At 66.3% G+C, this 56,937-nt stretch carries 52 protein-coding genes (1 of these 52 only partly in view); 28 read left to right on the top strand and 24 right to left on the bottom strand.

Annotated elements, in window-relative coordinates:
- The 6 genes from ACO1BU_RS05845 to ACO1BU_RS05820 form a co-directional block, all read left to right on the top strand.
- Positions 1-323 carry the 3' end of an FAD-binding oxidoreductase gene (locus tag ACO1BU_RS05845; protein ID WP_424135017.1) on the top strand. It extends 1,084 nt beyond the left edge of the window, so 323 of the gene's 1,407 nt are visible here — the last part of the coding sequence; its start codon lies off the left edge, out of view; the stop codon is at positions 321-323.
- 22 nt (positions 324-345) lie between these two features.
- Positions 346-2,040: a dihydroxyacetone kinase family protein gene (locus ACO1BU_RS05840; RefSeq protein WP_424134980.1), complete on the top strand. Its 1,695-nt coding sequence runs from the start codon at positions 346-348 to the stop codon at positions 2,038-2,040.
- Positions 2,041-2,062: 22 nt separating this feature from the next.
- Positions 2,063-3,091 (top strand): Bug family tripartite tricarboxylate transporter substrate binding protein, encoded by a 1,029-nt coding sequence (locus tag ACO1BU_RS05835; protein WP_424134979.1) that lies wholly within the window; start codon positions 2,063-2,065, stop codon positions 3,089-3,091.
- 76 nt (positions 3,092-3,167) lie between these two features.
- Positions 3,168-4,124 carry a tripartite tricarboxylate transporter substrate binding protein gene (locus ACO1BU_RS05830; protein ID WP_424134978.1) on the top strand — a complete coding sequence of 319 codons (957 nt, stop codon included), beginning with the start codon at positions 3,168-3,170 and terminating at the stop codon, positions 4,122-4,124.
- A gap of 137 nt (positions 4,125-4,261) precedes the next feature.
- Entirely contained in the window at positions 4,262-5,239 is a 978-nt protein-coding gene (locus tag ACO1BU_RS05825) for a Bug family tripartite tricarboxylate transporter substrate binding protein (protein ID WP_424134977.1), read from the top strand.
- A gap of 346 nt (positions 5,240-5,585) precedes the next feature.
- On the top strand, positions 5,586-6,167 hold the full coding sequence (locus ACO1BU_RS05820) for a hypothetical protein (RefSeq protein WP_424134976.1): 582 nt from the start codon (positions 5,586-5,588) through the stop codon (positions 6,165-6,167).
- A gap of 551 nt (positions 6,168-6,718) precedes the next feature.
- Here ACO1BU_RS05820 and ACO1BU_RS05815 read toward each other — a convergent pair.
- The 4 genes from ACO1BU_RS05815 to ACO1BU_RS05800 all read right to left on the bottom strand — a co-directional run bounded on the left by ACO1BU_RS05815 (position 6,719) and on the right by ACO1BU_RS05800 (position 11,573).
- Positions 6,719-7,249 carry a gamma carbonic anhydrase family protein gene (locus ACO1BU_RS05815; protein ID WP_424134975.1) on the bottom strand — a complete coding sequence of 177 codons (531 nt, stop codon included), beginning with the start codon at positions 7,247-7,249 and terminating at the stop codon, positions 6,719-6,721.
- A 91-nt stretch (positions 7,250-7,340) separates the two neighbouring features.
- Positions 7,341-8,324, bottom strand: coding sequence for a Bug family tripartite tricarboxylate transporter substrate binding protein (locus tag ACO1BU_RS05810; RefSeq protein WP_424134974.1), 984 nt, complete (start codon positions 8,322-8,324; stop codon positions 7,341-7,343).
- Positions 8,325-8,379: 55 nt separating this feature from the next.
- The gene (locus ACO1BU_RS05805; protein ID WP_424134973.1) at positions 8,380-10,581 is read right to left on the bottom strand and encodes a hydroxymethylglutaryl-CoA lyase; all 2,202 of its coding nucleotides are present in this window, start codon (positions 10,579-10,581) and stop codon (positions 8,380-8,382) included.
- Between the two features lie 62 nt (positions 10,582-10,643).
- Positions 10,644-11,573: a LysR family transcriptional regulator gene (locus ACO1BU_RS05800; protein ID WP_424134972.1), complete on the bottom strand. Its 930-nt coding sequence runs from the start codon at positions 11,571-11,573 to the stop codon at positions 10,644-10,646.
- Positions 11,574-12,555: 982 nt separating this feature from the next.
- On the opposite strand from ACO1BU_RS05800, the gene ACO1BU_RS05795 reads away from it, so the two are divergent.
- Positions 12,556-13,485, top strand: a complete 930-nt coding sequence (locus ACO1BU_RS05795) for a hypothetical protein (protein WP_424134971.1) — start codon at positions 12,556-12,558, stop codon at positions 13,483-13,485.
- A 188-nt stretch (positions 13,486-13,673) separates the two neighbouring features.
- On the opposite strand, the gene ACO1BU_RS05790 is transcribed toward ACO1BU_RS05795, so the two are convergent.
- Positions 13,674-14,423 (bottom strand): NAD(P)H-dependent oxidoreductase, encoded by a 750-nt coding sequence (locus tag ACO1BU_RS05790; RefSeq protein WP_424134970.1) that lies wholly within the window; start codon positions 14,421-14,423, stop codon positions 13,674-13,676.
- On the opposite strand from ACO1BU_RS05790, the gene ACO1BU_RS05785 reads away from it, so the two are divergent.
- The 3 genes from ACO1BU_RS05785 (at position 14,410) to ACO1BU_RS05775 (ending at position 19,228) form a co-directional block, all read left to right on the top strand.
- On the top strand, positions 14,410-15,012 hold the full coding sequence (locus ACO1BU_RS05785; protein ID WP_424134969.1) for a TetR/AcrR family transcriptional regulator: 603 nt from the start codon (positions 14,410-14,412) through the stop codon (positions 15,010-15,012). The genes ACO1BU_RS05790 and ACO1BU_RS05785 overlap by 14 nt on opposite strands.
- A 1,850-nt stretch (positions 15,013-16,862) precedes the next feature.
- The gene (locus tag ACO1BU_RS05780) at positions 16,863-18,293 is read left to right on the top strand and encodes a DUF4403 family protein (RefSeq protein ID WP_424134968.1); all 1,431 of its coding nucleotides are present in this window, start codon (positions 16,863-16,865) and stop codon (positions 18,291-18,293) included.
- A 179-nt stretch (positions 18,294-18,472) separates the two neighbouring features.
- On the top strand, positions 18,473-19,228 hold the full coding sequence (locus ACO1BU_RS05775; RefSeq protein ID WP_424134967.1) for a hypothetical protein: 756 nt from the start codon (positions 18,473-18,475) through the stop codon (positions 19,226-19,228).
- A gap of 225 nt (positions 19,229-19,453) precedes the next feature.
- On the opposite strand, the gene egtD is transcribed toward ACO1BU_RS05775, so the two are convergent.
- The 3 genes from egtD to ACO1BU_RS05760 all read right to left on the bottom strand — a co-directional run bounded on the left by egtD (position 19,454) and on the right by ACO1BU_RS05760 (position 27,836).
- A complete protein-coding gene (egtD, locus tag ACO1BU_RS05770; protein WP_424134966.1) occupies positions 19,454-20,413 on the bottom strand; it encodes an L-histidine N(alpha)-methyltransferase in 960 nt (319 codons plus the stop codon).
- A complete protein-coding gene (gene egtB, locus ACO1BU_RS05765; protein WP_424134965.1) occupies positions 20,410-21,612 on the bottom strand; it encodes an ergothioneine biosynthesis protein EgtB in 1,203 nt (400 codons plus the stop codon). Before egtB ends, egtD begins: the two co-directional genes overlap by 4 nt.
- A gap of 701 nt (positions 21,613-22,313) precedes the next feature.
- The gene (locus ACO1BU_RS05760) at positions 22,314-27,836 is read right to left on the bottom strand and encodes a Calx-beta domain-containing protein (protein ID WP_424134964.1); all 5,523 of its coding nucleotides are present in this window, start codon (positions 27,834-27,836) and stop codon (positions 22,314-22,316) included.
- Between the two features lie 276 nt (positions 27,837-28,112).
- Here ACO1BU_RS05760 and ACO1BU_RS05755 point away from each other — a divergent pair, with 276 nt between their 5' ends.
- From ACO1BU_RS05755 to ACO1BU_RS05740, 4 genes are all read left to right on the top strand, one after another.
- Positions 28,113-28,427 carry a PDDEXK family nuclease gene (locus ACO1BU_RS05755; protein ID WP_424134963.1) on the top strand — a complete coding sequence of 105 codons (315 nt, stop codon included), beginning with the start codon at positions 28,113-28,115 and terminating at the stop codon, positions 28,425-28,427.
- Between the two features lie 370 nt (positions 28,428-28,797).
- Entirely contained in the window at positions 28,798-28,920 is a 123-nt protein-coding gene (locus ACO1BU_RS05750; protein ID WP_424134962.1) for a response regulator, read from the top strand.
- Between the two features lie 17 nt (positions 28,921-28,937).
- Positions 28,938-29,153: a hypothetical protein gene (locus tag ACO1BU_RS05745; protein ID WP_424134961.1), complete on the top strand. Its 216-nt coding sequence runs from the start codon at positions 28,938-28,940 to the stop codon at positions 29,151-29,153.
- Between the two features lie 74 nt (positions 29,154-29,227).
- Positions 29,228-29,587: a TFIIB-type zinc ribbon-containing protein gene (locus ACO1BU_RS05740; protein ID WP_424134960.1), complete on the top strand. Its 360-nt coding sequence runs from the start codon at positions 29,228-29,230 to the stop codon at positions 29,585-29,587.
- A gap of 464 nt (positions 29,588-30,051) precedes the next feature.
- Here the strand turns inward: ACO1BU_RS05740 and ACO1BU_RS05735 are convergent, their stop codons facing one another.
- Positions 30,052-30,258, bottom strand: a complete 207-nt coding sequence (locus ACO1BU_RS05735; protein ID WP_424134959.1) for a cold-shock protein — start codon at positions 30,256-30,258, stop codon at positions 30,052-30,054.
- Between the two features lie 504 nt (positions 30,259-30,762).
- Between ACO1BU_RS05735 and ACO1BU_RS05730 the strand changes: the two genes are divergently transcribed.
- The 6 genes from ACO1BU_RS05730 (at position 30,763) to ACO1BU_RS05705 (ending at position 38,971) form a co-directional block, all read left to right on the top strand.
- Complete coding sequence (locus ACO1BU_RS05730) at positions 30,763-31,944, top strand: sensor histidine kinase (RefSeq protein WP_424134958.1); 1,182 nt, start codon at positions 30,763-30,765, stop codon at positions 31,942-31,944.
- A 1,035-nt stretch (positions 31,945-32,979) separates the two neighbouring features.
- Positions 32,980-33,327 (top strand): hypothetical protein, encoded by a 348-nt coding sequence (locus tag ACO1BU_RS05725; RefSeq protein WP_424134957.1) that lies wholly within the window; start codon positions 32,980-32,982, stop codon positions 33,325-33,327.
- Positions 33,328-33,632: 305 nt separating this feature from the next.
- Entirely contained in the window at positions 33,633-34,088 is a 456-nt protein-coding gene (locus ACO1BU_RS05720; protein ID WP_424134956.1) for a DUF2934 domain-containing protein, read from the top strand.
- Positions 34,089-36,392: 2,304 nt separating this feature from the next.
- Positions 36,393-36,611, top strand: coding sequence for a WGxxGxxG family protein (locus ACO1BU_RS05715; protein WP_424134955.1), 219 nt, complete (start codon positions 36,393-36,395; stop codon positions 36,609-36,611).
- A 181-nt stretch (positions 36,612-36,792) separates the two neighbouring features.
- The gene (locus ACO1BU_RS05710) at positions 36,793-37,707 is read left to right on the top strand and encodes a lipid kinase (protein WP_424134954.1); all 915 of its coding nucleotides are present in this window, start codon (positions 36,793-36,795) and stop codon (positions 37,705-37,707) included.
- 265 nt (positions 37,708-37,972) lie between these two features.
- Positions 37,973-38,971 (top strand): alpha/beta fold hydrolase, encoded by a 999-nt coding sequence (locus ACO1BU_RS05705; RefSeq protein ID WP_424134953.1) that lies wholly within the window; start codon positions 37,973-37,975, stop codon positions 38,969-38,971.
- Positions 38,972-39,608: 637 nt separating this feature from the next.
- On the opposite strand, the gene ACO1BU_RS05700 is transcribed toward ACO1BU_RS05705, so the two are convergent.
- The 3 genes from ACO1BU_RS05700 to arsC all read right to left on the bottom strand — a co-directional run bounded on the left by ACO1BU_RS05700 (position 39,609) and on the right by arsC (position 41,653).
- A complete protein-coding gene (locus ACO1BU_RS05700) occupies positions 39,609-40,421 on the bottom strand; it encodes a hypothetical protein (RefSeq protein ID WP_424134952.1) in 813 nt (270 codons plus the stop codon).
- Positions 40,422-40,736: 315 nt separating this feature from the next.
- A complete protein-coding gene (locus ACO1BU_RS05695) occupies positions 40,737-41,105 on the bottom strand; it encodes a hypothetical protein (protein WP_424134951.1) in 369 nt (122 codons plus the stop codon).
- Between the two features lie 110 nt (positions 41,106-41,215).
- Entirely contained in the window at positions 41,216-41,653 is a 438-nt protein-coding gene (arsC, locus tag ACO1BU_RS05690) for an arsenate reductase (glutaredoxin) (RefSeq protein ID WP_424134950.1), read from the bottom strand.
- Between the two features lie 244 nt (positions 41,654-41,897).
- On the opposite strand from arsC, the gene ACO1BU_RS05685 reads away from it, so the two are divergent.
- Positions 41,898-42,227 carry a transposase gene (locus ACO1BU_RS05685; RefSeq protein ID WP_424134949.1) on the top strand — a complete coding sequence of 110 codons (330 nt, stop codon included), beginning with the start codon at positions 41,898-41,900 and terminating at the stop codon, positions 42,225-42,227.
- A gap of 295 nt (positions 42,228-42,522) precedes the next feature.
- On the opposite strand, the gene ACO1BU_RS05680 is transcribed toward ACO1BU_RS05685, so the two are convergent.
- From ACO1BU_RS05680 to ACO1BU_RS05645, 8 genes are all read right to left on the bottom strand, one after another.
- The gene (locus ACO1BU_RS05680; protein WP_424134948.1) at positions 42,523-42,804 is read right to left on the bottom strand and encodes a hypothetical protein; all 282 of its coding nucleotides are present in this window, start codon (positions 42,802-42,804) and stop codon (positions 42,523-42,525) included.
- Between the two features lie 173 nt (positions 42,805-42,977).
- On the bottom strand, positions 42,978-43,115 hold the full coding sequence (locus ACO1BU_RS05675; protein ID WP_424134947.1) for a hypothetical protein: 138 nt from the start codon (positions 43,113-43,115) through the stop codon (positions 42,978-42,980).
- Positions 43,116-43,956: 841 nt separating this feature from the next.
- Complete coding sequence (locus tag ACO1BU_RS05670) at positions 43,957-44,241, bottom strand: hypothetical protein (protein ID WP_424134946.1); 285 nt, start codon at positions 44,239-44,241, stop codon at positions 43,957-43,959.
- A 74-nt stretch (positions 44,242-44,315) separates the two neighbouring features.
- Entirely contained in the window at positions 44,316-44,501 is a 186-nt protein-coding gene (locus ACO1BU_RS05665; RefSeq protein WP_424134945.1) for a hypothetical protein, read from the bottom strand.
- 9 nt (positions 44,502-44,510) lie between these two features.
- Entirely contained in the window at positions 44,511-44,681 is a 171-nt protein-coding gene (locus ACO1BU_RS05660) for a hypothetical protein (RefSeq protein ID WP_424134944.1), read from the bottom strand.
- Between the two features lie 1,079 nt (positions 44,682-45,760).
- Positions 45,761-46,543, bottom strand: a complete 783-nt coding sequence (gene otnI / locus ACO1BU_RS05655; protein WP_424134943.1) for a 2-oxo-tetronate isomerase — start codon at positions 46,541-46,543, stop codon at positions 45,761-45,763.
- Positions 46,544-46,556: 13 nt separating this feature from the next.
- On the bottom strand, positions 46,557-47,264 hold the full coding sequence (locus tag ACO1BU_RS05650; protein ID WP_424134942.1) for a molybdate ABC transporter substrate-binding protein: 708 nt from the start codon (positions 47,262-47,264) through the stop codon (positions 46,557-46,559).
- A gap of 21 nt (positions 47,265-47,285) precedes the next feature.
- Positions 47,286-48,635: an alpha-hydroxy acid oxidase gene (locus tag ACO1BU_RS05645; RefSeq protein WP_424134941.1), complete on the bottom strand. Its 1,350-nt coding sequence runs from the start codon at positions 48,633-48,635 to the stop codon at positions 47,286-47,288.
- 173 nt (positions 48,636-48,808) lie between these two features.
- Here ACO1BU_RS05645 and ACO1BU_RS05640 point away from each other — a divergent pair, with 173 nt between their 5' ends.
- From ACO1BU_RS05640 to ACO1BU_RS05630, 3 genes are all read left to right on the top strand, one after another.
- On the top strand, positions 48,809-49,852 hold the full coding sequence (locus ACO1BU_RS05640) for a LacI family DNA-binding transcriptional regulator (protein ID WP_424134940.1): 1,044 nt from the start codon (positions 48,809-48,811) through the stop codon (positions 49,850-49,852).
- Between the two features lie 116 nt (positions 49,853-49,968).
- On the top strand, positions 49,969-50,643 hold the full coding sequence (locus ACO1BU_RS05635; protein ID WP_424134939.1) for an aspartate/glutamate racemase family protein: 675 nt from the start codon (positions 49,969-49,971) through the stop codon (positions 50,641-50,643).
- Positions 50,644-50,878: 235 nt separating this feature from the next.
- Positions 50,879-51,868 (top strand): Bug family tripartite tricarboxylate transporter substrate binding protein, encoded by a 990-nt coding sequence (locus ACO1BU_RS05630; RefSeq protein WP_424134938.1) that lies wholly within the window; start codon positions 50,879-50,881, stop codon positions 51,866-51,868.
- Here ACO1BU_RS05630 and ACO1BU_RS37740 read toward each other — a convergent pair.
- A complete protein-coding gene (locus ACO1BU_RS37740) occupies positions 51,782-52,540 on the bottom strand; it encodes a LysR substrate-binding domain-containing protein (RefSeq protein WP_481133212.1) in 759 nt (252 codons plus the stop codon). The two genes, ACO1BU_RS05630 and ACO1BU_RS37740, sit on opposite strands and share 87 nt — an antisense overlap.
- A gap of 246 nt (positions 52,541-52,786) precedes the next feature.
- Complete coding sequence (locus ACO1BU_RS05625) at positions 52,787-53,218, bottom strand: cupin domain-containing protein (protein ID WP_424134937.1); 432 nt, start codon at positions 53,216-53,218, stop codon at positions 52,787-52,789.
- A gap of 57 nt (positions 53,219-53,275) precedes the next feature.
- Here ACO1BU_RS05625 and ACO1BU_RS05620 point away from each other — a divergent pair, with 57 nt between their 5' ends.
- The 3 genes from ACO1BU_RS05620 to ACO1BU_RS05610 all read left to right on the top strand — a co-directional run bounded on the left by ACO1BU_RS05620 (position 53,276) and on the right by ACO1BU_RS05610 (position 55,947).
- Positions 53,276-53,743, top strand: coding sequence for a MarR family winged helix-turn-helix transcriptional regulator (locus ACO1BU_RS05620; protein ID WP_424134936.1), 468 nt, complete (start codon positions 53,276-53,278; stop codon positions 53,741-53,743).
- Positions 53,744-54,201: 458 nt separating this feature from the next.
- The gene (locus ACO1BU_RS05615) at positions 54,202-54,918 is read left to right on the top strand and encodes an SOS response-associated peptidase (RefSeq protein WP_424134935.1); all 717 of its coding nucleotides are present in this window, start codon (positions 54,202-54,204) and stop codon (positions 54,916-54,918) included.
- 633 nt (positions 54,919-55,551) lie between these two features.
- Positions 55,552-55,947 carry a hypothetical protein gene (locus tag ACO1BU_RS05610; RefSeq protein ID WP_424134934.1) on the top strand — a complete coding sequence of 132 codons (396 nt, stop codon included), beginning with the start codon at positions 55,552-55,554 and terminating at the stop codon, positions 55,945-55,947.
- Positions 55,948-56,088: 141 nt separating this feature from the next.
- Here the strand turns inward: ACO1BU_RS05610 and ACO1BU_RS05605 are convergent, their stop codons facing one another.
- Together ACO1BU_RS05605 and ACO1BU_RS05600 are read right to left on the bottom strand one after the other, a co-directional pair.
- Complete coding sequence (locus tag ACO1BU_RS05605) at positions 56,089-56,241, bottom strand: hypothetical protein (protein ID WP_424134933.1); 153 nt, start codon at positions 56,239-56,241, stop codon at positions 56,089-56,091.
- Entirely contained in the window at positions 56,238-56,519 is a 282-nt protein-coding gene (locus ACO1BU_RS05600; RefSeq protein WP_424134932.1) for a site-specific integrase, read from the bottom strand. Before ACO1BU_RS05600 ends, ACO1BU_RS05605 begins: the two co-directional genes overlap by 4 nt.
- A 230-nt stretch (positions 56,520-56,749) precedes the next feature.
- On the opposite strand from ACO1BU_RS05600, the gene ACO1BU_RS05595 reads away from it, so the two are divergent.
- Positions 56,750-56,937, top strand: a 188-nt coding sequence (locus tag ACO1BU_RS05595) for a hypothetical protein (RefSeq protein WP_424134931.1), incomplete at its 3' end; no start/stop codon positions are given.

Here is a 56,937-nt window from a genome sequence, read left to right as displayed (position 1 = left end):
AGACCGAAGCAGACGTGGCCGCGACCGGGCTTCTGGCGCCGCTGGTTGGCCATGTCGGCGATGGCAACTTCCACCTCGGCATCCTCTTCGACCCGACCGACGCGGAAGAGCGTGCCCGTGCCGACGGTCTCGCGCGACGCACGGGCGAGCGTGCCATCCGCATGGGCGGCACCTGTTCCGGCGAGCATGGAATCGGGATGCATAAGTTGGACCTCGCGGCGGAGGAGCACGGCGAGGCGCTGTCGCTCATGTGGGCGGTGAAGAACGCGCTCGACCCGCTCGGCATCATGAACCCTGGCAAGCTGCTGAAGCCGCTGGATTGAACGAACGGAGAAGACGAAAGGCATGAAGAAGCTCCTCAACGACCCCCGCGGTGCGGTGCGCGAGATGCTGGAGGGGCAGGTGGACCTGAACCCCGGCCAGGCGCTGCTGCGGGACGAGGACGTGGTCGTGCGGGCCGAGCTGCCGGAGCCCTCCGCGCGCGGCGTGGCCGTGCTGTCCGGCGGCGGCAGCGGCCACGAGCCTGCCCATGCGGGTTATGTCGGCGCGGGGATGCTGCAGGCGGCGGTGGCGGGCGATGTCTTTACCTCGCCCAGCGTGGACGCGGTCCTGGCGGGCATCCGTGCGGCCGCCGGCCCGGCAGGCGCCGTGCTGGTGGTGAAGAACTACACGGGCGACCGCCTGAACTTCGGCCTCGCCGCGGAACTGGCTCGCGCCGAGGGCATCCCGACCGAGGTGGTGGTGGTCGCCGACGACGTGGCGCTGCGCGATACGGTGGAACCGGCACGACGGCGCGGCATTGCCGGGACGGTGCTGGTGCACAAGGTGGCTGGCGCGGCGGCCGCGGCCGGCCTGCCGCTGGAAGCAGTGGCGGAGGAGGCGCGCGCGGCGGCGGCGGCGATCGGCACCATGGGGGTCGCGCTCGGTGCCTGCACCGTGCCGGCCGCGGGGCGGCCTGGCTTTTCGCTCGAGGAGGGCGAGGCGGAGCTTGGCCTCGGCATCCATGGGGAGCAGGGGGTGCGCCGCGTCCCGCTGCGGGCGGCCGACGCGCTGGTTGAGGAGATCCTCGACACCATCCTGACCGATGCCGGCCTGCGGGCCGGGGAGCGCGTGGCGCTGCTGGTGAACGGGTTGGGCGGCACCCCGCCGATGGAACTGGCCGTGGTTTCCCGCCACGCCCTGGCCGTGCTGCGGGGGCGCGGACTGGTGGTGGAGCGTGCATGGTGCGGCAACCTCCTCACCGCGCTGGAGATGCCCGGCGCCTCGCTGACCGTGATGCGGGTGAACGACGCCGTGCTGGCGCGGCTGGACGCGCCGACCGACGCGCCCGCCTGGCCCGGCAGCGGCCAAATCGCGGCAGCCCGGAAGATGGTGTCGGGCGGCGCCGCCGCGGCTGCAGTCGAGGCCGCGCGCCCGGCCACTCCGCAGGGGGAAGCGGTGCGCCGCGCGGCCCTCGCCGCCGCCTCCGCGCTGGAGGCCGCGGAGGCTCGGCTGACCGCGCTGGACAGCGCCGCGGGCGACGGAGACCTTGGCATCAGCATGTCACGCGGCGCCGCCGCCCTCCGCGCCCTGCCGGACGCGGCCTGGGCAGAGGCACCGGCCGCGCTGGGGCGCATGGGGGAGGCACTCCGGCGCGCCATCGCCGGCAGCTCCGGCCCCTTCTACGCGACTGCGCTGCTGCGCGCGGCCCGAGGCCTCCCGGCCGCGCCCGGGGCAGGGGACTGGTCCCGCGCGCTAACCGCGGCCGTGGACGCGATCGCGGAGTTGGGTGGGGCGAAGCCAGGCGACCGCACCATGCTGGACGCGCTGCGCCCGGCCGCCGACGCCTTCTCTCGCGCGCTGGGCGCCGGGCTCACCCCGGCCGCGGCGTGGGAGGAGGCCGTGCAGGCCGCGCGGGCCGGCGCCGAGGCCACCGCCGCCATGCGCCCGCGTCTCGGCCGAGCCAGCTATCTCGGCGACCGCGCCCTGGGAACGCCCGACGCTGGCGCTGCGGCAGCCGTGGTCTGGCTGGAAGCCCTCAGCCCGCAGAAGACGCAGTGAACCAACAAAGGAGGAAACATCTATGACGTCCCGCACTTCCGGCCCGCTGGCGCGGCGCGCGCTGGGTCTCGCCGCGGCCGGCCTGATCGCCGCCACTGGGCTCGTGCAGGCCCAAACCCAGCCCCAAACGCAGATCCAGTCCGCGGCCGCGTCCTACCCCAATCGCCCGATCCGCGTCGTCGTTCCTTTCGCTGCGGGCGGTGGGGTCGACACGGTCTCGCGCCCGCTTGCCCAGGCGTTGAGCGGCATCCTCGGCCAGCCCGTGGTGGTGGATAATCGGCCGGGCGCGGCGGGAAACATCGGCATGGAGCACGTCGCGGAAGCGCCGCCGGACGGCTACACCATCCTGCACTCCAATTCCGGCATCCTCGTCACCAACCCCATCCTTTATAACAACACGCGCGCCCGGCCCTCGCGGGATCTGGTGCCGGTGGGGCAGGTCACCACGGACCCGCTGCTCTACATCGTGCCCGCCAGCCTTCCGGTGAAGAACCTGCAGGAGTTCGTGGCCTATGCCAGGGCGCGGCCGGGGCAGGTAAGCTTCGCCTCCGGCGGGGCCGGCGGCGTGACGCATCTGGTGGGCGAGCTCTTCGCGCTCCGCGCCGGACTGCAGCTGATCCACGTGCCCTATCGTGGCGCCGCGCCTGCGTTGACGGACCTCATCGCCGGTCGTGTCCAGCTGATGTTCGACACGCTCGGCCTCGTGCAGTCGCACCAGGGCGCGAACAGCATCCGCCTCCTCGCCATCGCAACGCCCCAGCGTCTCCCGGCCCTGCCCGACGTGCCCACTGCCGCCGAGGCTGGGGTGCCTGGGGCCGAGGTGAACAGCTGGCAGGCACTGCTGGTTCCGGCGCGCACCGATCCCGCCATCGTCGCGAAACTCACGGCGGCGCTGAAGCAAGCTCTTTCCTCGCCGGAGTTGCTACGCCTCTACGCGGAGCGCGGCTTCGTGCCGCAGTTCAACCCGCCCGAGGTGGTGCGCGCAAACATGGAGAGCGAGACGGCGACCTGGACCGAGGTGATCCGCAAGGCCGAGATCAAGCTGGAATAGCGACCTTCCTCCACCCACCGCGCCGGGGCGGTCCGGAAACAACGAAAAGAGCAATGACAAAGGGAGGACAAGAGAAATGACCATTCTCACCCGCCGCGGCGCGCTCGCCGCGACGCTTTCCGCCGCCGCGGCCATCGGCCTGGCGCGGCCGGCGCTGGCCCAGGGCTTCTCGGGCCGTCCGATCACCCTGGTGGTGCCCTGGGCGCCTGGTGGCGGGACCGACGTGGTCGCCCGCGCGGTCGCGCCTATCCTGTCCGAGCGCCTGGGCACCACAGTCACGGTGTTCAACCGGCCCGGCGGCAATGGCGTGGTCGGGCATATGGCGCTGCGCAGCGCTCCGCCGGACGGCACCACGGTCGGGCTGATTGTGCCCAACCTGCTGACCGCGCCGCTCTTCGCGCCCTCGCCGCTGACCTGGCAGGATCTTCAGCCAATCGCGCTGCTCAACGTCGATCCCGGCGCCATCACCGTGGCCCGCAACGCGCCCTGGAAGGATCTTGCTGCGCTGGCCGCCCATGCGCGCGCGCACCCAGAAATGGTGCGCGTGGCCAATAGCGGTGCCGGAGGCACCTGGCATCTGGTCGCGCTGGAGCTCGAGCGCCTCGCCGGCGTGAAGCTCACCCATGTCGTCTATGCTGGTGCCGCACCCGGGCTGCAGGACCTTGCGGCGGGGAACATCGAGGCCACGGCCTTCAGCGCCGTGGAAGCGCGGGGCCAGATCGAGGGCGGCGCCGCTCGCATCCTGGCCGTGACTGCGAAGGACCGGCTTCCGGCCTTCCCGGACGCGCCGACCGCCATCGAGCAGGGCTTCGACATCAATGTCGTCACCTGGCGCGGCCTTGCCGCCCCGCCCGGCACGCCCGAGGCAGTGCTGGCCCGCTGGCGCGACGCCGTGCGTGCAGCTGCCACCGACCCGCGCTTCGTCAGCTTCATGGCGCAGCAGAGCTTCGGCATCCGCTACCTCGACACGGCCGACTTCACGGTGCTGATCCGAGAGGAGGACGCGCGCTACCGCCGCTACTTCCAGGGGTAAGCCGCGAGGCTCTGGGCTCTGCCAGAACTCACGGCCGGCCGGCGAGCGAAGCTCGCAGCGGTCCTAACCAATCGACACCGGAAGCCCTGTGTCGTCAGACACCCGGCGGACGCCGGGAAGTGAAAACGGAGGAAACCATGCTATTCGATCGCCGCGGGCTCCTAATGTTCGGCGGCGCTGCCGCAAGCGGCGCCATCCCATCCTTTGCCCGTGCGCAAGGATTTCCGAACAGGACGATCACCATCGTCGTACCCTTCGCCCCAGGCGGCAACACCGATCTCGTCGGGCGGATCGTTGCTACGGCGCTTGGCAAGTCGCTTGGCCAAACGGTTGTCGTCGATAACCGTCCGGGAGCGGGCGGTGCCGTCGGCGCGGGACAAGTTGCGCGCAGCGCGCCGGACGGGCACACCCTTCTCCTTGCTGGAGGCGGCGTCATCGTCACGGTTCCGGAAATGACGACCACCCCCTACACGCGCGCCGACTTCGCGCCGCTTAGCTTGGTCAACCGCAGCTCCATGGTGCTACTCGCCCGCAGCAACGACGCGCGTTTCCGCAGCTTCGCCGACCTCGCCGCTTACGCCCGCTCAAGTGAGGGAAAGCTCAACGCCGCCCATTCCGGTCCGGGCACGCCGAACCATCTTGCCCTGCTTCAACTCGAGAACCTTCTCGGCACCAAGTTCACCGTCGTCAGCTACCGGGGCTCCGGTCCGGCCCTGAGCGATTTGCTCGGTGGCCAGATCGACGTGCACTTCGATCAGGTGACGAGTTCCCTCCAGCACATCCGCTCCGGCGCCCTGAAGGCTCTGGCCGTGCTTGGCCCGGCGAACGATCCGGCCTTGCCGGAGGTGAAGACGGTGTCGCAGCTCGGCTTCGGCGAGATCGACGGCACGACTTATATCGGCCTCCTCGCCCCTGCCCGCACGCCGCAGGATTTGCGCGATCGCCTGGCCACTGCGATCCGCGAGGCTGTGGCCGACCCGCAACTGGTCAAGAGCGCCCGCGATCTCGGAAGTGAGGCCTATGCCGGTACGACTGAGGAGTTCGGCCGCATCCTGGAGGCGGAGTACGCCATCTCTAGCCGGGCTGCACGGGAAGGGCGGCTCAAGGCAGACTAGGACCGGAAAGTGAAGAGCCCATTCGGACGCGAGCGGCCCGCTGAACGGATTGATGGGCTGCTCGCGGCAGTGGCGTTTGGGCGCTGCCCAGCGATGACCTTCGGTGAGAAACGAAGGGCAGGCATGATGTCCGTCAACGGAAGGCGGGGCGTGGCGCTGGTTGCCCGAAGTGGGCGCTGAGTGGCCGAATCTGCTTGGCGAACGAACATGTCGGCTCTGCCCTCAGCATCCGACATTGGCCGGCTGACCGGGCTCCCACCAGTTCCTTGCCGCCAGTGATCACTGCAGCCAACTGGCGCTGCCCGCCGCCTTTGGGCATCACTGGGCGTCGCGGAGGAGGCGCACGATGCAGGGAATGCTGAAGTCGAGATTTCCTGGGGGGAGTCTGCTGGTCGCCATGCTCGGCGAGCACGCGCCGATGGACGTCCGGCGCGCGGCACAGCGTCTGCGTGCGGAGGGCGCGCCCGCTTTGGCGATCGACGACGATATTGCTGGCCTGGCAAGGGGGCTAGCCTCCTCCGAGGTGTCGCGCTCGCCTGCCATGCTGGACATCCTGCCGCCGCTGTTCTGGCTAGAAGCTCGCCGGGAGGACGGATCCGGTGTCCGCGGGATCAGCGGATGGGTCGTGGAGAAGAAGCGAGGCGGGCTCGCCGTCCGGGGCTTCAGCATCGCCCTCGGTCATGACGCTGTGCCCGAGCCGGAGGGGGCCGCGACGGTACTATTCGGTGCGGGCGCGCAGGAGGAGGACGGGGAGACCCGCTATGTGAGAGGTCTGGTCACCGCCATTAGCCTGCCCGAGATGCTGGCGCAGATGGGGGAGAGTTCTCCCGTCGTGCTGATGCCAGCCGATGCGCCCGACCAGGACGCAAGGCTTCTGCGTGGCTTCAGGCTGTCGGTGGCGATATCGCCAGACTCAGCGCCGACCTGAACCTGTGTCGTCGCGGCTAACCAAACCTGGAAGTTGAATTCGTGGCTATCCCGCGGGATGGAGCCGAGCAACCAGCCTTAGTGCCGGATCAGGACGACGCCTCCGATCAGCAATGCCACGCTTGCCAAGCAACCGACGTGCATGGACGAGGTCTGGCCGGAAGCAGTACTTCCGATCTTGAGCGGCCGAGGCGAGAAAGCGGTCGATCAGATGGCCACCCCTCAGCCGCCGCGCTCGACCGCATCCCCGCATCCAAGCATCAGATCGGTTCCACCTCTCTTCAGCCTTCCGCCTCCATCAGCTCATAAGGAAATTGCAGAAGTGCTGCGCGATCTGCTTTGACTGCCTGCGCCAGAGCGGACGCCTGCTCGCCTATCTCGGCATGTGCCCCCACCAGTACCTGTCGCTGCCCCGGCCACGGCGCCGAGTTCGCTGTGGCAGGTGGCCGGGCCCTGGGCGGCTCAGGCGGTACAACCGGCTTGACGCCCGTTGCCCCTCGTACCGGTAAGGATGGCGCGGTCTTTCTGGCCGGGTAGTGCAAGCCCCGGGCTTCAGTCGATCCGTCGCAGCCCGGCCGCAAAGCGGCGCGCATTGGCGACGTAATGCGCGGCCGAGGTGCGAAGAGTGTCGGCGACAGTCGGGTCGAGCGTACGCGCCACCCGTGCCGGGGCGCCGACGATCAGGGAGAAATCCGGGAACTCCTTGCCCTCCGTCACGAGGGCGTTGGCGCCGACGATGCAGCAGCGCCCGATCCGCGCCCGGTTGAGCACGGTCGCCCCCATGCCGATGAGGGAGCAGTCCCCCACCGTGCAGCCGTGCAGAATAGCATGGTGGCCGACAGTGACGTCCGCGCCGATGGTCAGCGGCGCCCCCGGATCGGAGTGCAGCATGGCCCCTTCCTGGATGTTGGTGCGCGCCCCGATCGCGATGCGTGTGTTATCTCCGCGCGCCACAGCGCCGAACCAGAAGCTGACATCCTCGTCGAGCGAGACGTCCCCGATCACCTGGGCGTCCGGGGCGATCCAGAAGCGGTCCTGCGCCGGCAGAGTCGGAAAGAGGTCGTTTAGGGCGTAGAGCGGCATGCATGTCCCTCCTTGGCGGCCGAAGACGGCCGGGCGGCCATTGAGCCTGCCCGGGGAAGGCCGGCCCGCCGCCGGCCGTTTCCGCCGGCGCCTACTCGATCACAATGTTCCCACGTTCGGCCACGCCCTTCCACTTCGCCTGTTCCTTGCGCAGGAAGGCCGCGAACTCGGCCGGACCCTCGGCCAGCGGCGTGGTGCCCTGCTCGTCAAAGCGGGCGCGCAGGGCAGGGTCCACCATGGCCTCCATCAGCGTCTCGCCGAGGATCTGCACAACCGGGGCGGGGGTGCCGGCCGGGGCAACAATGCCGCCGGTACCGAGCACCGTGAAGCCGGCCAGCCCCGCCGCTTCCGCCAGCGTGGGAACCTCCGGAAGCTGCGGGCGCCGGGCGGCGGAGGTGACGGCCAGGGCACGAAGCTGCCCTTCGCGCACGAGCGGCAGGGTGGAGGCCGCGCTCTCCATGGCGAAGCCGAGGGAACCGGCCATCAGGTCCGCCAGCATCGGGCCGGCGCCGCGGTAGGGAACGTGGGTAGCCCCGGCGCCGATGCTCTGGAGGAAGAGCTCGGTCCCCATGTGCTGGGTGGAGCCGGGCCCGCTGGAGCCATAGTTCATCCCGCCCGCCTGGAGCTTGCGGATGAGCTCCGGAACGTCGCGCGGGCCGTCCTTAGGCACTACCAGGATCAGCGGGCCCTCGAAGATGCGGATCACCGGCACGAAGTCGCGCTCCGCGTCATAGGGCATGTTCCGCATGATGGCGGGGTTGATGGCCAGGCTGGCGAGGCTGCCGAAGCCGAGCGTGTAGCCATCGGGCGCTGAACGGGCGACGGCCTGCATGCCGATGGTGCCGCCCGCGCCGGGCCGGTTCTCCGTTACCACGCGGTTGGCTCGGAAGCGCCCCTCCGAGGCCTTGTCCGCCAGCAGGCGGCAGAAGATGTCGTTCGCCTGACCGGGCGGGAAGGGCACGATGATGCGGATCGGCTTCGACGGATAGGACTGCGCGAAGGCGCGCGGCATGGCGGAAAGCCCTGCCAGACCGAGAAGCGCCCCCATAGCGGCGCGGCGGGAGAGATGGTTCATTCCTGGCTCCTCCTTGTCGTTTGTCCTCGTGGCCCGGCGTCGAGGCCGGGTCGCATCACTCGGCAGCCAGGGCAGTGGCTCCCTCGGCGTGGAGGGTGCCTTCGGCCAGCAGCGCGGCGATCTCCGCCTCGCCCAGTCCGGCCTCGCGCGCGATCTCTAGCCCCTGCTCCCCGGGGCGGGGCGGCTGGCGGCGCAGCGTGGTTCGGCGGCCGCCGAGCAGAATGGGCAAGGCAGGAATGCCGGCCACCGGCATGGCGGGCGCGGTTCCGGTCCCGGCCGCCATCTCCACGGGCAGCAGGCCGCCGGAGGCGTTCAGGTGCGGGTCGTCGAACAGGTCCGCCGGCTTGGCGATCGGCGCGAAGGGCAGGCCCAGCGCCTCGAAGCGCGCCATCAGCTCGGCCAGGGGGATAGCCCGGAACACCCCGGCCACCTGCTCCAGGATCCGCGGACGCGCCGCGGCGAGCTGCTGCATGGTTGCCAGCGACGGGTCGGTCAGCATGTCCTCCAGCCCGAAGGCGCGGCAGAAGGCCTGCCACTGCGTCATCGTCACCGTGCCGACGAAGACCTGGCGCCCCTCCTCCGCGCTGTCGAACACGTCGTAGAGCGGCCAGGGCTTCGGCATGGCCTTGTCGCCGAAGGGAGCGGGGTTGCGGCCGGAGATGGCAGCGCTGGCCATGTGCTGGGCCACCAGCAGCATGTTGGTCTCGAACAGGCCGGATTGCACCATACTGCCGCGTCCCGTCGCCTCGCGTTCCCGCAGCGCGGCGAAGATGGCGACCGCCCCGAAGACGCCGCCCATGATGTCGTTCACCGAGGTGCCGGCGCGCATGGGCTGGCCGGGCATGCCGGTCATGTAGGCCAGGCCGCCCATCATCTGCACCACCTCGTCCAGCGCGGCGCGGTTCTCGTAGGGACCGGGCAGGAAGCCCTTGCAGGAGAGGTAAATCAGGCGCGGGTTTATGGCCGACAGCGCCTCGTAGCCCAGACCGAGCTTGTCCATCGCGCCCGGGCGGAAGTTCTCCAGCACTACGTCGGCCTCTGCCGCCAGCCGTTTCACCAGCGCCAACCCGGCCGGCTTCTTCATGTTCACGCAGAGGCTGCGCTTGTTGCGGTTGAAGGTGGTGAAGAATCCGGCCGCGAGCCCCGTCAGGCGGCGCGTGTTGTCGCCGCCCGGCGCGGGCTCCACCTTGATCACGTCGGCGCCGAGATCGGCCAGCACCATGCCGCAGCTCGGCCCCATGACCATGTGGCTGAACTCGACAACGCGCAGGCCCTCCAGCGGCAGGCGGGCCTTCACCGGGTCGGGCGCCGCGGCGGCGGCGGGCGCGGGCCTTTGTGCGCCGGCGGGGCGGTAGGTGCGCGGCACGCCGGCGGTGGCCACGCGGCCGTGCAGGGGCTCGCCGGGCAGCCCCTCGCGCAGGGCCTCCCGCGCCGCGACCAGGGCGGGCAGGTCGATGCCGGTGTCGAAGCCCTCGGATTCCAGCATGTGGACGAGGTCCTCGGTGCAGGCATTGCCAACCGAGCCCGGGGCATAGGGGCAGCCGCCCAGGCCGCCGAGTGCGGCATCGAACCCGCGCACCCCTTCCTCGAGCGCGGCCAGCGCGTTCGCCAGCGCCGTGCCGAGCGTGTCGTGTAGGTGCAGGTTGCCGAAGCGCTCCGCCCCGACTTCCGCCCGCACGGCCCGCACCAGGCGGCGGACGTGGGAGGGGGTGGCGTAACCGAGCGTGTCCGCGAGCGCGATCACCTCCGCCCCGGCGCGCGCCAGCTCCGCCGCGAGGAAGACGACCTCTTCCTCCGGCACCCGGCCCTGGAGGGAGCAGCCAAAGGCGGTGGCGATGCCCGCCTCGATCCGGGGCGCGGCGGGGCCCAGGCCGCGTGCCCATTCCACCACCCGCGCCACCTCGGCCACCTGCTCGACCCGGGCGCGGCGGACGTTGGAGCGGCTATGCGCCTCGCTGGCCGAGACAGGGATGATGATCGACTGGGCGCCTGCCGAGGCGGCGTTCTGCGCGCCGCGCAGGTTCGGAGCGAGGGCGACCACCCGCAGGGCCGGGTGGGCGGCTCGAACGGCGCGCACCACCTCGGAGGCATCCGCCATCTGCGGCAGGGCGGCGGGCGGCACGAAGCTCGCCACCTCCATCTCGCGCACTCCGGCGGCGACCATGGCGCCGATCCAGCGCAGCTTGGCCGCCGTCGGCATGACCGACTTCGCCATCTGCAGCCCGTCGCGCGGGCCAACCTCCCTCACCGTGACCATGGCCGTTCCCCGGGCGCATTGCTTTCCAGCATTTTGCGTCCGCAGAAAGCGCGGGAGAATTGCTATTTGGCGCGGGGAGCGTCCGCGGACGGAGAACGCTCCGCCTCCAGCAGATGCGTCGCGAGCAGCCGCGCCGATGGGGAGAGCAGGCCGGCCGGGCGGGCCACCAAGCGCAGGCGGCGGACCGCCCAGGGCTCGTCCAGGGGCACGCCGCGAAGTCCCAGAGCGGCCTCGTAGGGGCGCGCGACCCCGTCCGGCATGACCGTCACCCCGTGCCCGGCCGCCACCATCCGCCGGGCGGCATCGGTGCCGGCCACGCGGAAGCGATAGGGCAGGGGGCGGCCGCGCTGCTGCGCCTGCTCCTCCAGCAGAAGGGTCAGGGCGCCGCTCTCCACCGCCCCGACCACCGGCAGGTCGAGCACAGCGTCGAAGCCCAGCGAGGCGGCACCGGCGAGCGGATGGGTGGCCGGCATCACCACCAGCAGCCGGTCCTCGCGCCAGGCCTGCCCCTCCAGCCCTGAAGGCAAAGGGCCCGCGACCGTGACGAGCCCGAGATCTGCCCGGCTCTCCAGCAACTCCTGAAGGATGTGCAGGCTCGTATCTTCCTGCAGCTCGACACGAATGCCTGGCCAGGTACGGGAGAAGCACTCCAGCGCTTCCGGCAGGGGATGGCCGGCGATGCAGGAGGCGGTGGCGTGAAGCCTGACGTGGCCCAGACCGCCTTCCGCCAGGGCGCGCAACTCATCCTCCAGCCGCGCCATCAGCGCGAAGGCGCCGCGGCCGTGCCGCGCCACCGCCTGCCCCGCGGGAGTCAGCCGGACCCCGCGCGGGCCGCGCTCGATGATAGGGGCGCCATACCTGGCCTCGAGGAGCTGGAGGCGCTTGGCGGCCGCCGAGGTGGCGATGCCGCACTGCGCCGCGGCGCGGGTGATGCTCCCCAGATCGGCCGTGGCGAGGAGGATGCGGAGCGTCACCCAATCCGGCGTTATCATAACCGCTTTCCATTCCGCGCCGGATCAGCCGGCATCGGCTCGGCTTTTAAGGCTTGGTTGGCCGCCCAGGTCCAGACCGCCTTCCGATAGCCGTTTCCAGCTCTCTCTACGTGCGAACCGGTTTCCGAAGCAGGCCGGAAGCCGTCGGCGGTAGATGGCCGCTTTCGGGAAGCCCGTCGTAGCATCGGAGCGGCGGATAGGGCGTGAACTTGCCCCGGCAGAGTGGGGAGGCGCGGCGTCAGGCTAAGGCAGCGCAAGGCCTGACCGAGGGTCCACAGGTTAGGCGGAAACCAATCCTGAGTTCTTGTCACTCGTGACGCATTGTTTCCGGCGGCGCTGACGCGTCGGCCGACGGCGGTTCGGTGCGCGACACAGAAGGGCGGGGACGCATGATCCCCGACGTTTAGCTTACGGGTTAGCTGCCCCTCCTCGCTCTGCACGATTCTTGTGGTGCACGCCGTTCTATTCTCGTAAACGTCGTCCCGACCCAGACTTCCGAATGGTTGTGTGGATAGGACGGCCGGTGGGCGAGGGAGTGGCCCTCATCTGCCGGCCGTTTTGCGCTTTAGGAATAGGACCTGACCCAGCGCGCCTAGCCCCGCCGGCGGAGCGGGTGGGGTGAGGGCGGCGTTCATGGCCAACTGGCCGATCTTAAGCCTGGCCAGATCGCAGCCTTCGAGTTTGCAGTTGATCGCCAGATCGGACAGGGCCAGGTCGCAAACCCGCTGCTTCCGTTGCAGATTGAGGCGGATGGCCCAGACCTGCGCCTGGGCTTAAGGGGCGGCTTGGGACCAACCAAGCGGCCCTTGTTCCAAGGCACGGCGCGTCACGTATGTGGAAGTGGGGGGCGCCTGACTTCTCGCGTTGCACAGCACTTCTCCTGAGCTGTGGGACTGCGGCTCAGGGCGAATGGCGCCGGGGCTGGGGAAGGATGGCTGTAAGCGGGCGGATAGAAAGCTCACTGCCAAGGAGGGAGTGACCGGTGGCTGGCGAGGCGGTGGAGTTCAGCGCGACGCAGCGGGATGCTAGCGATGGCGCGCCCGGAGCGACGGTCACCTTTCCCTATGACCGCATGACTGTGGAGCGCTTCCGCGAGGCATTCCCGCGCGCACGGTGGCGCGACGATCTGAGGGCCTGGTTCGTGCCAGGCATGCGGGCGGAACGACGCTTGACCGCATGGATGGGCCGCGAATGGTCGGGCGTGCTGGCCTATGCCGATCAGCGCGGCCGCGACGCCTTCACCTTCGAGCCGATTACGAGCCCCTATCTGGAGGTCACCGACGACTTCCTGATCCGCACGCCGTATTCCCGGACCGTCATCGCAGAGCTGCGAGAGGTGCCCTGGGCCCGGTGGGACCCGGCACTCAAGGCCTGGCGCGTGCCGTTCCGGTCGTTCGAGGAGTTGAACAGGCGCTGGCACGCCATCGAAGCCGCCGCCCGCATGGCCGAGCCTGGGGAGCGACGGAAGCGCGAGGAGAGCCGCAGGGCCTCCCCGGAGCAGGCGGACAGGCGGGCCGAGGCCGCCGAGCGCCGCCGGAACCGCTATCCCGTGCCGGAGGATGCGCCGCCACCACTCGACCGGGTGCTGATGACCCATGCGGGATGCGTGGTGTTCAAGGAGGTCGACGGCGAGCTTGTCGAGCCCATTATCGCTGCTCGCTTCTACCCCGGTGTCACCGCCGGACCCGCCGCGCTGATTTGGGCAGCATGGCGCAGGCCCAGCCATGCCGAGTTGGTGCAGGCCTGGCCCGCACGGACACCGCCCGGCCCAGCCGAACTGGCGCGCGGCTGGTGGCAGCCAACCATCGAGGTGCTGCGGGAGGAACGTCGCAGGACGGCATCTCTGGAGCGTGCGCGGGAGACGCGTCGGGCGACGCGCGGTGGACCACCATCTTCTGAGCAGAACAGTTGAGTTGTGGCGGTTTTGGCTCCTCTTCGAGAAGAGGCAAAATGGCCGGTAGCGGAATGACGGGTTTCGAGCGCGCCTGGAGCTGGAGCAGACATTGCCCATTCCGTCCAGGGCAGCTGAAACAGGGGGCCACGCTCGACAGCCCTGAGCGCAGTCGACGCCCTCATGGCCGCTGTTCCTGCTTTCAGGGTTCAAGGCCGCTGCAGTGCCGTTCGCTCCTCAGGTTCAGACCCGGTCGCGGTGCGCCAGTCCGGTGCTGCTGCCGCCAATCCTTTTCCTATGTCAAAGGCTTGGCGCAAAGCCGTCTCGCGGGATGGCGCATCCGAATGCAGCAACAGGTCAGACCCCACCACCCGGGCTCCGCAGTAGCCGAAGATTCCCTGGTCAATCTGCGTCCGCATGGCACCTGCGTAGCCACGTCGCGTAATGGTCCGCCGGTCAGCTCCGCCGATGCCGATGAGCTGCACCGCCAGTCGGCCGAGCTTCCCCACCGTGCCGCCTTCCGGTGTGTCGTCATAAGCCCAGCCCTGGGTGAAGACGCGGTCGATCCATCCTTTCAGCAACCCAGGCAGGGACCACCAGTAGACCGGGTAGACCAGCACCAGCAGGTCGGCCCGATTGATGCGACGCTGTTCAGCGAGAACACTGGGCTCGGCCGCGCCGCGGCGGTTGAAGAACTCGATATCCGCCACAGTGAAGCGGGGGTCGAAGCCTTCACCTGCGAGATCGGCCATTTCGGCCGTGTGGCCGGGATGGGCTTCAATGCCCGCAATCACCCGCCGGGCGACGGCGTGGGTGAAGGATGCAGTGTTGGGATGTGCGGTGACGACGAGGGCATGCATGGCCGGGCCTTCGGGCTGGTTGGCTTGGGGAGCGTCGGCGTTATATACTTTTAGTAAGTTACTATTGGTAGGTTGGATGTCAAGCATGCCCAGCGCCAAGCCGGTGCCCCCTCCCGCCCGCCGCCGCCTCTCCCGAGAAGACCGGCACGCGCAGCTGATCGACACCGCCCGACGCATCGTGCGGGAGGAGGGAACCGATGCCCTGACTCTCGGGCGGCTGGCCGAGCGGGCGGGCGTGACCAAGCCAGTGGTCTACGACCACTTCGAGACGCGCAACGGGCTGCTGGCCGCGCTCTATCGTGACTACGACGCGCGCCAAGTCTCGATCATGGAGGCCGCGTTGGCAGCCTGCGAGCCCACCCCAGCGGCCAGGGCGGAGGTTATCGCTTCAGCCTATATCCAATGCTCGCTGACGGAGGGGCAGGAGATTCCAGGCGTGGCGGCTGCGCTCGCCGGCGCCCCGGAGATGGATGCGCTGAAGCGCGGCTACCAGTCGGCCTTCATCGCCCGGTGCCGCGCCATCCTGGAACCCTTCACCGAAGACAACCGCCTCACGCAGGCCGCGCTTTGGGGCATGCTGGGCGCGGCAGACGCCCTCTCCGATGCCGCGGCGCGCGGGGAGATCACGAAGGATGAGGCGGTCGAGGAGCTATTCCGCACCATCCTTTCCATGATGGAGCGCAGGTAGCTGGGCCTTCAACCTCCTGCCTCCTCCACGCGCCCTTGTCGTAGAGCCCAACATCGAGCCGGTGCGCCCTAAAGTCTTTTTCCGCCCATTTCAGGCGCGAGGTACGATGACGTAAGGTCCGCTTTCGAGATGCTCGGCAACGGTCCATGGTGTCCGACATACGTGCAAAGCGGCCGATGGTGGCTGCGGGCCAGCAACTTGCGCTCGCGCAGGGACGCCGGACCTACCAGCTACAGGCAGCGGGCGGGGGGCTTTGAGGTTGAACCCGGCGGCAGTCTCGGATTGCAGCAAACGCTCCTTCCCCGCCCATCGGGCACGTTTGTTGGAGGGTTACCGTACCAAACAGCGCGCCAACGACGCGGAACGCGCGTGCGGCTGCTCGATCTTCCGCCTAGACTCCCCACGCTCGTTCAGGAACCTGCAGGCTTGCTGATACCGCGCGCGGGCGTGGCCGGCCTCGATCACCCCACTGGCTCACGCGCGCAGGCCCTGCACCGCCAGCCCGTACCTGGCTCTGATTCGGCGAGCAGCAATCACCTCGGATATAATCAATTCGCGTCACCCCCTTACTTCCAAGGCTGCCCACGCCTGACCACGTGATGCGTCGGACCGGTCAGCGGCCCGTGCGGGGCAGCCACCCTCTCAAAACTTGCTTTGGCGCGTGGGCGAGCTCGGCCAAGGCGTTTTCCTTACGGCGATTACCACTGCAGCTCATGTGTCGCTCTATGCGTTTCTTGCACCGCGAGACGGCAGGGTAGGTTAGGACCCTTGCTCTCCTCATGCGGGTAGCTTTCGAATAGCAGCGCCTGCTCGACGGCTCTGTCGGGCAGCCAGTTGGGAGGAGCAGTGATGCGCTGCATCATCCTTTTCTTCATGCTCCTCGGGTCTGTTATGGCCTCCCATACCGCAAAGGCTGACAATCTGGTTGCCGTAAGTCCTGGGGTGATGTGCTCCTCGGCAGAGGCGCTGGCCTACCTGACGCTTCCCGATGGACGTAGCAGAACTGGCGTCGAGAAGCCGCTGGCCCGGGAGCTGGAGGTCGCGCGGAAGGGCGGATGCGTGGATATTCCGTATGGTGCACGGGTCTCTGTCCATCGGTCCTACCGAAACACATCGATCGGGATTTATGACCCGGGTGATGGGCGCGGACCGCGGGAGTTTATCATCCCAAACATCAATTTTCGACCGCTGCCTGGAACGGGTAGATGGATCCAGGCTGGCGGCACGGTTCGGCGAATGGCGCCCCCTCCACAGCCCTTTACCTTGGACTTCCTCTTCACTGCGCTCGAAGCCGCCTGTCCAAGCAAGCCCTGGCGTGGAACGACGGGTCGTGAACTCTATTCTCCTCTGGCTCAGGTTCTCGGTACGTTATCTTCAGCAGAGCGAGGGCAGTTGGCGAGTAAGACCGCAGAACAATGCGTGGGAAGGGACAACGTCATATGCGGCACCGACGTGGCAATTCCTTTCTTGCTGAGGTCCCAGCGGCTTGATGACCTCGTCCGAGCCTATTGCGCTGCTGATCCGCAGTAGTGACTGCTGAGACGGCCAACTTGACGTGCCCTGATCCCACTCGGGTTTTCGATTCTGACCACTTTTTTCGTGGATAAGCGACCTTGCAGCCCTGCGGGCGGTACGTGCCGTCCGCCCCGATCGGACGCGCGAGAAAGCCTGCCCTCACACGAGGAAGTTCTTCCCGCCCCAGAAATTCGTAGTGCGCGAAGAAAATCGCACTCCGTTTGGACCAGTTTTGCTGGTCAGGACCAAGCCTTCGCCCATGCGGCCGGGGCAGCCGGGGCTATTGTCTAGGGATGGCAAATGGATCAGTTCGGCGGCGTTGGATTGCGCGGGGAATGGTGGGAGTTGTGGCAGTGCTGGCCGTCGTGGCCGGCACCGCCTGGGTACGAGGATACGACACGCTCCTAGCCAGCGAGCCGCCACGTCGTGCGACCCGGCTGGACCTTCCGCCCCAAGAGAGCCTGGTAACCCTGCGACTGCGGCTGCCGCTTGACCTGCTGCGGGAGGCAGCCGGGCGGGCGCTGCCGGCCGAACTGCATCTGGCCAGCGAGCCCGGGGCTGATACGCGCTATGCGCTGACGCTCCGTCGCACGAGCGACTTCCTGCTGGAGGACGCCAATGGACGGCTGCGTGCTCGCGTTGGGGTAGCTCTGGACGGCACAGTAGGTCTGGGCGGCAGCTTGGCTGACCTGCTGGCGCTCGGCGAAAAGAACATCGATGTTGCAGCCGAGGTGCAGGCCGATCTTAGCCTAGCCGTCGACAGGGACTGGTGCCCGAGGCCAGAGGTGACCGTGTCCTACCGCTGGACCCGCAACCCCCGGCTGGAAATTGTTGGCGGCGTTTGGGTGAATGTAGAGGCGCAAGTCCGCGCCCAGGTTGAGGAGGCCCTGCGGAATCTGCCGGCGCAACTCGAGGCGCTGCTTCCCTGCTCCACGGTGCGTGAGCGGGCTCTGGAGCTGTGGGATCCCAGGAATATTCGGGTGCAGCTGCCTGCGGCACCACCGCTCTATGTCGGCATCCATCCGCAGGCTGTGGGCATTGGCGAGGTCGTGGCGCGGAACAATGCACTACAGGTCGCGCTGGGTGTCCGGGCGCGCACCACCGTGTCCTCCGCAGCGCCAAAGTCCACGCCGCCGGGGTTTCTCCCACCACTGGAGAGTCTACCTGCCGAAGGGCGCAACGGGCGGCTGCGGCTCTCCGTTCCCATCCGCGCCGGATACGATATGATCCGCGACTGGTTGATGCGGGAGTTCGCCGGGCGCGACATCCCCGTCGAGACGCCACTCGGGACGGTGCAGCTGCGGGTAAAGGAGATCTTCCTGTACCCGAGCGCACCCTCCATAGCCCTGGCTGTCACCTTCAGCGCTGACCTGCCAGGTACTTGGCTGGATACGGCAGGACGGGTGGTGTTCTCCGGTCGTCCCGTATTGAGTCAGGGCGGCACACGCGTGGGGTTGAAAGATCTACGCTTCGCGCGTGACATCGACAGCGCCGTGTGGTCGCTGGCGACCCTTCTCCTTGAGCGGCCGCTTCGCGAGCGGATCGAGGCCCTTGCAGTATATGATTTGCAGGAGGTGATGGACGGGGCGCTGGCGGAGATACGGCGCCGGCTGTCCGATCCTGACTTCACGGGTGGGCTGCGGGTCGGCTTGGTACGGCCGAGTATGCGGCTGGAGCGCATGGTGCCGGAAAACGATGCCCTGACGGTCCTGGGTACAGCCGAGGCCGGGCTGGAGGCGGAGATTGCTGCCCTACCCGTGCCGTAAGATAGCCTCGGAAATGGGCAGACAGCATGGTCCGGCACGCTTCGTGCTCGGATGGCGCCGCATGCCAGGCGATGGTTTCGTCACTCCGACCAGTCCGGCAAGCCCGATCAGCCCTCTGGAGAAGTGGACTTGCCGCGTTCTGTCCGCTAGCTGCCCAGCAGACCACTAGGCGGACCTCTATGGACGACGAGGCAAAGCCTTACTTGCTGACCGAGGCTGCAGCGCTGATCGGCGTTTCCGCGGATGCGCTGCGAAAGCGCATCGCTCGTCGTAAGCTGCGGGCAAATCGCAGCAATGAGGACGGTCTGTGGCGGGTATGGCTAACCCCCTCCGAGATCGAGGCAATCAAGGCTGGACGGCTAAGCGAACGAGCCAACGACAGCCGTCTGTTGAGAACCCTGAAGAGTGAGGTGACGATCCTTCGTGGTGCGCTCGATCGCGAACGGAACCGGGCAGACAGGGTAGAAGCTGAACTCTCTGAGGTACGGGCGCTGGCTGATCAGAGGGCGACTGAGCTGGCGGAAATGCGCCGATTGCTGGGGCAGGCTGCCGGCGCGGCAGCTGGTCTCCAGGAGGCGGTTAAGATCGCCGAGATGGGCAAGCAGGATGCAGATACCAGAGCCAGGGGTTTTCAGGCCGAGCGCGACGCAGCAGAGGAGAGGGCCACCTCAGCCCAGCGTGAAGCAGCCGAAGCAATGACGCGCCTGGGGCAGATGGCCGCTCGACTGGAGGAGGCGGAACAGCGCTGCGCCAGCCTACAGCAGAAGACAGATGAGGCGGAGCGGCGCGCAACAGTCGCGACTGCCCGCTTGGACCGTATTCAGCTTGCACGAATGGACGAGGCTCGAGCCGCCGCTGCAGCCGCCGGGACGGGTCAGGAAGCCAACCGCATACCCCTCTGGCGGCGCATCCTCGGACTTAGAAGACATTCCTGATCCACTCGGTGGCTGTGCTTGCGGTGGTGGCGGCCCGAACCACAATCGCTTTTAGCCCCACCGCCATTGCCTGACCGCCAACCAGTGTCGTGGGGTCCGCTATGCCGCCTTCCGTACTCGGGCGATGTGATCGGAACCGCCGCCGGCGCGTGACGATTTCGCCGAGCTAGGAACTTTTCGGCCACCGTGTTGGTCAACCCGACGGCGTCCGGCCGACGGCCCGGATCAGCCCTCCAGCAGCCAGACCGAGAAAAGCCCCTCCGCATCGCTCCATGTCGCGGCGGCCCCCCAACCCGCGGCTTCGGCGAGCGCCCTCAGACGCTCAGGGCGGTACTTGTGGCTGCTCTCCGAATGGATGCTCTCGCCCCGCGCGAAGCGGAACACGCGTCCGGCCAGCCGCACGGATTGCGCCTTTCGCGAGACCAAATGCATCTCGATCCGCTCTGCCGAGGCGTTCCAGACGGCTCGGTGCTGGAAGCCGGAGAGGTCGAAATCGGCATCGGCCTCGCGGTTCAGGCGCGCTAGCAGGTTCAGGTTGAAGGCGGCTGTCACGCCGGCGGCGTCGTCATAGGCTGCCTCCAGCACTGAGGGATCCTTCACCAGATCCGCACCCAGCAGCATGCGTGCGCCTGGGCGCAGCGTGGTACGGGCGCGACGCAGGAAGGCCACGGCCTCATCCGGCTCGAAATTGCCGATCGTCGAGCCCGGGAAGAAGCCGAGATGCGTGGCGCTTCCCTCCGCCCGTCCGGCGAGATCGAAGGGACGACTGAAATCGGCGATCACTGGGCGGACGCGCAGCCCAGGGAAGGCCGCGGCGACCCGCGAGGCCGCTGCGTCCAGCCACTCCGGCGCAATATCCACCGGCAGGTAGGCCGCCGGAGCCTCCAGCGCCCGCAGCAACTGCACGGCCTTGGCGCCGTCGCCGGGGCCGAACTCCACCACCGCCGCGCCGGGCCCGATGGCCTGCGCCATGTCGGGCCCGCATTCCTCCAGGATGTGCATCTCCGTGCGGGTCGGGTAGTATTCGGGCATGCGCGTGATCGCCTCGAAAAGCCGGGCGCCCTCCGCATCATAGAGCCATTTGCAGGGCAGCGTCTTCCGCAGCGCCGAAAGCCCGGCCACGGCGTCGGCGACCAGGGCGGCCCGCTGCGTCTCGGCGGGATTGCGGAAAACAGCGCCGCTCACGCCGCATCCTCCGCGAGGCGGAGGCTGCTGAACTGCCAGCGCGCGCCTGGCGGGAAGAAGTTACGGTAGCTCGGGCGCGCATGGCCCGGCGGCGTCGCCGCGGAGCCGCCGCGCAGCACCATTTGGTTGATCATGAACTTGCCATTGTACTCGCCCACTGCGCCGGCCCAGGGGCGGAAGCCCGGATAGGGACGATAAGCGCTGCCCGTCCACTGCCAGGCGACGCCCTCGGCATCGCGGAAGCCGGGCAAGGTGGCGGCGGCTTCCCACTCCTGTTCGGTCGGCAGTCGCTTGCCGGCCCAGCGGGCAAAGGCATCGGCCTCGTACCAGGAGACGTGGCGCACGGGCAGGGCAGGGTCCAACGGCTTCAGCCCGCCAAGGCCGAACTGCATCCAGGCTCCGTCCCTGTGCTCCCAGTAGAGAGGTGTCTCCCAGTTCTCGGCCTGACGGACCGCCCAGCCGTCGCTCATCCACAGCAGCGGATCACCGTAGCCACCGTCCTCGATGAAGGCGAGCCAGTCGCCGTTGGTCACCAGCCTGCTACCGATGCGGTAGGGCGAGAGATAGGCCCGGTGGCGCGGCGTCTCGTTGTCGAAGGCGAAGCCAGGTCCACCATGGCCGATCTCCACCACGCCCTCAGGCCCGTCGAGCATCAAGGCGGGGTCATGGGCGGCGCCTTCTCGCCAGTCAGGAACATAGGCTGGGCGGAGAGGGTTCAGACTGAGAGCATGCAGAATATCGGTCAGCAGCAATTCCTGATGCTGCTCTTCATGCTGAAGGCCGAGTTCAACCAGTGCCGCCGCCTGGTCCGGCGGGTCCCGCAGCAGCGGCACCATGGCCTCATCCACGGCAGAACGGTACTCGGTAACCTCAGCGCAGGAGGGGCGGCTCAGCATGCCGCGCCGTGGCCGGGCATGGCGTGGGCCGGCGGCCTCATAATAGGAGTTGAAGAGAAAGGCGTATTCCTCCCGCGGCGCCCGGTAGCCCGGAAGGAAGGGCTTGAGCAGAAAGGTTTCAAAGAACCACGTCGTATGAGCGCGGTGCCACTTGGCCGGGCTGGCGTCCGGCATGGATTGTACCGCTTGGTCCTCGGGCGAGAGTGGCGCGGCCAGGGCCTCTGTCCGGGACCGCACTGCCCAATACCGCGAGGGAAGATCCTGCGGCACGGCGCCCGTCAAGTTGGGGAGGATCACGTTCACGCGTTCTACCTTCTGTGCCCTGGGCCGGCATCTTACTGACAGAGCTACACCGAACCTCAATCACCGGCCGTCCTCAATGGTCTGCGACAGCTTGTGGTGATCACGATAAAGACGCTCACCGCCACCATGTTCCGGACCGCACGGGCCACTCCACCGCATCTGCTGCTCGGGCCGACCGTCGGCGCGATATCTAGCAGCCTGTGGACAGGCCGGCATCCCCGACGCGGCCCGCCGGATGCAACAATGCGCGGGCATGATACGTACTGCCCCGGCGCAGACACGGCAGCGCAGGTGCATCCTTGAGGCATCGGATCAGCGCGTTATTGGCACCTCCTATACATGGGGGCGGGTGCGGAGCGGCTCTATCGCGTGCGCAACCCTCGACGCTCCTTGGTGGGGGGGCTGACTGGCAGAGGCGCCGCGCCGACAGGGACCGTAGTCCGGTGGTCGAGTCTGTCAGCAGCCCGGCCGCCAAGTTTGGCCGAGCTCACCTATAGCCACCCCTCGTCTCCTGAAACAGCCGCGCTCAACCAGCGCCATCGCCGCGCGATCGATGAGCCCGCCATAAAAGATCAATGCTCACCGGGCCGATCGGCAGCAGTTCCGCCTGAGCACATCGGGCGCACTTGGCACCCGCATCTTCGGCTTCGCCATCGTCACCGCAGCGGCCCTCACCGCGTGGAGCTGACCAGCGTTAGATTCTAGAGCATGATGTCCGTTGCGGTTAGTGTTTGCAGTCCCGAGAGCGTAAGCGAGAAGTCCGCGATCCGGTCGCCGTTCGTATCGCCCTCGATGTAGGTCTGGCCCTTGCCTGTATCCTGGACGTAGCGCAACTGGCCGGCTGCCGTGAAGTTGCTCATTCCGATGAAGGTGAAAGCGTCATTCGTGCTGGTCGAGGCATTGGCGTCGATCTTGGAAAGGTCAACCTTGTCGCCGGTCGCCCAGTCGGTGATCAGATCCGAGGGCAACCCCGTGTTCCCGCCGCCGGCCTCGGCTGCCAACCGGAAGGTGAACTGATCGGCTCCAGCCCCGCCCGAGAGAACATCGCGGCCAGCGCCGCCTTCGATCACGTCATTGCCGTCCATGCCGAAAACGGTGTCGTCACCGCCGGCACCCGTCAGCGTGTTGGCCCCGGCGTTGCCGGTGATCTGGTTGCTGGACGAGTTGCCGGTGCCCGATATGTTGCCGGTACCGGTCAGCACGAGGTTCTCGATGTTGGTCTTTAGCGTGAACTTGCCGGCGGCGGAGGAGTACACGGTGTCGGTGCCGGCACTGCTCTTCTCGTAGACGAGGTCCCCGATGCTGTCGACATAGTAGGTGTCGTCGCCGAGGCCGCCGTCGAGCGTGTCGTTTCCCGCACCACCGATCAGGATGTCGTTTCCGGCCCCGCCATAGAGGGCATCGTCCCCGCCGCGCCCGTCGATAGTGTCGTTGCCCGCGAGAGCGTCGATACGCTCGGCCGCATCGGTTCCGACCAGGTTGTCGTCGCCCGCTGTCGGGGTGCTGCCGCCGGGTGCCGTATCGTCATTCCGGACCGTTCCGGTCGCTGTGGCCGTTGTGATCGTGGTACCGGCGGAGGGAGAGGACAGGGTGAGAGTGAAGCCCTCATCCCCCTCCACCAGGCTATCGCCGGCCACAGGGACCACAATGGTCTTGGACGTCTCCCCGGCCGCGAAGGTGACAGTGCCTTTCGGCAAGGTGCCGCCGAAGTCGGCCGCGTCCGCCAGGTTGGCCCCGCTACCTGTGACCGACCAGTTGGCCGTGCTGGTCCCGCTGGTGTCGCCTGAGCGGGTGACCGTGTAGGAGAAGGCGGTGGTTCCGTTGTTGCCCTCCAGCAGAGAGAGGGCGCCCGAGAGCGCCAGGCTGGGGGAATTGGCGGCCAGGTCGTCGTTTTGGATCGTGGTCGTGGTCGAGCCTGTCGAGATCGCCGTCCCCGCCGACGGGGCCGAGAGGGTCAGGCTGAAGGTCTCATCGGGCTCCACCACGGCGTCCCCGGCCAGGCTGAGCGTAATGGTCTTGGACGTCTCCCCGGCCGCGAAGCTGACGGTGCCACCCGGCAGGGTGCCGCCGAAGTCGGTGGCGTCGGCGGCATTGGCCCCGCCACCGGCGACTGCCCAATTGGCACTGCTCGTGCCGCTGGTGTCTCCGGCGCGGGTCACGGTGTAGGTGATGCTCGTGATTCCTGAATTCCCCTCCACGACGCTCGCTGGGCCGGATACGGCCAGGCTCGGCCCCGCAGCGGCGACGTCGTCGTTGCGGATGGTGCCGGTGCTGCTGGCCGTGCTGATGGCCGTTCCGGAGGAAGGAGAGGAGAGCGTGACCGTGAAGCTCTCATCGGCCTCCGCGGTCTGGTCTCCCGCGACGCTCACGAGGATACTCTTGGAGGTCTCGCCAGCCGCGAAGCTGACGGTGCCTCCCGGTAGGATGCCGCCAAAGTCTGCGGTGTCGGCAGGGTTGGTGCCGCTTCCCGCGACCGACCAACTGGCCGTCCTGGCGCCGCTGGTGTCGCCCGAGCGGGTTACCGTGAAGGTGAAGGCGGTGGCGCCGCTGTTTCCCTCCGACAGGCTGACCGGGCCGGAGATTGCGAGGCTGCTGCCGACGGCGCCACCGACCAGATCGGCCGCGGCGTAGGTTTTACCGGCGAAGGAGAAAGATTCTACATCATAGAGCGTGTCGGTGCCGCTGGCGGCCTGGACGATAATTCCCCCATCCGCGGCCCTGGTGATGGTCACGGTGTCCCGGGTTTCCGAATAGACCGCCGTATCGGCCCCGCTATCGCCGAGGATCAGGTCATTGCCATTGCCGCCGGTGATCTTGTCATCGCCATCGCCACCCCGAAGCTCGTCATGACCATCACCGCCACTGAGGACATTGGCTCCTGAATTGCCGATGATCAGGTTCGCCAGCGAGTTGCCCGTGCCGGAGCTGCCAGCGGTGCCGGTTAGCTGCAGATTGTCGACGTTGCTCTTCAGCGTGAACTTGCCAGTTCCCGAGAAGAACACCGTATCGATGCCACCACCGCTCCGCTCGATGACCTGGTCGCCTGTTACATCGGCATAGTAGGTGTCGTCGCCTGCGCCTCCGTCGAGCGTGTCAATGCCCGTGCCGCCAATCAGGATGTCGTTTCCGGCCCCGCCATAGAGGGCATCGTCTCCGCCGCGGCCGTCGACGGTATCGTTGCCGCCGAGGGCGTCGATGCGGTCGGCGCTCTCCGTGCCGGTGAGGCTGTCGTCTCCTTCGCTCGGAGTGGTTCCGCCGGCGGCGTCGTCGTTCAGGATGGTGCCGGCGCTGGTAGCTGTCGTGATGGTGGTGCCAGCGGAGGGGGAGGAGAGGGTCAGGGTGAAGGTCTCGTCCATCTCCACCAGCCTGTCTCCGGCGATGTTGACGGTGACCGTCTTGGACGTCTCGCCGGCCGCGAAGGTGACAGTACCGCTCGGCAGGGCGCCGCCGAAGTCAGCGGCGTCGGCCGGGTTGGCTCCACTGCCCGCGACGGCCCAACTGGCGCTGCTGGTCCCGCTGGTGTCGCCCGAGCGGGTCACCGTGTAGATGAAGGCCGTTGCGCCGGCGCTTCCTTCGGCAAGGCTTACCGGACCGGAGATGGCAAGGCTCGGGGCGGCCCCGGCAACATCGTCGTTCTGGATCGCGGTGGTGATGGTGCCTGTGCCGAGGGTGGTGCCGGCTGAGGGGGAGGAGAGGGCCAGGGTGAAGGCCTCAGTCGCCTCGACGGTCAGATCTCCCGAAACGCGCACGGTAATGGTCTTGGATGTCTCGCCGGCCGCGAAGGTGACGGTGCCACTCGGCAGGGTGCCGCCGAAGTCAGCGGCATCCGCGGGGTTGCCTCCGCTTCCTGCGACCGTCCAGTTGGCGCTGCTGGTGCCGCTGGTGTCGCCCGAGCGGGTCACCGTGTAGGTGACGAGGGTATCGCCCGAATTGCCCTCCGAGACACTGGCCGGGCCGGAAAGCGCAAGGCTTGGGGCCGACAGGGTGTCGTCGTTAAGGATGGTGCCGGTGCTGGTGGACGTCGTGATGGTGGTGCCGGCAGAGGGGGAGGAGAGGGTCAGGGTGAAGGTCTCGTCCGCCTCCACCGAAGTATCGCCCTTCACCCTGATGGTGACGGTCTTGGACGTTTCGCCGGCCGCGAAACTGACGCTTCCGCTCGGCAGGGTGCCGCCGAAGTCAGCGGCATCCGCCGGGTTGGCTCCGCTGCCCGTGACCGTCCAGTTGGCGCTGCTGGTGCCGCTGGTGTCGCCCGAGCGGGTTACCGTGTAGGTGAGGGTCGTCTCACCAGCACTGCCTTCAGGCGCGCTCACCGGCCCGGATAGGGCCAGCTTCGATCCGACCGGGGCGTCGCCCTCGATGATGATGTCGATCGGCCGGGTGTTGGTGTAGTTGCCGGTGATGTGGAGCACCTGCCCACCAACGGCGTTCTGCCCGTCATAGGAGATGCGGAAGGTGAGCAGTTCGCCGCTGTCGAGCCCGGCATAGGTGCCGTCCTGGGTTCCCGAGCCGCTCAGGCTCGCGCTGCCCGATCCGCTCATATCGGCGTCGAGCGCCCCGGAAATGGCGGCTGCCCCGCTGGCGCCGAAGTTGCCGATGGCGAAAGTGGTGCTGCCCGCGGTACCGGTGGTGAACTTGACCGAATAGGTCTGCACGCCATTGACCATGCCGACCAGCTTCAGCGCCTGACCGGAGACCCCGATTGCACCGAAAATCGCCCCCTGGCCGAGGGTCACCTCGCTGCTATAGGTTGCGGAGCTTTCGTGGGCGGCCTTCCAGTCATCGAAGTTCTTGTATGAGGTACCCTGGTAGTACCAAGCGGAACTCGAATTCCCCTGGACCGAGTAGTAGTTGTTTCCGGCGATGGTCGCGGCGCTTGATCCGTCCCAGACCGTGAGGAAACTGTCTGGCTCGCCTGTGTAGACGACGGTATTGCCGACAACCACGGCGCCCGTCGCCGCATAGAGGCCACCCTCGGCGTCGCCGATATTGATGGCATCCGGGTTGAAGGCTGAGGCCTCGTAGCTCGTGTTGTAGAGGAACTGAACGCCGTCTCCGCCCTTCTGGTAGAGGCTCTTGGAGGTGGTGCGAGTATCGGTGTTGTCGAAGACGAGCGTCTCGCCGGACATGCCCTTCAGGACATAGGCGAGGCTCGTATAATCCAGGGCGTTGTCATAGACTTGGGCGCCGTCCTGCCAGCCAACCAGGATGCCGTGCAGCTTGGCTGCCTCTGCCCCCTCGTCGCCGAAGCCGCTATTGCCATAGATCTGGAAATCGTTGGCCAGGTTCCGGACGGCAACTCCGGGATCGGAATCGTGGCCGACCAGGATGATCTTGCCGGCGCTGCCGTCGAGATAGTTGTACAGCTCGTTGTAGCGGATGACGCCGCCGGAGATGTCGATCGGGGTCGAGGCCAACTTGTCGTAGGTCACATAGACCGTGTAGCCGGTCTGGTCGGCCGAGGTGCCCGTCTGAGTGATCGTGTTGTTCTCAATAGTCGGGGCCTGCACATCGGTCAGGCGGATGCCGTAGTAGATGCCGCCCGTGCTCGTCGCGTCGGTCCCGGTCGCGTGCAGGTTCGCCTCGACGCCGGAGATGGCCACCGTACTTCCGGCCGCGTCCGCGTCGACAGTGGCAATGCCGCCGAAGCCCGAGCGCCAGACATTGACGATGTTGACGGAGCCGCCCGTGATGCTCACGTCGCCAGCCTTGAGGCTGGGGATGTTGACCATGCTGAGGGCGCTGGTCGCGCTGAACTGGACGTTGTCGAGGTCGATATTGGCGTGGGTGCCGGTACTGACCCCCTGGATGCCGTAGCTGGTTGGGTTGATGAGGCGCGTGCCGTCGAGGTGTAGCGTATAGGTCGAGGGCTGATCGTTGACGGTGATCAAGGCTGTCGTGGTGTTCGCGCCGTCGATGACGATCTTGCCGAAAGTGACGGTGCCACCCTGGTCTTCGGAGATTCCGATAACGCGGGACTGCCCTGCAGCCCCACGGATCGTTGCCCCGTAGTCCGTTACACCGAGCCAGGTCACTGAATTCGACACGACCAGTGCCTTGGCCGGGGTGTAGACACCATCGTTCAGAAAGACCGTGTCTCCATTGGCGGCTGCGGCATTCGCACGCTCGACAGTGGCCCATGGGCGCTCACGAGAGCCGTCTCCGGTCGCATCATTGCCGGCAGGGATACCGTTCGCAGCGGTTCCGGACACGTAGAAGGTGCTCATTCGGTCGCCCCTGTAATGACGCACGCCATCTCACGTGTCTTCGGAGCGGCCTAGCGCGGAGGAAGTGTTTCGGTCCCTTAACAGAGAATCATCGGCGGTGAATTCATATTGGATAAGAATTCTTTCGGAGAATGATCCAAATTTCCGTTCTAAGTGGACAGGTTTAGACAGGGGCTCATTTCGTCTGTATCAAGACGAACTAAGTTGAGCTGGACCAACTAAAAGCTGTAAATGTGTTCTATTGCGCGCCCTGGTTGTAAAGCTGCGGTGCGTAAGGTGGCGACCTTCGCGCATGGCTGGTTCTGGCACCAGCACGATGGTTGCCGGCATGGACAGTTGCCGGACACTGGCCATCCCTGGGCGCGGAAGTTCCAATGCACCCGCGCCCGGGACCTTGCCCGGCGGTCCGCTCTGAACATCGCTGGGCGGCGGGTTCTTCGGGTCGGCGAATGCGTGCTTCTCGTCGCCGGGGCACGGCCAAAGGAAGGGCTGGACGAGGCCGTCGCGGTCTTCCTTGCCGGGAGGCAGACCTTTCTCCGGATTGAGGGCAGGGGCGTCACCAGGTCCATAGACCAAGCCACCGCCGCTTGATCCCGGACGCCGCTGATCGTTCCGGCGGTCAGCGGCTTTCCCCAACAACAACACCGCAGAACAAGGAGCGGCCTCATGACGCCCGCCATAGACGGAAAGGGCCGCATGCCCATCCCTGCCGAGATCATGGAACAACTCGGTTGCAGCCCGGCATGGAGGTGGACGTCAGGGTTTGAGGCGGGTGCATCGTCGTAAGCAGGGCAGGGGACGACGCAGCCTCTGGAGTGATCCAGGCTATGGCGCTCGCCTGCCATGCCCACCCACCCATCTCTACAGCCTGAGGCCTGATGTACGAAGTCGCTGGGCCCTTGGTCGGCCGCCGTATCCTCCTCGTCGTGGGTGAGTTCATGATCGCGGTCACGATGGAGGAATGCTTGAGCTCATCGAGGACGAGGCGGAGGGGCTGGACGGGGCCGTTCTGGACGTGAACCTGGGCCCTGGCGAGACGGCCTACCCGATTGCTGACAGGCTGAAGGAACTCGGTGTGTCCTAACTCTTCTCGACCGAGACGTGCAGCTCATCGATGACCCGGCGCATCAGGGACGTCCACGCCGCAACATGCCGATCTCGCGGGCGGAACTGCTGAGGGCCGTCGAGAAACTTCTGGCCAACCGCTCGCCGCCCTGGCTACTCGACTATCCGCGCGTTCATTACCAACTGAACAACGCACTCCCCACACCCAAGCTTCGGGACAATGGCGGAGCTCTTGGTTCTAGCGACCACTGAACTGAAGATGGTAATGATTAGCTGGCGTTCCCGGCACTGGACCGGGGGCCATCTCTCGGAAGGAAGGCGGCATCATGAGTGAGACGACTCCCTTCGACTGTCCGCGCTGTGGCGTGGTCCTCGCAATGAGTGAGCGACAGGGCATTGAGATCGACTACTGCCCTCAATGCCGAGGTGTCTGGCTTGATCGCGGCGAACTCGACAAGATCATTGCCATGTCTGAGGCGCCCGCGCCGGCACCACCGGCCGCGCAGTCCGCACCAGGCTCCCCGGCTGGCGGGTGGACCCAACCTGTTGCGCCTCTACCGCCGGTGCAGCAGCCCTGGACTGGAGAGCATCGGGGGCACCGCTATGACGATGATGACGACGAGCGGCGCGGCTACGGGCACGGCGGCAAGCGCCGGAGTTCGTGGATGAAGAACCTCTTCGACTAGCGCCCGGGTCTGAGGTTCGGCTGTTTCGAGCGCGGACCAGGTTCAGGAAATCAGGTTTCGCTCCTTATCCACCTTGCGGCGGTCGGACCATGACACCGCCAGGGCGGCGCACAGCATAGGGCTTTCCCGCAGCCCTGCGCGAGGTCGCCTGTGTCCGTTCGGACGCCGAGGTCCAGATCCGCTGCCTGGAATCAACTCGCCGCCGAGCCAGGCCGTGTTGCCTCCCCGACCAACCACCCAGACCTGCGGCCGGTCATGATCTCGTAGGGTTGGTATAAGAGGCGGTAGAGCTGACGCCGAACGGACGTGTACATGCGTGCTGCATACCTGGTGGTAAGCAGGATTATTGAGCACAAGCCCATAAAAAAGCCCCGGCTGGATTTCTCCAGCCGGGGCTCAAGCCCATCGCAGCGCGAACGCTATGATGGTGATTTTGGGGGAGCGACGAGCCCGCCGCTTAACCCTTAGGCGAGGCGCAGATTGCCGGCCGAGAGCTTGCCCTGCTGGCCGCTCTGCACGTCGTACTCGATCTTGTCGCCCTCGCGCGGCTCCTGCATGCCGGCGCGCTGGACGTCGGAGATGTGCAGGAAGACGTCCTTGGAGCCGTCCTCAGGCTGAATGAAGCCGTAGCCCTTGGTGCCATTGAACCACTTAACGGTGCCGATAGACATGATTTGATTCCGATCAAAACGGAAAACTGGTGTGCAACATTGCGCACCGGATCATCTTCTCTTTGAGACGGAAACAAACCGCTGCTCAGATGAATGAGTAGCTGCGGAAAACCGTAACAACGAACCTGACTGAATTCATATAGGGTCTGTTGTTCCTTTTTGCAAGTTCATTAAGGCGCTGGCCTCTTCAGTGGCGTGATTTTGGTTCCGGCTTTACGGTCGCGGGTTGCTCGCGCTTCGGCGCGCGCCCTCCACGCTCCTCGCAGAGCCAGCCTCTTCCGGGACGGCCTCTTTCATGACCACCGCTGGTCGAAGGCATCGGTGTCCAGCGTTATGGCCGCTGTCGCCGTCAGCAGTCGGAGCTGCGTGCAGGGCGCCACAATATAACGAGCCTCTTGCCCTGCTAGCTCCCGCTGGAGCACTCGCGGTCGGCACCTTAGGAAGAAGTGCGAGGGAACTGATGGACAGCTTGGCCCCGAGCCGCCAACGAGAGAAGGTACGGACATGAACGAGTTTGAGGAGGGGCTAGAGGGTACGCCTGCCCGCACGGCCTCAGAACGCTACCTCGAACAGGTGAGGCAGCGCGGTGGGGTGTTCGTTGAGGCCGTTCGCGTGACGCGGATGCCCATGGTGGTGACCGATGCGACGCTTCCCGGCAATCCGATCACCTTCGTGAACCCCGCTTTCGTTCAACTCTCCGGATATGCGCTTGAGGAGCTGCTCGGCCAGGACCCGCATTTTATGAACGGAGGGAGGACGGACCCGGAGGCGATCGCCGCATACGAGGCTGCCATAAACGAGGGGCGGGACGTGACCCTCGAAATCCTGCAGTACCGGAAAGATGGATCGCCATTCCGCGCCATGCTCTTCGCCACTCCCCTGGACGACGGGCAGGGGCGCGTCACGAATCACTTTCTGTCCTATCTGGACATAACTCGCCGGTACGACGCGGAGGAAAAGCTCCGCGCGCTAACCGCGGAGCTGGAGCAGCGGATTGCTGAGCGGACGCGCACCCTTGAAGCGGCCAACAGGGCACTCCAGAAGGCGGACGCTGAACGCGAGATGCTTCTGGTCGAGGTCAACCATAGGGCCAAGAACAGCCTCTCGATCGGAGCATCCTTGCTGCTCCTGCAGGGGCGGCGACAGGCGGACCCGGCAGTCAGGTCGCTCTTTGAGGAATCCGCTGATCGGTTGAATGCCATGGCCCGGGTTCATGACATGCTGAGCCGATCGGAGCAGGCACAGCGGGTCGACGTGGCCACCTATGTGGCTGAACTTTGTGAAGCATTGAGGTCCCTGACGGGCGGCGACGGACGGATCTTGCTGAGGGCGCGGGCCGAAGAGGACATCCTGGTTGATGCCGACGCAGCGTTCCCGATCGGCATCGTGCTCACCGAACTCATAACGAACGCTGTAAAATACGCCTTCCCCGACAGCCGGTCTGGCACGATCCTGGTTCAGGCCAGGCGAAGCGGGCCGGGGCGGGTCGAGATCGTCGTCCGCGACAACGGCGTGGGTATGACGAACTACCGGGAAGGATCACTCGGTTATGGCTTGGTTCGTTCCCTCGTGCGGCAGATTGGCGGCGAGCTCAACGTCCAAGGCGACGCTGGCGTGACCGTCACAATCTCCTTCTCGGATTCGTCGCGTTTACCGCCCCCAGGCGGCCGCGAGCCCGAAAGGTAGTAGCCCACCCACGAAGCGGGGCAGGTGTACTGACGACCTCGCTGCCCATGATCCTGGCGGGTCCCGCACGACCGGCGCCCCATTCTGGCCCGGATACCTGACACTGGGCGGCGCGGGACACAGCTATGAGGGCTCACGCGCTGCCATCCGCTCCTCCCGGATTATCTGGACAGTGAGATCATCATTGTCCGGCTGTACGCCCTGGGGCGCTTCACCCGTGCACCACGCCGCCCAGCCTGCCCGTGATGCAATTCCCTGCACCTTGCATCTCGGAGGAAGTTGGAACGCGGGCACGCCAAGTCTGCCTCGGCCAGATCTCAGGAGCCGATGCCCGGCTGCGTGTGCCTCTCGGCCAAGCGGACGAGCACAGCCATGCGAAGATCCCGGAAGAAGCCGACCGCCCTCTGCCGTCCGGTGTGCCGACCCGGACCTGCACTAGTATGACAGTGAGGCTCTAGATTAGGGACATTCACGGTGGACCTGATGCAGACGGTTCGCGTGGGAGCGGGCAATGTCTTGCGGCTGCTTCTACTCGACGACGGATGGACCTGAACCAATAGCGCAGCCCGGTAGGCGGCGCTGCGAGAAACCCCGACAGTACACCTTTCCGTATGGTTAGGACCTCGTCCTGTGAAAGCAGTAGTGCGCCGCCCATATTTACACAGGACCGAGCGCTTCCCGAAAAAGGCTGCCGCAAGTTGGTCTCACCGAGATGAGCCGTTCTAGCCCGAGCGCGAGCAGCACTTTGTTGATAGCACTCGGGCTGCGGACGTCTCGTTCGGCTGAAGGCGCTAGAAATTACCGCTTGGTCGAACCGTCTCGGCGATTTGTTCCGACGCGAACCGGCTGGGCAGACTTCTGATTGCCTGGATGCGGTCATGAACCTCTTCAAAACGGATCGGAGACTTGGATGGCCAAGGGACAGAAACGAACCAGCCGTGAGGCCAAAAAGCCGAAGGCGCCCAAGAAGCCCGTCGCTGTCACGGGGTCCTCGTTTCTGGCTCCGCCGACGGCGAAGCCGACAGGAGCGAGGCATTGACCGACCTGAGAGCGCCGGGCGAGTTGGTGCAGACGCCGCCAGGCGGGCACTCCACCCGTTTCGAGGTACGTGATCGGGAGAGGAGGGTCGCATGCGAGGTGGCCGACGAAGCTCTTGAAGCCGCGTCTGGCCTCGAGCTTCCCTCGACACCTCTTCTGCGCCGGCGCTCATTTGACCGCTTTCGTGTGCTGATCGACACCGCGGCCAAACTGAAGTTGTCGGCGATGCCGGTCGGCTTCGCCGGCCTGCTGACGATCTCGTCCGGCGACTTGCGATGCGTGCCCCACAAGGAGGGTGTTCCGCAGTTTGGCACGGCATCCTGGACCATGCGGCAAGCGTCGTGAACAACCCGAGCTGGCCAAGCTTCTGCTAACTGACCTTGGAAAGCTGAACTCGAGTTGAAGCTTCTGAGTGCCTGCCGGAGCTTTTAAGGCAGGACAGGTCGCATCCATGGTGTTGGAACCCGAATAGCAGATGCGCTCGCGACAACTCTCCGACTGGGCCGGTCCAACAGGCCCGCCGAACGCGGCAAGTTCAAAGCCAGCGATGCGGCCAGGCACGACGAGGCTCCAACCGCGCCTCTCGCTTCCTGGCTTGTAGAACGTCACTTGGTTGCCAACCGGCGATCCATCCTTGGAGGAACAGACTCATGAAAGAGCGTCTTGTCGACATTCTGGACAGCAACGGGCTGCCCATTCACACCTACCCCATCATGCTTGATGGTTCGGACGGAGCTGCGACCGAGGCTCGATACATGGCGAAGGCATTGGAGGCGGCTGCTCATGGGCAGTTAGTTCCGGACGCCGAACTCGGCAGCCTGACCGCTCAGATGCACCACAGCCGGGGGGGCCCGATGCAGCCTTTCGGGGACGAGATAAGCACCGATTCAGAGACGAAGCTCGGCTTGGAGCAAACCGTCCGCGAACGTGCCTACTCGCTTTGGGAGCAGGAAGGCCGTCCGGAAGGGCGAGCGGACGAATACTGGCATCGCGCTCTCGACCAACATTTTCGTCAGCGTGCCTACGTGTTGTGGCAGCAGGAAGGAAGCCCCGAGGAGGGTGCCGATAGGAACTGGCATCAGGTGCGTGAGTTCCAAGCTCGCTAATGAACTGCCTGATCCTCTAGTGAGCGCCTCAGAATCAGGAATGGACGCCGCTGCGGAGCAGGTGGGCGCCCATGACGGTATGAATCATGAGTTCGGGGCTTCGAAGCAACGCCCTCATCCGGTTGCCGGTTCTTGCGGTAGCGTCACTTTGACGCGGGCTCAATAGTGGTAGGACCTCCTGGTCCCGACCCTTTCCTGCCCCGCTGCCCATGGAAACGGGGCAAGGCGAGGGGGCAGGGGCTGGTCGGAAGCGTCGGTGTCCAACGTTATGGCCGCTAGTAGCCGTCGCCGGCCGGAATTGGCGCGCAGGGTGCACAACAGTCACATTTGAGGACCCGAGAGCGGGCGTAGCGGCAGACGGCTGCCGACCGTGACCAGCACTCCTGCCACACTCATCACAGCATCGCCGATCTGCTGCCCTGGAACTTTCAGCCAAGTCCCCAGCCCGCGGTGACAGGCTGACGCCTACGGCAGATCTAAGGCCCAGCGCGCTCCTGAGTTGCGGCGGAGAGCACTTGGACCGCGGGCTCACGAAAGGCCTGCGGTTACTGTGGCTTTAGCTCCCGCGCTCTGCGCTCGATTGCCTCAGCGGTTACCTCCGCTGAGATGTCAGCCAATGTTCCCTCAACCACGCGCGGCGATGTGGCCGCACCGGCACGTTCCGATGCGGCGAGATGTTCCTGCTGCAACTTGTACTTTCTCCTGGTCTCTCGGACCAGATCGGTCTCTTTTGTGGGGTTCATTGTCATCTTCCTCATGTCTGGGGGTGACGGGGTGCCGCCCTATGCAGAGCATTCCCGGTCAGGGTCTTTCCAATCTGCCGGTGCAGGTCGAGAAAGATGGTGCTGCAGGGGAAGGCATCGTTCTGCTTTCACCCACCCGTTGGCCGCGGTCTGGCAACCCAAGTAGAGGCGGCATCTGGCGATGCTGCTTCTCAACGGAGCCAGTCTACAGACCAATGTGGCCTTCGGCTGCCAGCATCTTACGCGTCCTTTAGCGACTCGACCTAGAAGTATTCGCAGCCATGGACTTCCTTTGGCATGCAGGGCGTGCCTTGGGTCGATGCGCGCTGATAGGCACCTGCGGACCCGCTTCGGCAAGGTGCCCAGACGGCCTCATCAGCCGGGGCGGTGGCGTGCCGCTTTGCTGGAGTATAGTGGGCCGGAAACATGGCACATTGCGGCGCGTATCCCTCCCGCACGGGGGGCGTGACGACATGCGCAAGCTTGCCCAAGGGTGGGGTCTGGCCAGGTCGTTGAAACCCAGGAGCGAAGTGTAGGCGGTTACTATTGTCCGGGCAGTTTCGCCATCTGGCTCAGGTGTTCTGGTAGGTTGCTTGGCAGCCGCGTGGAACGGGCCCGCGCCTAGGCCGAGCAAAGCTCTCAACCAGCACAGTGGCCCCGCGTTATTCAAGAAACCTCTAGGAGTGACATATGAGCGGCGGCGGTTCCAGTCGCGGGCAGGACGGCTTTGCGGAGTTCGAGCACGCGGCTCAGCACATCTCCGAAGCGGTAGAGAACAAGACCGAGATTAGCTCGGGCGGCGCCTCCGGGCAGGGGGGAGCGGCCGTCAGCGGCAGGGCGGACAAGCTTGGCGCCGCCGGGAACGCCGCCGCTACCAAAGTTGAGACCGCCGCGGGCGAAGCGGCGGAGAGACTGGACGCCGCCGGCAGGGCCGTTGCCGACAAGGTCGGGGCTACCGCCAATGGAGCAGCCAAGGGCCTGTCTGCGACAGCGGATGCCATTAGCGGAGCAGCAACTCGGTTAGACGCGGTCGGAAGGGCAGCGGCTGATGGGGTGGAGAGTTTAGTCGCCGGCGCCGGTGACAAGCTCAGCGCGGCGGGACGGGGGGCCGCAGGACAGGTCCGGGGTATAGGAGAGCAGGCCTCGGCCTATGCGGGCGATGCCCTGTGGCAGGCTGACAAGGTTCGGGGGGCAGCAACTGCGGCCGTCAGCCGGCAACCTATTTCAGCCCTCCTAATCGCCGGAGCGGTCGGCTGGATGCTCGGCCTTCTAGCGAACGGCAGGCGATAAATTTCTGGGCCGCGGGCTGACGCGGCGATGCCGAGTCACCGCCATGCTGGTCGCCTGCGGCTGGAGCGAGACGGCTGGGCCGGCCTGAGAAGATGCCGGTGGGCCGCTCAATCTGCTCCGGCTCAGGCCGCTGACCGAGAACAACAGGGGTTCCGGCGGACTTGTGGTGTCGTTGTCCCCAAGGTGCGCGGCAGCAAGCTGAAGTTACACGCCTGCCAGCGGTCGCGACTTCGGAGCAACAACGCATCCTCAGCGGACCAACGCGCCAGCCTTGGCAGCAGTCCCTACCTCCATAATTGGCGGGGCAGCCGCCGCACGAACCAACGCTCCCGGCATCACAGCTAGTCCAGGTCCGGCGCGCACGGAGGAATGCGGCTTCGACTGGGGATGGCTTGGTCTCCTCGGTCTGGTCGGCCTTGCTGGTCTGTCGGGAAGAAGACGAACTCATACGACCCACACCGCCGGCACATCGTCCATCAACCGGCCCTAGTCTGACTGGCAGCGGGAGGGCATTTACCCTCCCGCCCCATGTTCTGCGGCGCCGATGTAAACCGATCCTGACATCCTTGGCATTCTGCGCCAGCTTGCGGTGCTGGCTCCAAGGCTCAGTAAGGCCGCAACCAACTGCTTCCGCCTTGCCTTGGGGGCTTATCCTCATGGAGGTTGCAAAGTTGGATCCCGCGGACATCCCTCCACGCTCATCCCGGAATGCGTTGCTGATCATCAACCCTGGTGCGCGTGGTGGCGCCGCCGACATCTCGGAGATCCTCGCCCTTCTCCAAGACGGCGGGATGACCCTCGAGGTGCATACCTGCGCTCCGGGCCAAACCGCGGCGGATGCCATTCGCGCCCGTGCTGAGGACGGCCTGGACTGCGTGATTCTGGGCGGAGGCGATGGCACGCTGAATGTAGCGGCCGCAGCCCTGCGCGAGACAGGCCTTCCCCTCGGTATCCTGCCGATGGGCACAGCGAACGACTTGGCGCGCACCTTGGGCATTCCGCCCGAGCCTCTCGCGGCTGCTCGCATCATCGCGGAGGGGCATTTCAAGAGTATTGACCTGGGAGAGGTGAACGGACAGCTCTACTTCAACGTTGCAAGTCTTGGGTTCAGCGCGGATCTGGCCAGAGATCTGGGCGCCAAGGCCAAGAAGAAGTGGGGCAAGCTGGGCTATGCCATTGCAGCTTTCCGGCTACTAAGCAGCGCCAAGCCATTCAGTGTCTGGCTGGATCATGATGGCACGGTGGAGCACTTCAAAACTCTCCAGGTCTCAGTTGGAAACGGCCGGTATTATGGTGGCGGAATGACCGTGGCTGCCGCGGCCCAGCCCGATGATGGTGCCCTCGACGTGTACAGCCTGGAGGTCGCGCACTGGTGGCGACTGCTCGCCTTGCTGCCCTGGCTGAGGCGAGGAACTCAGGGCAACTGGCGTGACGTTCGGGCCTTCCAGACCACGGAGCTGGTACTTCGGACACGACGCCCAAAATCCATCAATACGGACGGCGAAATCAAAACGCAGACGCCGGCACACTTCCGGCTGCTGAGGAACGCTGTCCACGTCTATGTACCCGTTTCCCCGGATGAATAATTCCACGAGCCTCGGACGCGACGCACCCGGATCCTGGCATGTGCAACCTCGAAAGGTTCGGCACGCGCCGTTATTCGCCTGGGCATGGCCAACCTCGCCATGACGGCGGGAGCATACCGACCGACAGCGGGTGGGATGCGCCCGGGCTAGGGGGCCGAGGAAGTGCGCAGGCTGCGCCGCAACATCACCCCAGATGACGCGTTGGGTGCGCGGCAGACTGAGTCGCCGCTCCGGCTACCAGCGCCGCGGCAAGTAAGGGGTACCGATGAACCTCCTTAGAAGATCCCACGGTGCTCAGGTCCGCGGACGGACCCTCGCCGGCGTTCTTGGTGCCCTCGGCGTGCTCGCCCTGGTCAACCACCTTGTCGCCCGCCGGAGTGAGCGGCGGCATCCACCTGAAGGCTCCTTCATTGAGGTGGATGGCGTCCGTCTGCACTACAGCGACCGTGGCATAGGAAGCCCCGTTGTCCTGATCCACGGCAACATGGTGACCGGGGACGACTACAACACCAGTGGTGTGGCCGAGCTCCTGCTCAAGACCCACCGGGTCATCATCTTCGACCGCCCGGGCTTCGGCCACAGCGACCGCCCGCGCGGGCGCATGTGGACGGCGAGGGAGCAGGCCGAGTTGCTTCATAGGGCCCTTCGGGTCCTGGGCGTCGAGCGACCGGTGGTGGTTGGCCATTCCTGGGGCGCCATCGTGGCCCTTGCCTTCGCCGAGCGGCACCCGGCCGACACGGCCGGTCTTGTCCTCCTCTCGGGCTATTACTTCTGGACGCTGCGGCCTGACGTCCTGCTGGTCGCGCCCGGAGCAATCCCCATCATGGGAGACATCCTCCGCTACACGGTCTCTCCGCTATTCGGATGGCTCGTGATGCCGCTGCTCAAGCGCATGCTGTTCTCACCCGCCCGCGTGCCGGTGAAGTTCCATGCCGAATACTCCCCCGCAATGTCGCTGCGTCCATCCCAGATCCGCGCGACATCCATGGACGGCGCCCTTATGATCCCTGGCGCTCTGGGCCTACGTCGTGGCTACAAGGACCTTTCCATGCCGGTGGTCATCATCGCCGGGGATGGGGACAAGGTCGTGTTCAAGCGCTCTGCCGAGCGGCTTCACGCAGAGATCAAAGGAAGTGACCTGCAGATCGTGTCAGGCGCCGGACACATGGTCCATCACCTCGCAGCTCGGCAGGTGGCGGGTGCCATAGACGCAGTCGCAACCGCCTCTCAGGAAGGCGTCGGCCTGGATAGCCGCACGCGCTAGTCAGGCAGTGGCGCAGGCGTGTAGCCGTTCCCCGGAAGGTAGCGCGCTCCCTTCGTTCCGACCGGCGGGCGCGCGCGTCTTTCGTGCCAGGGCCGAGCTCAGGCAAGGTGGGTTGAGTTGGTGCCCGCGCCTTTCCGAAGGGCGCTCAACGGCGCCCACCATCACCGCCTCGGTTCGCGACAGGCGGTCGCGGCCGGCCAGCATCTTGCGGGCGACGATTCGCGCGGGGATGGCAGCCGGCTCGTGATCGCGCCGTCGAAACCTTCGCTGCTTCGCCGGCGGGCGGCCACTCGCCAACTACCTGCAGGCGGCTGCCGAAGCCCTTCTCGGGATCAAAGCTCTTGACCGCAGCGCCGGTAACCGGGGCCGAAGTCGCGGACGGCAGTCGAGAAGGTGCCGGAGTTCGGGACGGCGGGTAGGTGGGCGCGGACCAACCCCATTCGCGGAGCATATCACCGTCCGACCCGCGCCTGCGAGATTTGCGGTCGCGCCGCTGGTCACGTTCGTCGGACATCTTCGGACACGAAGGTCAGAAGCGGGAGGCAGCAAGCGGAGCCGGCCTCGCCGTCCCCATTCCTTGTATTTGCTGCCCCGCGGCGCAAGTGGTTGCCAGCGCCCCAATCGCCGACTGAAGGGCTTAATCGCTCTGGTTGAGGCTGGCCGGATACACGTCCTTTCGCTGCACCCATCGAAAGCCTTCGTGTTTGGTGATTGCGGCAATCTGCACCGCCCCTCCGACAGACTTGGGTAGGAACACGGCAAAGCGAATGAATCCGATTGTGGTCTCAACGAGGAAGCGCGCCAGATCGATTGCATCCTGGATCGGCATCGCGGGGACCGAGAGCGTCGCGTACAGGTCTTGGGTCAAGGTCGCCTGCAGATCGGCGGCGCTCTGGGTCGGGATTCCGTGTCGCACCAGGGCACCGCCAATGTCGAACCCAACGCCGAGGATCAGGCGGTTCAGGGCCTCGTACTGCCCATCCCACAGCACACCGAAGCTGCTCTCGTCCATGATCTGGCGCGGCGGTGGGCAAGTACCGGCCGCCATGTTGACCTCCCACACCTCCGCCAAAGGGCGACCGGCGGAGTAGCCACATATGCGCAGTTGAAGATTAGTCGGATCCGGACAGGCCTGGGCCTTCTCCTCAAAGAGGAAGGAGCGTAGCCGCTCCGCGACTTGCCCGAGCTTGTAGCTTTCCGGGTCGAGCTTCCAGTCCGCATGGGCCGGATCAAGCCCGCTAAAGCGCCGCCGCAGATCCTTGAGAAGTGTCTCAACGGACTCATTGCCAATGCCACCCGATCCGGTGGACATCGCCCCGATCGGCAGCCCGCGGCACAGATTGGCGATTTTGTTCGCATGCGTGTAGATCTGCCCGCTTCCCATCGAGCCCGCGCTGTCGGCAGCCATGACCACGCCGTCATTGATCTTTACCGAGACAATGATGGTCATGGCGACGTCCTCAAGATGTCCTGTGCCCAGAGCACCCTCGTGCCGCAGGAGTTGCGACCTCGGCTGGCCACGGTGAGATAGGCTGGCAGTTGCCGGCGCTGCTGGCTAGGATTCGAGGCGCAACGGCTACTTGGACCACGTCAAGGCTGCAGGAGCGTGATCCCGGCGGGCAGGCCGCTGGCCGACAGCGCTGCCCTCATCGTGGCGGAGCACCCTTCGCCACAGCGCCGGGTCTGAGGGAATCGCGAGAGGTCACAAAGCGCAGCGAGGATCGCGCGGACGACATTGCCTTCGCCGAAACCAACGAATGCCCCATTATAGGGCGAGTACTTCATCTTCCCATGGGCCGCGAGTAAACTCGGCGACCCGGGACGCGCCGCTGTCCGCCCAGAGAACACTCATCACCTTGGACCCACGGTGCCACACATTAAGGCCGTAGGTGAGGTCTGGTGTCATGTGCTGTCGCTCGAGGGCATGCCGATAGCCTGGGGACGATGCCTCTCCCGAAGACAAATCATTGAAGGGAGTCCAATGCTCAAACAGCCATGGTCCAATCCGCAATGCGACCAGGCGAACTGCGGCGCGCTGGATCTCGAGAGCGCCGCGTTCACGGATCATCGGAAGAACCCGGTCGCGGATCGCCAGGGCAGGCCCCTCGTCGGAGGACACAAGAGACAGGATCATGCGCCCTCCAAATAGCCTCGCCAGATGGGCTGAGAGGTAAATAGATCATACAAAAGAACAGCTCGTAGGCGATCCGTTCGAACTCTGGACCGCTACCAGCTCGCGAGCGCTTAACCGGAACGGCCGGGCGCAACGCGCCGGCCCTGGTCGTCGAGAACTCTCTCGCCGTTCTCCTTCGAAAAGGCCCCGTGTTGTGCCTCAGGAAGCATGGACAGGACCGCCTGCGCCGGCACGCACAGGCGCACGCCGAGCGGAGACACCACAATTGGTCCCCTGATAAGAGTAGGGTGCTTTGCCATGAGGTCGATCAGCTCGATATCGGTGAGGCCCGCATCGTCTAGCCCCAGCTCGTCGTACAGTGCTTCTTCACGACGCAGCAGCTGGCGAACCGGAAAGCCCATTCGGCGGACCAGTTCGGTCAGCTCTTGCCGGGCTGGTGGCGTCTCGAGGTACCCGACAATGCGAGGTTCCTCGCCGCTATTGCGGATGAGAGCCAGGACATCGCGCGACGTCTCGCAGTCCGGGTCATGGTAAATCGTGACGGTCACACAGGGTGCTCCTCGCCGTTCGCAATCGTCAGGCCTCGGTGAGCGATGGTGCCCGCGGCCCCGCCATGCGGAACGCTCGATGCCCCAGATTAGCGCGAATACCCCGGAGAGAGTGCACACAATGCGGCGATACTTGAAGCCGGTCGGTCTCTTTGCATCCAACCAGAAACAGCCGCGCGCAATGATCGGGTTTGGGCGGTCAGGAGGCCGACATGGCGCGTCTGTTCTGGCTTTCGGAAGAGGCTTGGCGGCCATCGATCCGCACCTACCGCGTGGCAGGCCGGGCAAGCCGCAGGCCGATGATCGGCGGGTAATCAGCGGCATTCTGCATATGTTCAAGACAGGCCGCCGCTGGGGCGATGTGCGGCTCGATTACGGCCCACCGACCACCGTCTACAACTACTCCAACCGCCGGTCCCGGCGCGGGCTGTGGCAGCGCGTGTTTGAGACGGTGGCCGTAGTAGGTGAGGTTCCAGAGGAACTGAACCCCGACAGTTCTCACGTGAAGGCGCACCAGTCCGCTGCGGGCGGAAAAGTGGAAGTGGAGCCAAGTGGTCGGGCGCTCACGCGGTAGCGGCACCTCGACTACCCATTGCTTGGCCGATGATCGTGGCCGACCACTCGCCTTTGCGCTGATGCCCGGCAAGCAACGACATCGCGGTCCTCGCTCTCGTTGCAACCGTCAGCGAGTGGGCCTGAATGAGTCCCTGCATAGGGAGCCGGGAGCCGGGAGCCGGGAGCTGGTCCCGGTCCCGGCCCCCTGAAGGATCTTATCGGGCCGTGACCGCGGCAGCAGATCCCCTCAACCGTATCCCAGGTGCTTCACTGTTTTCGTCATAAGATTGCGCCCGCAGCCTCCAGATTCGTGCTCACGCCTCGGCCAGGATAGCAATGTGAGCTCGGGCGCGATCGAGGGCGGCTTCCATCGCTGCTGTCCGGGTCGCCATGCTGCCGGCGTCGATCTGGCCTTCTTCCGGGTCTCCCTCGCTACCCGCCTCTACGACCTCCCAAAGCCAGGGATCGTCGCCACGGTCCGTCAGATCGCTTGGAGAGACCCGAAGCAACAATGGTGGCTCGCCAGCGGCGACCTGGAGCGCCCTCGTCCAGGCACCGTCGCCTTTTGAGGTCCACTCGGTGGCAAAATCGTCCACGCAGTCACCTCTCTGTCGCTCGCCGGGCTGTTACTGACCACACGCGGAGGTGCAGCCGGAAACAATCCGTTACGAACGACAGTCATTCAGGATAAGTTTCTACCGGCCTGAGAACCCTCGGTCAGGCCTCATGGCTCTCGGGGGGCACCCCGCCCCCGTTCTCAGCCATGGGTTCAGCGCCGTCCTTCACTCGCCTCCTCGCTGGCGCCTTCTGCTGGCTCCGGCGAGACGCCAAGCTTGGCGTCCTTCTGTTCCTGCCTCTTCTGCTCTTTGGCCTGGGCCTTCGCGGTCTTGTCCCGCTCGCGCTGCATGCGTTCCTGGCTATAGTTCGGCTTTCGCAAATTCAAATCCTTTCAGTGCTGTTGGAAGCGCGTCCAGCCTTGCGCACTTCAGCCCAGTGCCCCCGCCGTTCCCAGCAATGAATTGCACCTCGGCGGCCGGTAGCCTTTTAGGGTAATTGCGCACCGTTGCACCAACTGCCTAGTGGCTGGGCCACCTGATCGCACTTTAGCCGACGGTGCTGGCAGATCGCAGGATCAGAATGAGGCGCTACTTTGCGGTGACTTGGCGTGACAGGGGGCTGGGGTGTGGGGCCAGTCCATAGTTTAAACCGTTGATTTATCCTCGAATTGGTGGGGCCGTGACGACTACCGTGCGGCGCGGATTGAGGGGCGCGGAGAGCCCGCCAGGCTCGCGAGAGCCTGGCTAGCTGCTACCGGTTCGCAACAAACCACGCGCCGGCCAAAAATTTGAACAGGCTGGCTGTGGGCGGGTCGCGACGCGGTGCAGTCGAAAGGGACTGTAGAAGGCTGGATGCCCGGACTTTCCGTCAGCTTCTGTCGCGCGAGGTGGGCGTCAGCATCGGGACGCTCGAGCGCCGGCGGGCAACCGCCTTGGCCGATGGATCCGGAAGCAGGAGCCAGCGCTGGGCTGCGGCGCCTCGCCTGGAGGCGTGATCATCACGGCGGCGATCGACGAGGCAGCCCGTAGCGCCTGGTGCCGCGAGCAAGGGCTGTACCCGGCCGAACTTGAGACCTGGAAGCGCGAAGCGGTCGCCGGCCTCGGTGAGCTGCGGTTCGCTGATACGGCCCCGGCGTGGATCGTCCCGTCGCTGGCCGACGACGGCGTCTATGTGGCCATTGGGGCCAGCTTTCATCGCGTGCTGCGCGGTACGAGTGGTGCGGTGGTCGAGAGACAGATGACGGCCAGGGAGGCCTCCATCTCGGGAGCAGCCTTGTGGCGGCCCACTTCTCGCGCCGCCTCGTCCCGCAGAACGTCCCGCAGCACCCGGAGGCCAATGCGCGCGAGGATGGCTCGGACCTCGGGGGTGATCTTGATGCCGGCGGACGCGGCGACGCTGGTCACGACCTCATGGGCCAGAGCGGTGTCGTTCGCGATCAGCGCATGGTTCACCACTATGGCGCGGCCGAGGGCCACCTGGGACGGGTCTGGCCGCGGCTAGGGGAAGTCGCCGTATGGACTTAGCGGGGCTGAAGCAACGTCAACTGCGGCTATGAGAGCCAACGCGAGGGCCTGGGGAGATGGATCGGTCCACCGTCATGATGGACCGGACCAGCCCGGTCGGCGCTGGCGTCCTTCCGCGGCGGGGCGGCCTCCGCGGCAAGGACGAAGTCGGAGATGCGATCGGCAAGCGCCGGGTCCAGCACCACCTCGGCCTCGCCGCCGGGCGCGAGCACGGGATCTGGTTAGCGTTGGGCGCGCTCCATCTCCAGCACGGAACGAAGGTGGTCGCGGGCAAGGCCGGCGAACTGGGCGGCGGTGATCGTGCCGGGGGCATTCATGGCGGCCGTCCTCTCGAGCAGCGCGTCCAGCCGCCGCGCCCGGAGGATGGCGGTGCCGCGATCGCGCGTCCGCAAGGATAGCCGGACCGTCGGATTTCCGCCCGTGAGGTCTGTGCCTCGCAGGAGGGGGGCGGGGGTAAGGTAGGGAGAACAGCCTCGGCGCGGGGCTGGACCCAAACTGGCCTGCGCCGTTGTGGCCCAGTGATGGGTCACAGCTGCGGGCCTGGCCGCCTCGGGTGGGCGCGATCGCCAACTTTCACTGTGGGATCAGAAACTTTTGCCGGAGTGGCTGGGGAACCTGGACTCCCAACCAGATCAACGACATGGATTGGTAATCCAGCACCTTCGGCGCTGTGCTTCAGGCTTGGTGTAGCACCTTGGTGTGACAGGTCCAGGGGGCAGGGGCCCCTAACAGGGTCCGATAGGCTGTACAGACAGGCGATATGGCCGAGCTCGATCCGGTATGGGGCCGGGATGCCGCTCAGGCCTTCTGCACTGGGGACAATCTGAAGGGCAGGGGAGGTGTGTCCCGAGCGCCTGGAAAGGTCGCTCTTGGCCGAAATGAGACAGGCAGCTTTCGGGGCCTACCCGCGCAGGAGTAGACGCTCGTCGCTGGCGGGTCGACAGGCGAACTCGACTTGGAACGAACTCAAAATCTACCTCTTGCACCGGAAAGAGCATGCCCACCTGATCGGAAGCCCTTGTGTAGTCGACTGCCTACCCGGCCACGCACGAGTCGCTCCTTGTGGTCCGGGATCTCCTGTAACGGTGCGGGACGGTGATGGCGGCCTTGCCATGCGACGGCAGCGGCCCGGACGAACTGGCGAGAACAGTGCGACGAGCTTCGGGCCTTCTTCTATGCCTCCCACCTCTCCGTGAAGAAGGGGCTTGGTCAAAAGGGCAACCCCCGTACATTGGGAATTTGCGGCCGGCTGTAGCCTATGCCGCAGTTCCGCCTGCGTTCCGTCGGTCGCCGAGCGGCAGGCGCTCCAATCCCTTCTGCAGGCTGAGGGAGGAGGACGCGCGGCGCGAGGCCGAGCCGGGGCACCACCTCAGCATCGCCCCGCTCCTAGGTCTGACTGGCGAGAAGGCTACGTGGCAACGCAGGGCAGCTTGTCTATCGCCCCTAGCAACTGCTCGAGCGGCTAATGATGTCAGACACCGTAACGGGCCCGCCACGATAACCCTTCAGCCGTCCCCCCGAGTGGCTTGTACTCGCATCCCACCCAGCCTTGGTAACCGAGCTCGTCGATGCGTCGGAACACATAATCCCAGGCGATCTCTCCGGTGCCAGGTTCATGGCGGCCAGGATTGTCGGCGATCTGCATGTGGTCGATCACCGGCATCAGCGCTTCCATCCGCCGGGTAAGGTCGCCCTGCTCCACCTGGCAGTGATAGAGATCGAACTGCAGACCGATCCGGTCCCGTCCCACCGCCTCTATGATGGCCGCGCCCTCTTCCTGGGTGCGGAGGAAGAAGCGGGGGATGTCACGCTGGTTGATCGGCTCCAGCACCACGCGCTTGCCCGCCGCGGCTGCCTGCTCCACGGCCCAGAACACGTTGCCGACATAGACAGCGTGGGCGAGTTCCCGTGGTACGTCCTGAGGAAGGATCCCGGCCTGGAGGTGGACGAGGTTGCATTCCAGAGCGTCCGCGTAATGCAGCGCTCGCCGCCAGTCGTCCCGGAACGCCGCCTGGCGGCCGGGAAGGCAGGCGATCCCGGACTGCTCGCCCTTAGCGGCGTCACCCGCTGGCGTGTTGATAAGGATCTGCTGCAGGCCGCAATCCTTCAGCCGCGCCCGTAGCACGGGGGCGGGCTGCTCGTAGGGGGTGGGGTATTCCACCGCCTCGAAGCCTGCCCGCGCTGCGGCATCGAACCGCTCAAGCAGCGGCAGTTCCGTGAAGAGCCATTTCAGGTTAGCGCAGAAACGGGGCATGGCGGCTTCTCGGCTACCGCACCACAACGTCAAGGCCGCTCGCGCGGAAGGCCTCGGTGGCCGTCTCCTCGCGCAGCATGGCAAGGAAGCGCGCCGCACCCTCGCGGTTGACCGCGTCGCGCATGATGGCGGCGGAGAAGTGCGTGACGTTCTGCAGCGCGTCCGGGAAAGGGCCGACGATCTCGATCCCCGGCACGGCAAGGAGCTCGCTCAGCTGCTGCACGGCAATGTCGGCCTCCCCGGTGGTCAACTTCTCTGCCGTAAAGCCGGCAGGGATCACCGTGGCCTTAGCATTGATTGCTTCGGTTATCCCGAGCGACCCCATCATCCGCTCGAAGTAGATGCCGCTGGCCCCGGCCTTGGAGTAGGCGACGGAGCGCGCCTCAAGGAGCGTGCGGGTAAACGCTTCGGGGGTTGAGATGTCCGGATGTGGAGTCCCCTTCGGCACCGCGATTCCGACGCGGGAATCCACGACCTCGATCCGCGTCGCGGGATCCACGAGATCCTGCGCGACGAGCTTGTCCATGGAATCCGCGATCAGCACCAGCGCGTCCGCACGCTCGCCGGCCGCAATCTTCTGCATGATGACGGTGGTGGGGGTCCAGTCGATCTCCGGCGCGTAGCCCACCTCCGCCTCGAAGGCCGGGCCGATCACCCGGTCGAAGGCCTCGCGCAGCACCAGGGCACATTTCAGCCGCAGCGTCCCGTTGGTATCCGGCATTCGTTCTGTTTCCTACCCTTGTCAGCTAGTCACACGGCCAGCACGGCGCCGCAGCATGTCCGGCGAGAGCTCCGACAGGCTGTTCAGGCCCATCAGCGCCATGTCCCGGTTGATCTCTTCCTTCAGGATCCGCATGGCGTGTAGCACCCCGGCCTCCCCACCCAGCGCCGCAGCGTAAAGGAAGGGGCGGCCGAGCAGCACGAAGTCCGCGCCCAGCGCCATGGCCTTCATCACGTCTGTGCCGCGGCGGATGCCGCTGTCCACGATCACCTTCATCCCGCCCTTGGCCGCCGCCACCTCGGGCAGCACGTCCAGCGGAGCCACCGCGTGGTCCAGCTGTCGCCCTCCGTGGTTGGAGAGGATGACGCCATCCGCACCGCATTCCCGCGCCATGGCGGCATCGCCGGGCGCAAGCAGGCCCTTCACCAGCAACGTGCCCTTCCAGCGCCGGCGGATGGCCTTCAGATGCGTCCAGGCCAGCCGGTCGCGCGCCGTGGTGTTGCGCAGGGAGTTCTGCGACATCATGGGCGGCCCGCGCTCCGCCTCGGTGTTCTCGAAATGCGGGGCGCCGTGCCGCAGGAAGGTCTGCACCACCGTGCCGAGGAGCCATCGTGGGTGCAGCGCGCTCTGGATCGCCACGCGGGGCGTGATGCGGATCGGCATACTGAAGCCGCTCCGCGTGTTATGCTCCCGGTTCCCCAGAACGGGCGTGTCCGCCGTGACGACGAGCGTACCGTACCCAGCGCGGGCCACACGATCCACCAGCCGGTCGATGCGCACCTGGTCGCCAGCCAGGTAGGCCTGGAACCAAGCGTCCTTGTTCCGGGCCTGCACGTCCTCCAGCCGGATGAGGGAGGAGGCGCTGAGGATCATGGGCACGTTCATGACGGCGGCAGCGGCGGCTAGCACCAGATCGGCGCGATAGGCCACGAAGGCCGCGCCGCCCAGCGGGGCGATCCCGAAGGGGGCATCGTAGCGCTTGCCGAACAGCGTCACTGCCTGGCTACGGGCCGCGGTGTCGCGCATCAGTTGCGGAACCAGCGCGTAGTCGTTGAAAGAGTCGAAGTTGCCGCGCAGCGCCGATCCTGTTTCCACTGCGCCGGAGACATACTGGAAGATCATGGGCGGAAGGCGCCGCCGCGCATGGCGCTCGAAGTCCTCGAGAGCCAGCAGGTCTCGGAAGCGCCGCGGCGGAGTTTCGGCACTGCGCTGAACGCTCGTCGCCAGGGGCACGGCGGTGGCTGGCGCCTCGATGCCGGCGGCCGTGGCGTCAGCGCTGGCCACCGAGACCGTCTCTACCAGTTCCCCGCGGCCGGCGGTCACATTAAGGGCGTTGGGGGCGGGGGCAGGGCGGGCTTGCGATGCGGACATCAGAACATCCTTCGGAGGGCATGGCGGTGAACCGCCGCCGGGCTCCACCCTCGCTATCGATGCGCTTCGGGCGCGCGATCACTGGTTGGCAGATGACTTGAAAGCGGTTTCAAAGAAGCATGAGGACCAACCACCGTCAACACGCCGGAGGGGCCGGTAAGGGAGCAGCCGCCATGTCCGAAGCCTCGCAGGACGAGATGGGCAGGCCCCCGGTTGCCAGGGACGTGGCCCTTCGGGCCGGCGTGTCCACCTCCACCGTGTCGCGTGTCTTCAGCGGCACTGCCCAGGTCCGGGCCGACAAGAAGGCGGCGGTGCTGCGGGCCGCACAGGAGCTGGGCTTCGTGGCCAATGGTGCCGCGCGGGCCCTCTCCACACGCCGGTTCATGGCGGTCGGCGCCGTAATGCCGAACATGGAGAACGAGGTCTTCATCCGGGCCCTCTCCGCCTTCCAGGAGGGGCTCCGCCGCGCGGGCTACACCCTTCTCCTGAGCCATGCCGGCTACGATCTGGACGACGAGCTGCGGGAAGCAGGATTCTTGCTGGACCGCGGCATCGATGGGCTGATGCTGGTGGGCGATATCCATCGCCCGGCCCTGCTGGAAAGGATCGAGCGCCAACGCATGCCGTTGGTGCAGACCTTCAGCCTCTCGCAGGAGCGGGCCTGCGTGGGGTTCGACAACCGCGCGGCCGGCATGCGCGCCGCCAACTACCTCTTGGATATTGGTCACCGCCGGATAGGTGCCGTCACCGGTACCCGGCGTGAGAACGACCGTGGCGGGGCGCGTCTGCAGGGCATCGTGGATGCCCTGACCGCGCGGGGCCTGGCGCTGCGGCCGGAGCACGACATCGAGGTTCACGCCTACGGCATCGCGGCTGGGCGGGACGCCCTGCGGCAGATGCTCTCATCGGATGAGGCGCCGCCGACGGCCGTGATCTGCGGCACGGACCAGATTGCCTTTGGCGTCATGATCGAGGCCAGGGGGCGGGGCATGGAACTGCCCGGCGATCTCTCCGTGATAGGCTTCAACGACGCGGACTACGCCCCTTTCCTGGATCCCTCGCTCACCACACTGCGCATACACCCTGCCGAGATAGGGCGCGCCGCGGCGGACTACCTGGTGGCCCGGATGGCCGGCCGACCGGCCGTGCGGCTCACCGAAATCGACGCCGAGTTGATCTTGCGCGGCAGCACGGCCCCGCCCCGCAAGCCTGGTTAGACTTTCTGAAAGCGGTTGCAAGGATCAAATATTAAGGGCATGTGTCGGGCGAACCAGAGAGGCGGTTAACCTTCGGGGGCCACCGTCCGAACGTCCCTGATCGCGAGGTTGAGGCCATGCCGCCCCGGATAGTCCTGCTTCACGCTACCCCCGTGGCCATGGCCCCGATCCAGTCCGCCTTTGCTGCCCGCTGGCCAGAGGCGGAGACGGTCAACCTCCTCGATGACGGCCTCTCCATCGACCGTGCGCGTGAGGACGACCTGTCCGAGGCAATGATCGACCGCTTCGTGGCCTTCGGAACCTATGGCTACCGCATGGGCGCGGACGGCATTCTCGTCACCTGCTCCGCTTTCGGCCCGGCCATCGACAGGCTGGCCGCCTCCCTTCCGATCCCCGTGCTGAAGCCGAACGAGGCAATGTTCCGCGCGGCCATCGCTAGCGGCCGGCGGATCGGGATGCTCGCCACCTTCGGGCCCGCCGTGGGCACCATGACGGACGAGTTCGACGAGTTCGTCGCCAGCAGCGACAGCCAGGCCGCGCTGAAAACCGTGTTGGTGGACCGTGCCATCGCGCTGCTGAAGGGCGGCGACGTCGAGAGCCACAACCGGCTTGTCGCCGAGCGTGCGCCGGAGCTGGCCGACCAGGATGCCATCATGCTGGCCCATTTCTCCACCTCCCGCGCGGCAGAGGCGGTGCGGGCCGTGGTGAATGTTCCTGTGCTGACAGCACCCGACGCGGCGGTGGACGCCATGCGGGAGATGGTCATGGCCGGCGCGAAGGCCGGGACCTGATCCATGCTGCTCGGGGTCATCGCCGACGACTTCACCAGCGCGAGTGCTGATCACGCCGGGCACTTCTGTCTGGGCTTCCTCGACCCGACCCGCGTCAGCAAGCTAAGGCGACGTTCGGCTAGCTGAAGCGGGTGGCCATTTTCCACCCGCCCCGTTCCGGATCTGTCGCCCCACAACCGAAGGCAGACTGCCTGCGTCACCCAGCGCGGGCTCAATCAAATTGGAGGAAACGGCTTTGAACCTGACGAGACGCTCCCTGTCCGCTGCTGCGCTGGCAACTCTGGCAGCGCCCGCGCTGGGCCGCCCCGCCCTGGCGCAGGGCAATAACTGGCCGCGCGAGCGGCCCATCACTATCATCGTGCCGCACGCGCCGGGCGGCGGCGTGGACCAGATGGTCCGCATGATCGCGCCCCACGTGCAGCAGCAGATCCCGGAGCTTCGCATCGTGGTCGAGAACCGGCCGGGTGCCGCCAGCCAGCTCGGGACGGAGGTCGCCTACGCCGCCCGCCCTGACGGCTACACGCTCTGTGCCTCGGTGATGCCGACCTTAATGAGCATGCCGCTTGAGCGCCGCGTCCGGTACGACGCCAAGCGCTTCGTGTACATCGCCAACGTCGTGCAGGATCCGGGTGGCCTGTGGGTAGCCGGGAACTCGCCCTTCCAGAGCCTGCCGAAGATGCTGGATGCCGCGAAGGCGTCGAGGGGTGCGGTCTCCGTCGGCACCACGGGCATTGGGTCCGACGACCACCTCCTGATCGTCCAGCTTCAGCAGATGGCGCCGGGCGTGCAGTTCAACCACGTGCCCTTCAACGGCTTCGCCCCGATGCAGACGGCCCTCCTGGGCGGCCATATCGATGTCGGCTGCTTCAACATGACGGAGGGCCTTCCTGGCCTAAGCGACGGGCGCCTACGGGCTCTCGGGGTCGCCTCGGCGGACCGCATCCCCCTGATGAAGGATGTGCAGACCTTCAAGGAGCAGGGCTTTGACCTCGTCGCCGGCTCCCAGCGCGGCATCATCGCCCCGCCCGGGACCCCGGACGACATCCGCGAGCGCCTGATCACGGCTTTCGGCGCCGCGATGGAGTCGCCGGGCTTCAAGGCCGATGCGCAGCGCGTGGGGCTGCCCGTGGTCCCTGTGCTAGGCGACGACTTCCGGAAGCAAGTGATGGAAGCCGAAACTCACCTGCAGCATCTCTGGCAGAAGGCGCCCTGGCGGGACGAATAATCTATGGGGTCCTGGGCCGCGGCAAGGGCTGCGGCTCCGTTCCTGCGGCGGCCTCGATTCTTCCGCTGCCGCGGGGGCATCAGGCTGCAGAGAATGCCTGGCGCATGTCGGGCATCTGGCTTCGGCGAGTGATGCACAAGTAGCGGCTTTCACAAGCCGGGTCCCAGCAGTGCTCCTTCGCCAGAGGCCCCCGATGCGGCGATGGGGAAACGGCCGCGGCAGCGCCAGCTTGGCGACGTCGATCCCTGCCGGCCAGGGCGGTGCCCAGTCCAGCACGAGGGAAACGCCCGAGCCTTGGTCGACCAGCACGGCGATGGCGTCCAGCGCATCCAGTTCATAGCGCTCACGCGGAAACAGATGCGTCTCGCGCAAGCTACGGTCAGCTAGGCGTCCGCCCGGAATGGGCGCTTGCGGGGCGGCGCCCCGTCTCGTCCCTGGTGCCAGTACCGCCAGCAGCTCCTCCCGCATCAGACGGCAGCCGCAGCTCTTCGGCAGCGCAAAGTCCGGCTGCACGATTATCGCGGCATCGAGCTCTTCCACCAGTGCGTGGCGGCAGAATGAGACACAGTTTGGCAACCCTCGGCACGGCCCAGCTCGCTGTTGCCTAGATGGCGGATCGCTTCGCCGGCCTGCCAGCTCAGAAGGATCGCGCTTCTCCTCACAAAGGATCATGTTTGAAGGCCGACGATGTCTCCTTTCAGGAAGTCCGATGAGCTCAGCCGGTGACCGGAATGGGCGCACAGCGGCCGTGACCGGAGCTGGCCGGAAGCAGCAGGTCTGCTTTGGGGAAGGTAAAACGCGGAAGCGGTTATCAAGGCGAAACCCCTTGCGGGTGCCCTGAGCAGGGTGAGGTGTGCCGGGGCGGCTATTCACGGCCCCCTCGACCTGCCTGACCCGACGCCGAGCCAGGATGTTGGGTTAGGCGGGAATAAGGCCGTGGCGGAGCATGACCTCCTGCACTATTGTCAGGTCGGGCTTGCCCGGGACATTCACCGCCTCTGCTAACTCCTCGAAGTAGCGCCGGCCGATGGAGCCGGGTGTCAGCACGATCAGCACCCGTGCGGTTCCCTCGTGCAGGTTCTCGTGGTGGTGCACGCTTCCACGCGGGATGAACGCGACGTCACCGGGGCGAACCTCCTGCTTCCGACCATTGACGGTCATGGTGAGCGTGCCCGCCAGGCCATAGACGGCCTCATCCACCTCCCGATGGTAGTGCGGCGCCGGCACCCGCGCCTTCGACGGCACTGCGAATTCGAACATCACAAGGTCACCCGAGCCCTGTGTCTCATCGACCAGGAACCGCAGTTCCAGGGCGCCGATCCGGACGACATTGCCGCTCGACACTTCCATCTTGCCTTCCTCCATCGTAAAGTGACTTTACGAAGCAAGAGGTAAAGCGACTTTACGATGAAGGCAAGCGAAATCTCCGTCGCCGGCCGGGCTGGTGAGGTCGCGGAGGGCGCTCCCCCTTTCCTCGGTGCCCTGCTGCGCCTGTGCTGGCGGCGCGTCCGAGACCGCCTCGACGAGGAGATCCGGGCGGCTGGCTTCACTGACCTTCAGGATGCGCACCTGCCCGTGTTCTCCTACCCATTACCCGAAGGAGTTAGGCCGTCGGAACTCGCGCGCCGGATTGGAATGTCGCGGCAAGCGACGAACTATCTCATCACGCAGATGGAGGCGCTCGGTTACCTGGAGCGCCGCGCCGCAGAGGGCGGCGACCGGCGTCTTGTCCATCTCACCGACCGGGGCTGGCGGGTGGGAGAGGTGATCTTCGCCTGCATGCGCGACCTGCAGGCGGAGTGGGCCGAGGAGATCGGGCCGGAGCGCTTCGGCGACTTCATGGACGTGCTGCGCCGCCTCGCCGCAAAAGAGTAGTGGGCGCTCACCCCCTGGAACCGCGGGCGCATCCTTAACCGAAGAAGAGTGCCTCCTGCCCGACTTGCCGCTCGCCCATCATGGACCGGCCCTCCCTGAAGGGGGAACTGAACAGGGCTCCAGCCCAACCTCACGGCCTTTTTCAACAGAATGGCCGACAGCAGCATGGCGCAGGAGGTCGAACGTCGTCGTCTGGCTGCGCTGCAGAAAGTGTATCGGTCGACGAGGTAAGATCTGCGTAACCTGCGATCGTAAACTCTGCCGGCAGTTGGGCCGGCGTTGTCAGGTTGGCGGTCTGGTCGGGCGGTGGCAGCCTGCCTTGTATGATGACCCCGCCCAGTGCCTGAATTGTTGTTGATGGTGCCACGATCCTTCTTGCCCGCAGCCCCTGCCGTGGCGGGCGGTTCTCGTTCGAGTCGGATGGTCCTTGTGCTGGCCCCGACGCTACCCTCCGGGCCATGTGCAATCTCTACACAGCCAGGACTAACCAGCGCGCAATCCGCGATGCGACCCGCTACGAGCGGGACCTGGTGGGGAACTTGCCGTCCCTGCCAGGCATCTACCCCGATTACCCCGCCCCGATCGTCAGGACGGCCGCGGACGGTGTACGCGAGCTGGCCATGGCGCGATGGGGCATGCCCAGCCCCGCCTTCGCCCTCCAAGGCAAGAAGACCGACCCAGGTGTCACCAATGTGCGGAACACCTCCTCGCCGCACTGGCGGCGCTGGCTATCCCCGGAACACCGCTGCCTGGTGCCGCTGACTGCCTTTAGCGAGCCGGAGCGCCATCCGGACGGGAAGTCCGTCCCGGCCTGGTTTGCGCTTGCCGATGACCGGCCGCTGATGTTCTTCGCCGGGATCTGGACCCCACAGTGGGCCTCTGTCCGCAAGGTGAAAGAGGGTGAGGTAACCACCGCCCTCTTCGCCTTCCTGACTACCGAGCCGAACGCGGAGGTGGAGCCGGTCCACCCAAAGGCGATGCCGGTGATCCTCACCGCTCCGGACGAGTTCGAGACCTGGATGACCGCGCCCTGGGGTGTCGCGAAGGAGCTGCAGCGACCGCTTCCGGACGGCATGCTCAAGGTGGTCGCGCGGGGTAAGCCCGAGTTGCCTGACCCTGACGACAGTGATCCGACCTCAGCCAAGGAGAAGCCGGCGCAAGGCAGCTTGCTTTAGCCTCGCCGCCCAGCATCGGTCGGCCGGATCGGCGCAGGTCAGGCCTTGGTAGTTTGGCCGCTCCTAACCAAGCAGCCCTTAACCACCGCGCCAGCCGCCGCGCCAGCCGCCGCCGTAACCGCCGCCTCGATGGCCATAGCTGCCGTACCCACCCCCGCCACCATACCCTCTGCCGCTCCAGCCTGAGCCGGAGTAGGCGTAGGGGCGGGACCCGTACCCGCCACCATAGCCGGGGCCGCCATAGGATCCGTGATAGCCAACGCAGCCAGCCAGCGAGGCGCCTAGGACTGAAAGCGCGAAAGCACGGGCAGTCCAGGAGCGAGGGGTCATGACAACCTCGGTGGAGAGCGATGGAGGCGGCGAAATGCCGACTCTGCCTCGTCTCCATACTCAGGTAACGCCTGGGACCGGGCAAAACTGCGACGGGATCAAGTCGCCGGTATGGCGGTCGATAAGGTCCAGCCTCATCCGGTCCCGCAGCGCAATTAGGGGGCCATGGCCGTGGGGGCGCCTTGTGCGGCAAATATGCCGGTACGCTAGCTCTATAGCGTCTTAGGATGAGCACCTAGCCTCTACCTTGCGACGCGAAGGCGATTGGCTCGTTACAGCCCATACACTTGGAATCACGATCCCATGCGCCGCATCGCTCTAGCCATCACCGTAGCTATGCTCAGCATCAGCGCCCAGGCTCAAGACGCTCAGAGGGAAGCGCCTGCCGTGACCGCCCTTACCAACATCGAGGCCTATGTCGGATACCTTCGGCTGTCTGCTCAGGCACGAGCCTGCGGTCTTCGCACGGCAGAGTGGGAGAAGGTGCAGCAGGCCAAGGTGACAGCACTGATTGTGCAAGCGGTAAGCAGGATGCCCGGAGGCGCAGCCCCAATCGATGGCGCGTCGCTTGCTGCTGGTGCGGTCATAGCCGCGGCCCAGGAAGCCAAGGCTCACTCGCTCGCTGCATGCAAAGATCTCAAGTCGGAAGTTGATGAATTCGATGCGGCTCTGCCGCAGGACTCTCCCACCCAGCCTTAGGTGGCCAAGGGTTGCGTTAGTGCTGCCCCTTGACATTCTCCCACCCAGGTACGCCGCCCATTACCGGGCTTCCTTCTCCAGTTCGCCCGTATTTTCGCATACCAGCCCGCCCGCAACACTGCATCATTCAGGAACATCTCTTCAGTCTCGCCGCCCCTCATAGAAGCGCGCCACCGCCCCGCGGCTGGCCACCATCCTCTCCGCGTAACGCGCTGGCGCGGTGGGCGACTTCCGCCGCCCGGCCTGCATGATCGCTGGCAGCTCGGCGCCGTTGGCGGCCAGATCCTGCGTCATGCCGACGCGAGCGCTGTACCGGCGAGGGTAGCGACGCACTTGAGGATGCGCGGCACGTCCGCCGCCGGAAGGCGTCCCCCGACCCCGCCCGCCTTGTTGACGCTGCGGAAGATGGCACCCCCCGTGATCCCGGCAGAGTCCAGCCAGCGGCGCAGATGGGTGACAGTGCGCGGCGAGAGCCACCGCACCTCGCCCTGGCCCTCCTGGTCTGTTTTGCTGCGCGCGATCAGACCCGTGGCGCTGCCATCCTTGGCGAAGGCAAGGTGTGACACGTCCAAGGCGACAGCTTCCGATCGGCGGGCTAGGAGATCCCGCATTACTAGCATGAGAGCGAGATTCCGAAGCGTGGCGCGGGAAGGGGCCTGCTGCCCGGATCGCCAGGCACGGGTCATCATCCACCAGCGGCGCGGCCTGACGCTGGCGGGTGCCTGCAACTCGGGCCATGCGCTTGAGTGCCAGGCGGGCCACCTTTGCCCGGGTGGGATCTTCCACCCCGGCGGCGCGGTGCATGGTGCCGATCGCCCAAATCGCCTGCCGGATGCCCGAAGGGGCGCGGCCGGCCCCCGCCATATGGCGCGACAATCTGGATGCGAGCAGCGCGACAATCAGGATGAGAGTCTGTGGTCGCGGCGGCTGGATGATTGCCGCGGAGCGACACGGGCGCAAGAGATTTCCGGGACGGCGCGACAATCAGGA

Origin of the sequence: Roseomonas chloroacetimidivorans, from assembly GCF_049629625.1 — a bacterium.
GTDB classification, from domain to species: Bacteria; Pseudomonadota; Alphaproteobacteria; order Acetobacterales; family Acetobacteraceae; genus Roseomonas; species Roseomonas chloroacetimidivorans.
This window is presented reverse-complemented; position numbering and strand designations above follow the sequence as displayed.

What these genes read in the sequence shown, in the direction of transcription:
- ACO1BU_RS05840 (WP_424134980.1), top strand. Translation starts at nt 346, where the DNA reads ATGAAGAAGCTCCTCAACGACCCCCGCGGTGCGGTGCGCGAGATGCTG.
- ACO1BU_RS05835 (WP_424134979.1), top strand. Translation starts at nt 2,063, where the DNA reads ATGACGTCCCGCACTTCCGGCCCGCTGGCGCGGCGCGCGCTGGGTCTC.
- ACO1BU_RS05830 (WP_424134978.1), top strand. Translation starts at nt 3,168, where the DNA reads ATGACCATTCTCACCCGCCGCGGCGCGCTCGCCGCGACGCTTTCCGCC.
- ACO1BU_RS05825 (WP_424134977.1), top strand. Translation starts at nt 4,262, where the DNA reads ATGCTATTCGATCGCCGCGGGCTCCTAATGTTCGGCGGCGCTGCCGCA.
- ACO1BU_RS05820 (WP_424134976.1), top strand. Translation starts at nt 5,586, where the DNA reads ATGCAGGGAATGCTGAAGTCGAGATTTCCTGGGGGGAGTCTGCTGGTC.
- ACO1BU_RS05815 (WP_424134975.1), bottom strand. Translation starts at nt 7,249, where the DNA reads ATGCCGCTCTACGCCCTAAACGACCTCTTTCCGACTCTGCCGGCGCAG.
- ACO1BU_RS05810 (WP_424134974.1), bottom strand. Translation starts at nt 8,324, where the DNA reads ATGAACCATCTCTCCCGCCGCGCCGCTATGGGGGCGCTTCTCGGTCTG.
- ACO1BU_RS05805 (WP_424134973.1), bottom strand. Translation starts at nt 10,581, where the DNA reads ATGGTCACGGTGAGGGAGGTTGGCCCGCGCGACGGGCTGCAGATGGCG.
- ACO1BU_RS05800 (WP_424134972.1), bottom strand. Translation starts at nt 11,573, where the DNA reads ATGATAACGCCGGATTGGGTGACGCTCCGCATCCTCCTCGCCACGGCC.
- ACO1BU_RS05785 (WP_424134969.1), top strand. Translation starts at nt 14,410, where the DNA reads ATGCCCAGCGCCAAGCCGGTGCCCCCTCCCGCCCGCCGCCGCCTCTCC.
- ACO1BU_RS05780 (WP_424134968.1), top strand. Translation starts at nt 16,863, where the DNA reads ATGGTGGGAGTTGTGGCAGTGCTGGCCGTCGTGGCCGGCACCGCCTGG.
- ACO1BU_RS05775 (WP_424134967.1), top strand. Translation starts at nt 18,473, where the DNA reads ATGGACGACGAGGCAAAGCCTTACTTGCTGACCGAGGCTGCAGCGCTG.
- ACO1BU_RS05760 (WP_424134964.1), bottom strand. Translation starts at nt 27,836, where the DNA reads ATGAGCACCTTCTACGTGTCCGGAACCGCTGCGAACGGTATCCCTGCC.
- ACO1BU_RS05750 (WP_424134962.1), top strand. Translation starts at nt 28,798, where the DNA reads ATGCTTGAGCTCATCGAGGACGAGGCGGAGGGGCTGGACGGGGCCGTT.
- ACO1BU_RS05740 (WP_424134960.1), top strand. Translation starts at nt 29,228, where the DNA reads ATGAGTGAGACGACTCCCTTCGACTGTCCGCGCTGTGGCGTGGTCCTC.
- ACO1BU_RS05735 (WP_424134959.1), bottom strand. Translation starts at nt 30,258, where the DNA reads ATGTCTATCGGCACCGTTAAGTGGTTCAATGGCACCAAGGGCTACGGC.
- ACO1BU_RS05730 (WP_424134958.1), top strand. Translation starts at nt 30,763, where the DNA reads ATGAACGAGTTTGAGGAGGGGCTAGAGGGTACGCCTGCCCGCACGGCC.
- ACO1BU_RS05720 (WP_424134956.1), top strand. Translation starts at nt 33,633, where the DNA reads ATGAAAGAGCGTCTTGTCGACATTCTGGACAGCAACGGGCTGCCCATT.
- ACO1BU_RS05705 (WP_424134953.1), top strand. Translation starts at nt 37,973, where the DNA reads ATGAACCTCCTTAGAAGATCCCACGGTGCTCAGGTCCGCGGACGGACC.
- ACO1BU_RS05700 (WP_424134952.1), bottom strand. Translation starts at nt 40,421, where the DNA reads ATGACCATCATTGTCTCGGTAAAGATCAATGACGGCGTGGTCATGGCT.
- ACO1BU_RS05695 (WP_424134951.1), bottom strand. Translation starts at nt 41,105, where the DNA reads ATGATCCTGTCTCTTGTGTCCTCCGACGAGGGGCCTGCCCTGGCGATC.
- ACO1BU_RS05675 (WP_424134947.1), bottom strand. Translation starts at nt 43,115, where the DNA reads ATGCAGCGCGAGCGGGACAAGACCGCGAAGGCCCAGGCCAAAGAGCAG.
- otnI (WP_424134943.1), bottom strand. Translation starts at nt 46,543, where the DNA reads ATGCCCCGTTTCTGCGCTAACCTGAAATGGCTCTTCACGGAACTGCCG.
- ACO1BU_RS05650 (WP_424134942.1), bottom strand. Translation starts at nt 47,264, where the DNA reads ATGCCGGATACCAACGGGACGCTGCGGCTGAAATGTGCCCTGGTGCTG.
- ACO1BU_RS05645 (WP_424134941.1), bottom strand. Translation starts at nt 48,635, where the DNA reads ATGTCCGCATCGCAAGCCCGCCCTGCCCCCGCCCCCAACGCCCTTAAT.
- ACO1BU_RS05640 (WP_424134940.1), top strand. Translation starts at nt 48,809, where the DNA reads ATGTCCGAAGCCTCGCAGGACGAGATGGGCAGGCCCCCGGTTGCCAGG.
- ACO1BU_RS05635 (WP_424134939.1), top strand. Translation starts at nt 49,969, where the DNA reads ATGCCGCCCCGGATAGTCCTGCTTCACGCTACCCCCGTGGCCATGGCC.
- ACO1BU_RS37740 (WP_481133212.1), bottom strand. Translation starts at nt 52,540, where the DNA reads ATGATCCTTTGTGAGGAGAAGCGCGATCCTTCTGAGCTGGCAGGCCGG.
- ACO1BU_RS05625 (WP_424134937.1), bottom strand. Translation starts at nt 53,218, where the DNA reads ATGGAAGTGTCGAGCGGCAATGTCGTCCGGATCGGCGCCCTGGAACTG.
- ACO1BU_RS05620 (WP_424134936.1), top strand. Translation starts at nt 53,276, where the DNA reads ATGAAGGCAAGCGAAATCTCCGTCGCCGGCCGGGCTGGTGAGGTCGCG.
- ACO1BU_RS05615 (WP_424134935.1), top strand. Translation starts at nt 54,202, where the DNA reads ATGTGCAATCTCTACACAGCCAGGACTAACCAGCGCGCAATCCGCGAT.
- ACO1BU_RS05610 (WP_424134934.1), top strand. Translation starts at nt 55,552, where the DNA reads ATGCGCCGCATCGCTCTAGCCATCACCGTAGCTATGCTCAGCATCAGC.
- ACO1BU_RS05605 (WP_424134933.1), bottom strand. Translation starts at nt 56,241, where the DNA reads ATGACGCAGGATCTGGCCGCCAACGGCGCCGAGCTGCCAGCGATCATG.